This window comes from Mycobacterium sp. (genome assembly GCF_039583785.1).
Taxonomy (GTDB): domain Bacteria; phylum Actinomycetota; class Actinomycetes; order Mycobacteriales; family Mycobacteriaceae; genus Mycobacterium.
This window is the reverse complement of record NZ_JAVKSG010000012.1, coordinates 1-41,016: the sequence shown is the minus strand read 5'-3', so window position 1 is coordinate 41,016 and position 41,016 is coordinate 1. Positions and strand designations below refer to the sequence as shown.

The following is a 41,016-nucleotide window of genomic DNA, read 5'->3' as shown; positions in this document are numbered from 1 at the left end:
ACGCTGGCTTCACGTTCGGCGTCTCGACCAGGACTAGCCGATCGCGGCGCCGACCAGATGACCGATCAGATAGGTAACCGCCAAGGCCAGGCCGCCGCCGACGAAATTGCGCAGCACCGCACGATGTTTCGGCGCTCCACCCAGGCCCGCCGACACCGCTCCGGTGATCACCAGGGCAAGTAGCACCGCGGCGACGGTGATCGGGATCCGCAGCGCAATCGGCGCGGCCAGGATCGCGATCAGCGGCAGCAGCGCGCCCACGCTAAACGCCAACGCCGACGCCAATGCTGCCTGCCACGGGTTGGTCAGCTCGTCGGGATCGAACCCGAGCTCGACCTCAGCGTGCGCGACCAGCGGGTCATGGTCGGTGAGCTCCTCGGCGACGGTCCATGCCGTCGCCGCCGACAATCCTTTGGCTTCATAGAGCGCCGCGAGTTCTTCGAGTTCGGCGCGGGGATCCGCACGAAGCTCCTGGCGTTCCTGCCGCAGCAGCGCCTGTTCGGTGTCGCGTTGGGCGCTGACCGAGACGTATTCGCCGAGCGCCATCGACACTGCGCCCGCGGCCAACCCGGCGATTCCGGCCGTCATGATCGGGCCGCGCGCCACCGTCGCCGCAGCCACACCGACGACGATGCCCGCCGTCGAGACGATCCCGTCGTTGGCGCCCAACACCCCCGCCCGAAGCCAATTCAGCCGCGCGGATACCGAACCCTGATGCGGCTCGTGCGGCTGGGACACGGGACGAAACCTTAGGGCAGTCTGGCCCCTCGGCGCCAGGAAACATAGCCTTGCCGAACCGCCGCACAGCAAACGAGTACCGTCGCCGTGTGAGCGGCAGTCGGCTTCACGAAGCGGGCCGGACCGATCGCGGTCTTTCGAGTAGATGGGAATCAACAGCGTTGAGCGACAATCCTTTTCACCCCGACCAGTGGAAGCCGGTCGACGGGTTCGCCGAGTTGACCGACATCACTTATCACCGCCACGTCACCGACGCGACCGTGCGGGTGGCGTTCGATCGGCCCGAGGTGCGCAATGCGTTCCGCCCGCACACGGTCGACGAGCTCTACCGGGTGCTCGATCACGCCCGGATGTCGCCGGATGTCGGGGTGGTGCTGCTGACCGGAAACGGCCCGTCGCCGAAAGACGGCGGCTGGGCGTTCTGCTCCGGCGGCGATCAGCGCATCCGTGGCCGCAGCGGCTACCAGTATGCAAGCGGGGACACCGTCGACACCGTCGACGCCGCACGGGCCGGCCGGCTGCACATCCTCGAGGTGCAGCGGCTGATCCGGTTCATGCCCAAGGTGGTGATCTGCCTGGTCAACGGCTGGGCTGCGGGCGGCGGGCACAGCCTGCACGTGGTCTGCGACCTCACCCTGGCCAGCCGCGAGCAGGCCCGGTTCAAGCAGACCGACGCCGACGTCGGCAGCTTCGACGGCGGTTACGGCAGCGCGTACCTGGCCCGACAGGTCGGCCAGAAATTCGCCCGCGAGATCTTCTTCCTGGGCCGGCCCTACACCGCCGAGCAGATGCATCAGATGGGCGCGGTCAACGCCGTCGTAGACCACGCCGAGCTGGAGTCCGAGGCGATCCAGTGGGCCGCCGAGATCAACGCGAAATCACCTCAGGCGCAACGGATGCTGAAGTATGCGTTCAACCTGCTCGACGATGGGCTGGTGGGTCAGCAACTGTTCGCCGGGGAGGCCACCCGGCTGGCGTACATGACCGACGAGGCGGTCGAGGGCCGCGACGCGTTCCTACAGAAGCGGCCGCCCGACTGGACCCCGTTCCCGCGCTACTTCTGACGCTAGTTCCGCTGAACGTGAAGTTGGCGTCACGCTCGAGCCAAGACGCGGCACCTAAGCTTCTGCCTTGTGAGTAAAAACCCGCTTCGCTTCCTGGCCGAGCAGATCACGCTGGCCACCATGCGCCCGCCACTGGCCGCACGCCTGCTGTCCCGGCCCAATGCGGCCCGCATCGACCTCACCGGCAAGCGCGTCGTGCTCACCGGGGCCTCGTCCGGGATCGGCGAGTGCGCCGCCGAGCAGTTCGCCCGCCGCGGCGCCACCGTGGTCGCGGTGGCCCGCCGCCAGGAACTGCTCGACGAGGTCGTCGGCCGGATCACCGCCGGCGGCGGCGACGCGATCGCAATCCGGTGCGATCTGTCCGACCTGGACGCGGTCGACGCGCTGGTCGCCGACGTCGAGGAGCGCCTCGGTGGAGTGGACATCCTGATCAACAACGCCGGCCGGTCGATCCGACGGCCGCTGGCCGAGTCGCTGGAGCGCTGGCACGACGTCGAGCGGACCATGGTGCTCAACTACTACTCGCCGTTGCGCCTGATCCGCGGCATCGCGCCCGGGATGCTGGAGCGCGGCGACGGGCACATCATCAACGTCGCGACCTGGGGCGTGTTCAGCGAGCCGTCGCCACTGTTCGCCGTCTACAACGCCTCGAAAGCCGCGCTGTCAGCGGTCAGCCGGGTAATCGAAACCGAGTGGGCGACCAAGGGTGTGCACTCGACCACGCTGTATTACCCGCTGGTGGCCACCCCGATGATCGCGCCGACCAAGGAATACCGGGGCTTGCCGGCGCTGACCTCCGAAGAGGCGGCGGGCTGGATGATCGACGCGGCGCGCACCCGCCCGGTCCGGATCGCGCCACGGATGGCGATCGCCGCGCAGGCCATCGACACCGTCATGCCGGGATTCACGACCACGGCGGTACGGCGGCAGCGCCTTCAACCCGGCTAAGCCCGGCGTGATAGACACGACGGCATGGAGATTCTCGCCAGCCGGATGCTGTTCCGGCCGGTGGACTATCAGCGTTCGCTGACCTTCTACCGCGATCAGATCGGGTTGGCGATCTTCCGCGACTACGGCGCGGGCACCGTCTTCTTTGCCGGCCAGTCACTGATCGAACTGGCCGACCACGGCGCGCCGGACCACCGCGCGGCAGACTTCCCCGGCGCGCTGTGGCTCCAGGTTCGCGACATTGCCGCCACACAAGCCGAACTGGCGAGCCGAGGTGTACAGATAGCCCGCGAGGCCCGCCGCGAACCATGGGGGCTACACGAAATGCATGTCGTCGATCCCGACGGTGTTCTGCTGATCTTCGTCCAGATCCCCCCCGAGCATCCGCTGCGCCGTGACACCCGCGGTTAACGCCGCGAACTACCAGGTTAAGCGCAGACGCACATCTGACGACCACTGCGAATCGCGTTGGCACCACGACGCCGTTCTTTCGACAACGACGCCCCACCTACCCCAGAATTAGGCCCGTGCCCCTTCAGCTGTTCCTCCTCATCATCGTGGTGATCACCGCACTCGCCTTCGATTTCACGAACGGCTTCCACGACACCGCCAACGCCATGGCCACCTCGATCGCGAGTGGAGCACTCAAGCCGAAGACCGCGGTGACGCTCTCGGCCGTGCTGAATCTCCTGGGAGCATTCCTGTCCACCGCGGTCGCGGGAACCATCGCGAAGAATCTGGTCGACGCTCACCTGGTCAAACCCGATTTGATCTTCGCCGGGCTGGTCGGCGGGATCGTCTGGAACCTGCTGACCTGGCTGCTGGGCATCCCGTCGAGCTCGTCGCACGCCTTGGTGGGCGGCATCATCGGCGCGATGATCGCCGCGGTCGGCGGGCACGGGGTGATCTGGACCGGCGTGGTGTCGCTGGTGCTGATCCCGGCCCTGGTCTCGGTCACGCTGGCCGGAGTCGTCGGCGCGGTCGGCACCCGGCTGGTCTACCTGTTCAACCGCGGCGTCCCCGAAGAGCGCACCGAAGCCGCCTTCCGGCGCGGGCAGATTTTCTCGGCGTCGCTGGTCTCGCTGGCACACGGCACCAACGACGCGCAGAAGACGATGGGGGTGATCTTCCTGGCGCTGATCTCCTACGGCGCAGCCAGCCGGACGGACCACGTACCCCCGTTCTGGGTGATCCTGGCCTGCGCCTGCGCCATGGCTATCGGGACGTACACCGGCGGCTGGCGGATCATCCGCACCATGGGCAAGGGCATTGTCGAGATCAAGTCGCCGCAGGGCATGGCCGCCGAATCCTCCTCGGCCGTCATCATTTTACTGTCGGCTCAGATCGGCTACGCGCTGTCCACCACGCAGGTGGTCACCGGCTCGGTGCTCGGCAGCGGGGTCGGTAAGCCCGGTGCCGAGGTGCGCTGGAGCGTCGCCGGCCGGATGGCCGCCGCCTGGCTGATCACCCTGCCGTCCGCCGGCCTGGTCGGCGCCGTCACCTACTTCGTGGTGCACGGGATCGGTGGCTACCCCGGTGCGGTCATCGGCTTCCTCATGCTGCTGGCGACGTCGACGGCGATCTACCGGCAGTCGCGCAAGACCAAGGTCGATCACACCAACGTCAACGCCGAGTGGAAGGGCGACCTGACCGCCGGTCTCGACGAGGATCGCCACCCGGGCCTCGCCGGCGCCTCGTCCGGCACCGCTGCAGACATCGAGAGCAAGAAAGCGGACACGCTGTGAGCCACTGGTTCAACTACCAAGCCGCACTGAAGATCATGCTCTTCGGCCTGCTGCTCGGCAGTGGACTGCCCGCGCTGTTCGCGCTCGCCGTGAAGTTGGGTGCTGCGGGCGCCGGCATCCAGGGCTCCGACGGCGCGGCCGTCGCCCGCAAGAACCCGGCACTCACCGCCGTCAGCTACGCGCTGTACGCGCTGGCGCTGGCCGCGGTCGTCGTCGGCGTGCTGTACATCGCGCGCGAGGCCATCGGGGCGTGGACGGGCGTTTACGTTTTGGGGGCCAGGCCCAAGTAGTATCGGAAGCTTGTTCCGAAGTCAGGCATACCGGCCGTCCGGCGAGGACAGCGGATAGCCGTCCTGCGCGCATTCGCCGTGGCGCAGGGCGCCTCGGCCGGCCCGCTGTCGGCGGCGCTGGCGCAGGTGTTGCACGGCGAGTCACCCGCATTCGTCCCGATCGGCGCCGACACCGGCCGCTCGGCGCTGGAAGCTCTTCGGGTAGACGACGTCATCGACGACGACGTGGCGCTGGTGGCGACCACGTCCGGCAGCACCGGAACACCCAAGGGCGCATTGCTGACCGCCGCCGCACTGACCGCCAGCGCGGTGGCCACCCACCAGCGGCTGGGCGGGCCGGGCCGGTGGCTGCTGGCCCTGCCGTCGTACCACATCGCCGGTATCCAGGTGCTGGTCCGCAGCCTGCTGGCCGGCACCACACCCGTCGAGCTGGACGTCTCGACTGGCTTCGATGTCAGCCAATTGCCCTCTGCCGTCGACAAACTCGGCTCGGGTCGACGATATACCTCGCTGGTCGCCACCCAACTGGCCAAGGCGCTGGCCGATCCCGCCGCCAGTGCCGCGCTGGCCGAGTTGGACGCGGTGCTGATCGGCGGCGGCCCGGCCTCGCGGCCGGTCCTCGATGCGGCCGCGGGCGCCGGCGTCAACGTGGTTCGCACCTATGGGATGAGCGAGACCGCCGGCGGCTGCGTGTACGACGGCCTACCACTCGACGGCGTCGCGTTGCGCATCGACGACGGTCGGATCGTGATCGGCGGTCCGATTCTGGCCAAGGGCTACCGGAATCCACCTGACCCCGACCCGTTCGCCGAGGCCGGCTGGTTTCGCACTGACGACCTAGGCGTCGTTGACGATTCAGGCGGGCTCCACGTGCTGGGCCGCATCGACGACGCGATCAGCACCGGCGGTTTGACGGTGTTGCCGCAACCCGTCGAGGCGGCGTTGCGGACCCACCCCGCGGTGGCCGACTGCGCGGTGTTCGGGGTGGCCGACGAGCGACTGGGCCAGCGGGTGGTGGCCGCCGTCGTCGTGGCCGCCGCGGCGGCGACACCCTCGCTCGACGAGCTGCGGGCCCACGTGATGCGGACCCTGGACCACACGGCCGCGCCGCGCGAACTGCACATCATGGCCGCGTTGCCATTGCGCGGCATCGGCAAAGTCGACCGGCCGGCGCTGGTGCGTCTGGCAGGAAAGTGCCTGCCGTAGCGATGCGTCTGCGCATCACGAGTCACACTGGATGACATAATGCCCTGGTGAACCGGCCCGACGTCGTGCAGTGCCCGCCGTCGATCCGGCCTTCGAGCGATGGACGAGACAATGCAGCGCCACATCATTGTCAGCGGTGACGATGCGCTGGCGACCACGATCGTCGACGAGCTGAAAAATGCCGGGGTGCGGGTGGTCCGGCTGGCCAGTGCCGATCAGTCCGAGGCCGGCGTCGCCCGCGAACTCGTCTTGGCCGACGTCGCTGCGGCGATGGCTGTCGTCTGCGCCGGCAACGACGACGCGGTGAACCTCGAAATCGCTTTGCTCGCAAGGAAAGCCAACGCAGGCGTGCGCGTCGTGTCGCGGGTGGCCAACGACGTGCTGCGCGAAGCCGTCGCCGCCGACAACGGGCCCGGCGCGATCCTCGACGTCGCCGACCTCGCCGCGCCCGCGGTGGTCGAGGCCTGCCTGTCGCAGGCCACCCACGACTTCGACGCCGCCGGGATGAAGTTCGTCGTCTCGGGCAAGGCCGCCTCCCGCGAGGCCACACTGCGTGAACTCTATGGCGACCTCGCCCCGGTGGCGGTCATCCACAGTGACGACTCACCCGACCCCGGCGAGGTCGAGATCTGCCCCGGCCGCGATCAGCGGGTGCGTGCCGGTGACTGGACGATGATGATCGGTACCGCCGAAGAGTTGGCCGCCCAGGGCATCAAGACCCCCAAGCCGGCTGGATCGCGCTCCCGCCGCAACGTGTTCCGGCGAGTGGTTGACGGCGTTCGCGGCTTGGTCAACGACTTCAACCCGACGTTCTATCCGGTCGTGGCCGCGACGCTGACGATGCTGGTCACCGCCGTCTTCGTGCTGCGGTTCGGCTATAAACCCCCGCCCAGGATGGGCTGGGTCGACGCCTTCTACTTCACCGTCGAAACGATGACCACCACCGGGTACGGCGACTTCAGCTTCGTCAACCAGCCCACCTGGCTGCGTACCTTCTCGACGTTGTTGATGTTCAGCGGCGTCACCACCACCGCCTTGCTGGTCGCGTTCGTTGCCGACGTATTGCTTTCGCGGCGTTTCGTTTTCGCGTCCGCACAGCCCAGGATACGGCATCTGCGCAACCACATCGTCGTGGTCGGGCTCAGTGGGCTGGGCATGCGGGTGGTCCAGGATCTGACCAGTGCGGGATACGACGTCGCGGTCATCGAGCGAGACGAGGAGAACCGCTTCCTGTCCGCGGTGCGCGACCTCGACGTGCCGGTCATCTTCGGCGACGGCACCCTGCACCAGACGCTACAGTCCGCCCGGGTCGACCGCGCCCGAGCCGTGGCGGTGCTGACCCGCGACGACATCATCAACATCGAGACCGGCATCGTGCTGTCCGAGATGCTCGGCAAGAAGACCGCGACCCGGGAAAATTGGACCGACATTCCTCTGGTGCTGCGGGTTTACGACCGAACGCTGGGTTTCGCGGTGGCGCAGCGGTTCGGTTTCGAAAACGTCCGCTCCACCGTCGAGCTGGCGGTGCCGTATTTCATCGGCGCCGCGATCGGCCTGCAGGTACTGGGCACCTTCTCGGTGGGCCAGAGTTCGTTCGTGGTCGGCGGAATGCAGGTGGCCGCCGGCAGCGAGCTGGACGGGCTGCGGATGTTCGAGCTGTCCACCCAGACCCGGGTTATCGCGATCGTGACGTCCAACGGGCTGCTCAAGCTGCACCCGCGCCGCGACGCCCGGCTGCACGCCGACGACACCGTGTATCTGGTCGGCCCCTATCGCGAGTTGATCGACACGCTGCGTCGGGGCCGGCCGCCGCGCGAGCCCGGCACCGACGAGGGCCGCCAGCCGACAACCAAAGCCAGCTGAGCGCTCACGTCCGGTCGAACGGCAGCGGCATCCCGGTGTGCGACAGACACTCGGTACAGGTGTGCTCGGCGCCGACCCGGCTGACCGCTTCGCGGACGAGTTGCTTGAACGGCTCGATGTTCTTGGCGAAGACACCGACCACGTCGTCAAGTTTCACGCCCTCGCCCGTCTCGACCCCGGCGTCCAGATCGGTCACCAAAGCGATTGCCGAATAACAGATTTCGAGTTCGCGGGCCAGCACGGCCTCCGGATAGCCGGTCATGTTGACCAGGGCGAAGCCCGCGGCGGCGAACCACCGGCTCTCCGCGCGGGTGGAAAACCGCGGCCCCTCGATGACGACCATGGTGCCGCCGTCGACGACCTCCGGCAGGCCGGTGACCGCCGCGCGCAACGTCGGGCAGTACGGGTCGGCGAAGGCCACGTGGCCGGCGCCGGAGTCGAAGTAGGTGTCGGCACGACGACGGGTGCGGTCGACCAGTTGGTCGGGCACCACGACCGCGCCCGGGCCGTGGTCGGTGGTCAGGCTGCCGACCGCGCACGGCGCGAAGATCTGCCGGACGCCCAGCGCGCGCAGCGCCCACATATTCGCGCGATACGGCACCTTGTGCGCGGGATAGCGGTGGTCGACGCCGTGGCGGGGCAGGAAGGCCACCTCGTGCTCCCCGATCGAGCCGACGGTGACGGGGCCGCTGGGCTCACCGAACGGCGTGTCCAGGCTGACGCTGCGGGCCGCCGAGTCGAAAAAGCTGTAGAAGCCGCTGCCGCCTATCACGCCGATCATCTACCGCCGCTCCTCCTGCCCTCTTCGGGTCGCACTGCCCAGCCTTTCGTCGCCGGCGGGCACCCATGCATTGTCGGGTATCGGCATGGAACGATCACACGGTGGCCAGTCTTGCGCAGTGGATCGCCGGTGCGCGACCACGAACCCTCCCCAACGCTGTCGCCCCGGTGATAGCCGGTACCGGCGCCGCCGCTTGGCTGCTCGCCGCGGTCTGGTGGAAGGCACTGCTGGCGTTGGCCGTCGCGGTGGCCCTGATCATCGGGGTCAACTTCGCCAACGACTACTCCGACGGCGTCCGCGGCACCGACGACAACCGGGTCGGCCCGCTGCGGCTGGTCGGTTCGCGGCTGGCCGCACCGCGGTCGGTGCTCGCGGTGGCGCTGGCCAGCTTGGCGGTCGGCGCGGTGGCCGGGTTGGCGCTCGCACTGACCAGCGCGCCCTGGCTGGTCGGGGTCGGAGCGTTGTGTATCGCCGGGGCCTGGCTGTACACCGGCGGCTCCAGGCCGTACGGCTACGCGGGCTTCGGCGAAGTCGCGGTGTTCGTGTTCTTCGGGCTGGTCGCGGTGCTCGGCACCCAGTACACCCAGGCATTGCGGGTCGACTGGGTCGGCGTGGTGCTGGCCGTGGCGACGGGCGCGTTGTCGACGGCGGTGTTGGTGGCCAACAACTTACGAGACATCCCGACCGACGCCGAGTCCGGCAAGATCACGCTGGCAGTTCGGCTGGGCGACAAGGGAACACGCATCTTCTACCAGGCCCTGCTGGCCGGTGCCGCAGTGCTGACCCTGGCGCTGACCGCGGCCACGCCGTGGTGCGCGCTGGGCCTGCTGGCCACCCCGTTGGCGGTGCGGGCCGCCAAGCCCGTTCGCACCGGGCAGATCGGACCCGCCTTGGTCCCGGTGCTGCGCGACACCGGGTGGGTGATGCTGGTCTGGTCGATCGCGGTGGCCGCCGCGTTGACGCTGACGGCCTAGACACTGATTGACTCAGCCGGACGAGCCGGGCGGCTCCGCGCCCCGCAACCGGGCCCGCAACTGTTCGCGGTCGTGACGGCGGCGCTCCGTGGCTTCTTCGAGGCCGGCGGTGGCCCGCCGACGCAGCGGGGCGAACAGCCACATACCCAGCGGCATGGCAATGACCAACGCGAACAGCAGCGCGACGATGATCGGAAACTCGCGCACCCCGAGCGCTCGACCGATTTCGTAGATCACCGCGGTGAGTGCGGCCACCAACGCCAACCGCCCGACGACGTACAGCAACACCCCGGCGACCGCGCGGCCGGCCGAGCTCTTTCGGTTTGACACACTGCGAGCCTAGGTCGCCGCGTATATTCGCCACCAAGGAGGTGTTGCGTGCTGTACCTGCTCTTGATCGTCATTCTCGGATCGTTGGTCTACGTGGGTGTGCGGCTGGCTCGTGCTCAGCACAACCGCCCGAAGAGCCGCGTCATCGGACCCGACGACGATCCGGATTTCTTGTGGCGGTTGAACCACGGCGACGACAACCCGCGCTGACTAGATGAAGTGCTCGTTGGACCGACGCTGATCGCCCGGAAAGCCGTCGGCGACAACGGCTGCCAGTTCGATGAGCGCTTCGCGGGTATCCCGCCTCAGCATGTCGAGGTCGATTTCGGCGCCTTCTTCGAGGTGCGGGTCGAACGGCACCAAACGCACTGCGCGACAACGCCTGGAGAAGTGGTCCACCACTTTCTGCATGTCGACCTTGCCCGACCGTGGCCGCACCGCGTTGATCACCGCGATCGAATTGCTGACCAGGTCTTCGTGGCCGTGCGCATCGAGCCAGTCCAGGGTCGCCGACGCACTGCGGGCCCCATCGATCGAACCCGAGCTGACTACGACCAGTGCGTCGGCCTTCTCCAACACCGCCGCCATCGCGGAGTGCAAAAGCCCGGTGCCACAGTCGGTGAGCACCAGACCGTAGAACCGCTCGAGGATCTCCAGCGTCTTCGCGTAGTCGTCGGCGCTGAACGCCTCCGACATAGCCGGATCGCTGTCTGACGCAAGCACTTCCAGCCTGCTGCGACCCTGCGAGGTGTAGCTGCGGACGTCGCTGTAGCGCTCGATGCCCTCGGCGTCACGCAGCAGATGCCGCACGGTGGCCGGGGTTTCCAGCGGCACCTTCTGGCTCAACGTGCCGCGGTCGGGGTTGGCATCCACGGCCACCACCCGGTCGCCGCGGATCGAGGCGAACGTCGCGCCCAGCGTTGCGGTGATGGTGGTTTTGCCGACGCCGCCCTTCAGCGACAGCATCGCGATCCGGTAGCACCCGCGCAGCGGTCGGTTCACCTGGACGGTGAGGTCGTTGTAGCGGATCGTGCGCGGGCTCTCGCCGACGTTGATCAACTGACCCGACAAGCGATACAGCAATCGGCGCCAGCCCTCCGTTGGCGCGGGCTTGACCTGACGTAGCAGGGTGCTGGTGGACAGCTCCGGGTATCGCGACGGCGAAAGGTTCGGCTGTGAAACTCTCGCATCGACGGGCGGTCCGCCGTAGTTGCCGTAGACGCGGCGCGGGGCATCCGGGGATTCCACGACGCGGGGCAGGCCCTGATACGGAGTCTCCGCCCACGCGCGGGGTTCCGGCCGCGGTGCGTTCTGGGTCGCGCTTTCAGCGAACCGGCGCTCGGTGCGGAATCCGGTGAACGCCCGGGTCGCCGGCTCAGCGACCGGTGGTCCGGTGAACGCCCGGGTCGCCGGCTCAGCGCCCGGTGGCGGCGGCGACTGCGGCGGCGACTCCGATGCCGGATGGTCTTCGCGGCGGCCCGCGTTCGCGTCGTGCGTCGGATGGTCAGACACGTGATCCATTATCCCCTCGTTGCGGCACTCCGGTCGCTAGTTGTCGAACAGTGCTATGGGTCGAACATATCGCAACGCCGCCAGAAGCCGCTGAGCTGCGCTTATCCGACTCCCGCGTAGGAGTGCAGGCCTACGGTGACAAGGTTGACGAAGAACAGGTTGAACACCATGGCCGCGAAGCCGACCACGTTGATCCAGGCCGCTTTCCGGTCCCGCCAGCCGGCCGTCGACCGGGCGTGCAGATACGCCGCGTAGATCACCCAGGCGATGAACGCCACCGTCTCCTTGGGGTCCCAACCCCAGTACCGGCCCCACGCCTCCTCGGCCCAGATCGCCCCGAAAATCACGCCGAAGCCGAAGACCGGAAACCCGAAGATCGTGGTCCGGTACGCGATCCGATCCAGCGTCTGGGCATCGGGCAGACGCTGCGCCAGCTGGGCAAACTTGCCTTCGGCGCCCGGTTCGGCCAGCCGGGAGGTACGCAGCAGGAACAGGATGCTGGCCACGCCGGCGACCATGAACACCCCCGAACCGAGGCTGACCACCGACACATGGATCGGTAGCCAATACGACTGCAGCGCGGGCATCACCGGGGCGGCGTTGGTGTAGAGCCAACGTCCGGACACGGTCAGCAAAATCAGCACCGGCAGCAGCAGGAAGACCCACAGCGGGCGGTATTGCGGGCGACGCAGCACGATGGCGCCGGCGACCAGCGCGCAGAAGCAGGTCAGGTTGATGAACTCGTACATGTTGCCCCACGGCACCCGCTGGGTGGCCAGACCGCGTAGCACGATGCAGCCGAACAACAGCCCGATTCCGGCGTAGACCAGCAACAGCCCGGCCCGCCCGACGCGTTCATCGACCGGGCGGCGCGGGGCGTCGGTCACCACGCCGGGGGTCGCGCTGTCGGCACCCACGCCGACCAGTTCGCGGTCGGCCTTGCGGCTGCGGGTGTAGGCGAGTTCGACGGCCAGCAGCACCAGCGCGACGACCATGATGACCACCGCCGACGTGAACGCCCAGTCGGAGTTGCGCGCCAAGCCGAGGTGGATGTGGGATGTGTTCATCGACGCCATTCCTCCATCCCGGCTACGCCGGCATCATCGTCGTCGGCGCTGCGAGCCCCTCTTCGAGACGCGCGACAAGCCGCTCGAACTCGTCGCCCCAGCCAGCGTTGTCGGTCCGCGCCAAACCGCCTACCTCGATGTTCACCGTACCCGGCGTCGTCGTCTGCAGCCGAATCCAGACCCGTCGCCGCCGCACCAGCAGCGACAGGATCAGCCCGGCCATCATCGCCATCGCCGACACCAGCACCCAGATCTGCCCGGGGTCATGGGAGACCTGCAGGTTGACGAACGGCACCGCGCCGTCGAAGCGCACGACGGTGCCGGCCGCGGGGCCCCGATCGATGCGCACCTGCTGGCCGACACGCAGGTTGACGCGCTTGACCCGGGTGATCCGGTGCTCGTCGATGAGGCGCGGATCGAGGTTGTACAGCGACTGCGGCCGGCCGCTGTCCAATCCGGCGTCGCCGGAGTAGATGTCGACGGCGACCGCGGGGGCGATCAGCGCCGGGAAGCTCGACGAGAGCAGGGTGCCCTCGAGTTGCTCGGTCGGTGCCAGCAATCCGGTGATGGCGATCTGATGCCGGCGGCGCTCGGCGGCGTTGGGATACGTCCCGGCGGGCGGGTCGATGCGCGCGACGCCGGAGGACAGCAGCGTCCGCGGGTTGTCGGGCCGCCATTGCACCGTCGAAGTGCGGACCTGTCCGTCCGGGAAGACGACGCTGAACGTCGGCGCGTAGCCGTGGCCCTGCAGGTACACCCGGTCGCCGCCGACCCGCAGCGGATGGTTGACCTCGAGCCGGTAGGGCCGCCAACTGCCGCCGGCGAGGTCGCGGCCGGACTGGTAGTCGATGTCGGCGGCGAACGACGTCGCCTGTCCCGACGGCAGATACTTGGCTTTGAAGTCGTTGACGCGTAGGCAGATTGGATGCAGCGAGGTTCCGTCGACGGTATTACCGGCGCGAAACGAGTCGAACGCCGCAGGCGAGGCCGAGCAGAACCCCGGTCCCCCGTCGGCGATGACGACCACGTTGCCTTCGTAGCCGAACAGCTTGCCGACGGCGACTGCGACCAGCAGGCCCAGCAGCGAGAAATGGAAGACCAGGTTGCCGAATTCGCGTAGATAGCCCTTCTCGGCGGAGATCTCTTTTGCGTCGCCGCGGCGGACCGTGGTGCGCCAGCCGCGCAACCGCTCGGCCATGATGGTCGCGACATCATCGACGTCACCGGTGACGGTGGCGACCGCGTGCTTGGGCAGCCGGGTCAGGTTGCGGGGTGCCGGCACCGGGGTCGCGCGCATGCTGCGGGCGTGCTCGACGATCCGCGGGGTCAGACAGCCCAGCAGCGAGATGAACAGCAGCGTGTAGATCGCGGTGAACCAGAAGCTGCCAAACACGTTGAACGCCTGCAATTTATCCAGCAGCGGCCCGATCTCGGGGTGCGCGGCCAGGTAGTCGTCGACCTTGCCGGCGTTGAGGCTACGCTGCGGCAGCAACGCGCCGGGCATCGCGCCGAGCGCCAGCAGGAACAGCAACACCAGCGCGGTGCCCATCGACGTCAACGTCCGCCACGCGTTGCGGATTTTGTGCGCGAGCAGACGCAGAATCGCACCGCCGCGCCTTTTCGCGTGCGACTCTGCGTCTGCTCGCCATAAAACCGGCCGGCTCAAATCGGCAACCTCACATCCGAGACGAACCCGTCGCGCAGCCAGGAGACGAAGTCGTTCCATCCCCCGCTGACCAGGGCGACGCCGACCGCGATCAGCAGCACGCCGCCGAGGATCTGCAACGCCCGGGTGTGACGGCGCAGCCAGCCGAGACCCGCGACGGCCGATGCCGACCCAAAAGCCAACAGCACGAATGGGATTCCCAGGCCCAGGCAGTAGGCCATCACCAGCACGATGCCACGGGCCACGCTCGCGCCGTCGGTTGCCGACGCGACGGTGACGACACCGGCCAACGTCGGGCCCAGACACGGCGTCCAGCCCAGCGCGAACACCGCGCCCAGCAGTGGCGCGCCGGCCAGCGTGGACAACTGCCTCGGCGCGAACCGGAGCTGGCGTTGCAGCGCGGGGACGTAGCCCACGAACACCAGGCCCATCACGATCGTGATGATGCCGCCGACTCGTTGCAGCACAACCTGATTGGTGATCAGCGTGGTGGTCATGCCGAGGACGGCGACGGTGCCGAGTAGGAACACCAAGGTGAATCCGGCCACGAACAACGCCGCCGACCCGGCCACCCGCCACCGCGCATTCGGCGGAGCTTGGTCCGATTCGTCGACACCGACCACCGCAGCCAGATACGACAGATAGCCGGGCACCAGCGGCACCACACAGGGCGACGCGAACGACACCAGCCCGGCCAGCACCGACACCGCCAGCGCCAGCAAAAGTGGCCCGGCGGTGGCGGTTTCGGTGAAGCTCATTGCTCGGCCGCGATCCGCTGCACCACCGGCTGCAGATCGTCGGCGAGCAGCTCGCGCAGGAACACCGCGGCCACCCGGTGGCTGCGGTCCAGCACCAGCGTGGACGGGATGACCGAGGTCGGGTACTTGCCACCGAACGCGATCATCGTGCGCATCGCCGGGTCGTAGATCGACGGGTAGGTCACCTCGTGGTCTTTGACGAAATCCCGGGCGGCTTCCCGGTTGTTGTCGCGGACGTCGACGCCCAGCATGGCCACCCCGTTGGCACGGGTGGCTGCGTACACCTGTTGCAGCGCGGAGGCTTCCGCGCGGCACGGCCCGCACCACTGACCCCAGACGTTGACGACCACGACCTTGCCCGCGAAGTCGTCGACGGAGACGGTGCGCGCCGGGTCCATCAAGTCCGGGCCGGCGATCGGGCCGGGCTTGCCACGGTGGCTGGGTGGGTCGTAGAAGATGTCGGTTCTGCCTCCGGGCGAGACGAATTCGAACGTGCCGCCCTGCGCGACGGCGTCGTCGCCGGTGGAGCAGCCGACCAACAGAGCGGCCACTGCGACGGCGACGAACACCAGCTTGGTCAACTGAGCGTCGGCTCCATGTACTGCACGTCGACCAGTCGATCGCCGTGGTAGATCAGCGACGTCACCGAACCCACCGCGCACTCGCGGCGGCGCGGGTCGTGCCAGAGCCGTCTACCGGTGACCGACAGCCGGCCCGTCCACACCGGCAGCTGATGGCTGACGCAGACGGCCTCGTGGCCGTCGGCCCGGGCGCGCGCCTTGTCGATCGCGGTCGTCATGCGCGCGGCGATCTGCTTGTACGGCTCGCCCCACGACGGGGTGAACGGGTTGCGCAGTTGCCACCAGAACCGCGGGTCGCGCCAGGCGCCGTCGCCGGGGCCGACCCGCCTGCCCTCGAAGAAGTTGGCCGACTCGATCAGGTCGGAGTCGGTGTCGACCGTGAGATTGTGCCGGGCGGCGATCGGCGCGGCAGTCTCCTGGGCACGCTGCAGCGGCGAGGCGATGACGGCGACGATGTCGCGGCCGGCCAGCGCGTCGGCCGCGGCTTGCGCCTGTCGGTTTCCCTTGTCGGACAGGCGGAATCCGGGCAGCCGCCCGTACAACACGCCGTCGGGATTGTGCACCTCGCCGTGCCGGATCAGGTGGATTCGGGTCTGTTCGGCCATCAGGGCTTGGCCTCCTCGGCAGTGGCTTGTGCCGCCCTCCGCGCCGCCAGGGGCAGTACTTCGGCGATTCGGGCGAACGCAGCGTCGTCGAGCGCCGCCGAGACGAACCAGGCCTCGAAGGCGCTGCAGGGCGGATACACACCGCCGTCGAGCAGCGCGTGGAAGAACGGCGCGAACCGCCATGTCTCGCTGTTGCGCGCCGAGGCGAAATCGTTGACCGGCGTGTCGCCGAAGAACACGCTGAACATATTGCCGGCCCGCGGAATCTGATGTGGCACGCCGGCTTCGGTCAATGCCAGCGACAGCAGACCGGCCAATCGGTCGGCGTTGGCGTCCAGCGCGGCGTACACCGCGTCGTCGGCGGCCCGCAGGGTGGCCAGCCCGGCGGCGACCGCGACCGGGTTACCGGACAGCGTGCCGGCCTGATACACCGGCCCCAGCGGGGCGAGCCGTTGCATCACCTCGGCGCGACCACCGAACGCGGCGGCAGGCAGGCCGCCGCTCATCACCTTGCCGAAGGTGAACAGGTCGGCGTCAACGGGATCAAGTCCGTACCAGCCACTTCGGCTGACCCGGAAGCCGGTCATCACCTCGTCGACGATCAACAGTGCGCCGTGGTCGGCGGTGATCTGCCGCAGCGCCGCGTTGTAGCCCGCCGCGGGCGGGACGACGCCCATATTGCCGGGACTGGCCTCGGTGATCACGGCCGCGATCTGCTCACCGACGTCCTCGAAGGTCTGCCGCACCGCGTCGATGTCGTTGTAGGGCAGCACAATCGTGTCGGCGGCCGTCGCGCCGGTGACCCCCGGCGAGGACGGCAGGCCCAGCGTCGCGACCCCGGAGCCGGCGTCGGCCAGCAGCGCGTCGACGTGGCCGTGGTAGCAGCCGGAGAACTTGACGATTTTGGCGCGGCCGGTGAACCCGCGGGCCAGTCGGACCGCGCTCATGGTGGCCTCGGTGCCGGAGTTGACCAATCGGATCAGATCCACCGGAGCCACCCGGTCGATGAGCTCGGCGGCCAGTTCGCTTTCGGCGGGCGTCGGCGCCCCGAACGACAGCCCACTACGCGCGGCCTTGGTGACAGCGTCGACGACCGACGGGTGGGCGTGGCCGAGGATCATCGGGCCCCACGAACAGACCAGGTCGATATAGCGGTTGCCGTCGGCGTCGGTGAGCCAGTAGCCGTTGGCCTCGGTGATGAAGCGAGGAGTGCCGCCGACCGCCTTGAACGCCCGGACCGGCGAATTCACCCCACCCGGAATGACCGCACTGGCAGCGTCGAACAGCTTCGCCGAGACCTCTGTATGCACGTCCTCCAGTGTCCCAGCCGCCAGGAGTGCGTCGACTACAGGGTGTAGTTGTTCAACCGGCTGTCACACCCGCCACACCGAAAAGGCGACCACCGGCGATATCAGCCGACGAACAGGCCGTCGCGTCGCGCCAGGCAGTCGAGCCGCCGTTCCTCGGCGACGATCGCGGCGGCCTTGGCCTCCATAGCGGCCCGCTCCAGCTCGCGACGGCAGAGGTCGGCGATGATGAGCTCGTTCATCCGGGTGCACCAGGCGACGACCGAGTCGTCGTCGCTGGCTTCGGCACCCGCCAGCAGCAGCGCGTGCAGTCCATCCAGCTCCGCGTTGTCGAGCGTCTGCAGCGGGCGGGGCGCGCTGCTGGCGCCGTCGAGGTGCACGCCGGTGGTCACTGCCACCAGCCGGACCAGAAGCGCGTCGGATACGGAGGTGGCCCACCGAGCCAGTCCCGGGTGGCGCGACCGCGACAACTGCGCGCAAACGCCGAGCAGCGTGGAGGTTGCCGCTCCGGGCAGATCGTCGACGGCGGGGTAGCGCATGTGCTCCTCCTCGTACTGGTGAAGAGGGATTCGGTACCGACCTGATCGCGGTTGGGTCGGGTCTCCGGTTGAGCTCGGCGGTGTCGTGGGAGTTGGATGACGGTATGCAACTACCGCAGCGGCTCGCCCGGTTCAACCGGCACGTGACCAACCCGATTCAGCGGATGTGGGCCGGCTGGGCCCCATCGTTCGGCATCCTCGAGCACGTCGGCCGCAAGTCCGGCAAGGCCTACCGCACCCCGTTGACGGTGTTCAACGCCGACGTCGACGGCACGCCCGGGGTGGCGATCCTGCTCACCTACGGCCCTGACCGCGACTGGCTGAAGAACCTCAACGCGGCCGGTGGCGGCAAGATGCAGCGCCACGGCAAGACGTTCAGCGTCAGCAACCCGCAAACCGTCAGCAAGCAAGAGGCGGCCGCTCACGTCGGGGGCGTGGCACACCGCGTCTTCGCCCGGTTGCCGTTCGAGCAGGCGGTACTGCTGACCAAGAATGGTTAATCAGCTCGGGCCGTGACGCGCATGCTAGCAGCACGATGGCGCCCGACGAGTTGAGCAGAAACACCGAACACCGTGTCCGGCGCGACTCCGGCCATGATGACGCAGTCCGAGCGACAGCAGCCACAGCGCTCATCGACAGTTCAGACCGAGGTCAGCACCGACCGGCCGGGCACCACGTGGACCACCGGGATCGGATACGCCGCGCGTACCTTGTCGACCATGCCGAGCCGCAGCCACGCCGAGCGCGCTTCGGCGATCACCAGTTGGTCGGGGCGGAAGCGTCGCACGGCGGCATCGAGGGCCCGCAGCGGCCGGTAGTCACCGAGCTCGCCGTCGGCGTTGAGTCCGGCGTCGCGCAGCACGGACAGCAGCGCGTCGAGTCGCTGGTGGGCGGCGGTGACCGTGGCGTCGAGGACGAACACCGGGCCGGTGCGTTCGGCCTGGCCGGTGTCCACCGGGTTGACCGGGACGCAGATGAAGTAGTCGGCGCGCTGTTGGGCGTCGACGCGGCGCAGCACGTCGAAAAGCTCACTCGTGGAGACGTTTTTGTTGGCCAACACCAGCACCCGGTTGGCTTTGCCGGTCGGCGACAAAGACCCAGCGGCCGGCTCGACCTTGCCCGATCCACGCCGCCAACGCGGCACGAAGTACAGCGCCAACACCACCACCCAGGACAGCATCCCCAAGCACAACTCCATCCGGGCGCCTGCGTCGAAGGCCATCAGCACCAGCACGCCGACCAGCGCGACCACAGTGAGCACCGACAGACCGGGGAACAACCACATCTTCACCCGCAGCCGCTCGGGCGGTGTGCGGCGACGCAGCACGATCTGCGACAGCGCAATCATCAGATACACCGAAAGAACAAGCGAACCAGATGATTTCAGCAGGACATTGAACACCGCCCCAGGGGCCACCCATGCCATCAGCACGCAGAGAAAGCCCACCACCGACGACAGGAGGATCGCGGTGTAGGGCACCCCGCGGGGGCCGACCTTGACCAATTTCATCGGCGCCTCGCCGCGTGCGGCCAGCACGAACAGCATCCGCGACGCCGTGTACAGACCCGAGTTCAGGCACGACAGCACCGCCGTCAGCACTACCGCGTTCATGATGTGTCCCGCGGCGGAAACCCCCATCTCACCCATTGCCGCGACGTACGGCGAGACACCTGGGCGCTCGGCATTCCACGGCACGATCACCGCGAGCAGGAACACCGAACCCAGGTAGAAGATGATGATCCGGACGACCACCGATCTGGTCGCTTTTGCCACCGCCAGTTGGGGGTTCGTGGTCTCGGCGGCCGCAATGGTAGCCACTTCGGCGCCGACCATCGCCGAGACGACGACCGGGATCGCACCGAAGACTTTGCCGATGCCGTTAGGAAAGAAACCGCCGTGCGCGGTGAGGTTGCTGAAGTCGATGCCGTGGTGTGGCCAGTAGCCGAGAGCGAACATCGAGCCGAGCGCCAGAAACGCCACGATCGCCGCGACTTTGATTCCGGCGAACCAGAATTCGAACTCGCCAAAGGCCGCAACCGAGAACAGGTTGGTCGCCGTCATCGCGATCATCAGGATTCCGGACAGCAGCCACAGCGGCGCGTCGATCCAATACGACAACACCGAGCCGCCGGCGATGGCCTCGAACCCGACCACCACGACCCAGAAATACCAGTACAGCCAGCCCACCGAGAATCCCGCCCAGGCGCCGAGGGCGTGCCGGGCGTAGTCGGCGAACGAGCCGGTCGAGGGGTTGGCGGTGGCCATCTCGCCGAGCATCCGCATCACCAGCACGATCAGGACGCCGCAGATCGCGTAGGTGATGAAGGCGCCGGGCCCCGTCTCGCCGATGATGACGCCGGACCCGACGAACAGGCCGGCGCCGATGACGCCGCCGAGCGCGATCATGTTGAGCTGCCGTTGGGAGAGCCCCCGGCGCAACGGGGTCGGGTGGCTCTCCGGCATTACGGGACGCTAACACCCACCCGCGGTGCCGCGCTCGATTCAGACCGGCGCGGCGCGCAGCGCGGCGGGCAGGCTGGACAGGAAATGCGCGGTCGCGAAGGCGTCCGGGTCCAGCGCGTGATACCGCTCGGCTTTTCCTTGCCCGGGGGGCATGAGCCCCTTGATCTGGTGGTGGAAGTCGCGGACCTGCTGACCGGTGGTGTCCTCGTCGGACCCGTAGCCAGTTCTGAAGATCGGCGGCAGCGAGCGCTTGATCCGCGCCGAGGTGTCGCTGAAAAACACCGCCATCAACGTCAGACGGTTCGCGCAAATCGGACACCTGGAACAGATTTCGAACTTTGCATCAACCGCAAGCGTGGCGTTGGCAAACTGTGACCGCCGTGTTGCCTTCGAATGCGGCGTGGCTGCGTAGACGCCGCTGCTCAGGACGGCAATATGTGGCTCGTGCCTGACCTGTCACGCCGAGCTTCGTTGCGCCTCGGGGCCGGTGCTTTCGCGGGGGCGGCGGGAATCTGGGCGTTCGGCGCGCTGCTCGACCCGACGCAGGTGCCCGCCGACCCGAGCCCGTTCGAGCCAGCAGCGCCGGTGCCCCCACCACCGCCCGTCGCCGCGCCCGCCCCGCTGCCGACCAAGGTGTCCGGGTCGTTCGTCTCGGCGGCCCGCGGGGGCGTGGTGACCAACTACATCATCGCCCGGCCGCCCGGTATCACCGGGCCGCTGCGGCCGGTGATCGCGCTGCACGGCGTGCGCGGCAATGCCAAGCAGGTGATGAGCTTCGGCGTCGAACAGACCCTCGCAGAACTGGTCAGGGCGGGCCGGCCACCGTTCGCGGTGGTCGCCGTCGACGGCGGCGACACCTACTGGCATCGGCGGGCCGGCGGCGAGGACGCGGGTTCGATGGTTCTCAACGAGCTGATCCCAATGCTGTCGACGATGAGCCTGGACATCACCCGGGTCGGTTTCATCGGCTGGTCGATGGGCGGCTACGGCGCTCTGCTGCTGGGCGCGCGGCTGGGTCCGGCGCGTACCGCCGGGATCTGCGCGGTCAGCCCGGCGCTGTATCAGTCCTATACCGCCAGCACGCTCGGGGCGTTCGACAGCTACGACGACTGGACACGCAACACCGTGTTCGGATTACCTGCCCTGGCGTCGATTCCACTGCGGATCGACTGCGGCAACGACGACCATTTCGCGCTGGCCACGCACCAATTCATCGGCCAGCTGCGCACGCCGCCCGCGGGCGGATTCACCCCCGGTGGGCACGACGAGGCGTACTGGCGTCAGCAGCTGCCCGGCGAGCTGTCCTGGCTGGCGTCCTGACTGGGCCGTTCTTTGAAGTTCCTGAGCCGCAGGCTGTTTGTCACCACCAACAGCGACGAGCAGGCCATCGCCGCCCCGGAGATCATCGGGTTCAGCCACCCGAGCGCCGCCAGCGGGATAGCCGCGGCGTTGTAGGCGAAGGCCCAGAACAGGTTCATCCGGATCGTCCGCAGTGTGCGCGCCGACAGCCGCAGCGCGGTCGGCACGGTTCGCACCTCGGTGCGCATCAGCGTGAGGTCGCCCGCGTCGATCGCCGCGTCGGCTCCGCCGCCCATCGCCATGCCGATGTCGGCGACGGCAAGGGCGACCGAGTCGTTGACACCGTCGCCGATCATGGCCACGGTTCTGCCCTGGGTCTGCAAATCCTGGATGGCGTGCGCTTTTTCGGTGGGCAGCACACCGGCGATCACCTTGTCGGGCGCGATGCCTACTTGTTCGGCGACGTGCCGGGCGACCGCCGCGCTGTCGCCGGTGAGCAGCATCGGGGTGATACCCATCGCCGTCAATTCGGCGATCGCCGCGGCGCTGTCGGGCTTGACCTGATCGGCCAGCGTGATCACGCCGCGCACCTGCCCGTCCCACGTCACCTGGACCCCCGTTTGTCGGGCCGGCGCCAGCAGGTCGACGCCGGCCAGTGACCCGGCCCGCGACACCGCCACCTCGATCCCGTCGACCACTCCGACGACTCCGGTGCCGGGGTTGTTAACGAATTGGTCTGGGCCACTGCCGATTTCCAAACCGCGGCGCTGGGCGGCCGCCACGATCGCCGCCGCCACCGGGTGCTCGGACGCCGACTCGACCGCGGCCGCGCGAGCCAGCACGAGGTCGGCGTCTTCGCCGGGCCGGGGCGCGACGTCGTGGACGGTCATCGCGCCGGTGGTCAGGGTTCCCGTCTTGTCGAACACGACGGTGTCGACGCCCTCGATGGTCTCCAGCAGTTTCGGGTCCTTGATCAGGATGCCGAGCTGGGCACCGCGCCCGGTACCGACCAGGATCGCGGTCGGGGTGGCCAACCCGAGCGCGCATGGGCAGGCGATGATCAGCACCGCGACGGCCGCGGTGAACGCCGACGCCGCGGGCTGTCCGGCCAGCAGCCAGCCGGCCATTGTCGCCGCGGCGATCAGCAGCACCGCGGGCACGAAGATCGCGGCGACCCGGTCGGCCATCCGCTGGACCGGGGCCTTGCCGTTCTGGGCGTTGCTGACCAGGTTGGCCATCCGCGCCAGCTGGGTGTCGGCACCGACCTTGGCGGCGTGCACCAACAGTCGGCCGTAGGTGTTCAGCGAGCCCCCGACCACGCTGTCGCCGACAGTGACGTCGACGGGCACCGGCTCGCCGGTCATCGCTGAGGTGTCCAAAGCCGTTTCACCGTCCACGATTACACCGTCGGCGGCCACCCGCTCCCCCGGTCGCACCACGACGACGTCGCCGACCTGCAGCTGCGAGACCGGCACGCGGACCTCGTCGCCGTCGCGCAGCACCACGGCGTCTTTGGCGCCCAGATTCAACAGCGAGCGCAGCGCGGCCCCGGACGCGCGCTTGGCACGCGCCTCGGCGTGGCGACCGGCCAGCTGGAACACCGTGACCGCGGCGGCGACTTCGAAGTACACCGGGCCCGCCCCCCGCAGCACCGCGGCCGTCGACCACAGGTAGGCGGCCAGCGTGCCCAGCGAGACCAGGGTGTCCATCGTCGACGTGCGATGCCGGATGCCGAGCAGTGCCGCGCGGTGGAACGGATAGCCGCCCCACGCCAGCACGGGTGTGGTCAACGCCAGCGCCAGCCACTGCCAGCCGGTGAACTGCCAACCCGTCACCATCGAGACCGCGACAACCGGGATCGCCAGCAGCGTCGACCCGATCAGCCGCGGGCGCAGCTCATCGGGCGGGGCGTCGTCGGATGGCCCGAACGGATCGACGACCACCGAGGCCTGGTAGCCCGTCGACTCCACCGCGCGAATCAAGTCACCGGCCGACACCGCGTCCTGGTGCTGCACATGGGCCCGTTCGAGCGCGAAGTTCACCACGGCTCGCACGCCGTCGAGCTGGTTCAGCGCGCTTTCGACACGGACGGCGCAGGACCCGCAGCTCATGCCGCGCAGGTCAAGATCGGTGGTGGTCATGGCGCCGTGGCGCGGCGGGCCCGCCGCAGTCGGGCGATGCCGATGACCGCCAGTATCCCGGCGACCGCCGCCAGCAGCAGCATCACCAGCAGCATTGACGGGTCATAGACCACCGAGGCGGTCGCCGGCTGGTCCTTGAGGGCGGGCGCGACGGCCACGGTGGTGCGAACGGCCGACCAACTGGCCGCACAGCCCACCGCCGCGGCGCAGGCCAGCAGCAGCTCGACGACAGCGCGGAAACGGGCCATCACCATCGTGAACTCTCGACGTCGTCGGCCGGCGGCTCGTCGGGTCCGACCCGCTCCTCGACCAGCGGGGTGAGCAGATTCCGCAGGTGACGGTGTCGGCGTGCCCACGCCTGGGCGGTGCGGCCCCCGGTTAGCCTCAGTCCGATACCGGTGCGGCCCTTGGGCACCCCGACCAGTTCGCCGAGCGCGCGGGCGGCCTGCCAGCGCTCGACGTCTTTCGGCGTTGTCAACGGGCTGTCGGGTTCCGGGTACACCGTGACGATCTCGGACACCTTGATTGTCTCGGTACCTTGGCGCAGAATTTGCGACGTCAGCACGACCGACGTGTGGATGCGCGCGGCTTTCACTTGTAGGGCAATGAAACTCGTCACCACCACCAGGAAAAACGCCGGGACGGCGACCTGCCAGCCGTTGCCGTTGGATTTTTCGATCCACAGCATGATCGCCGCCGAAATCGGGCCGGCCAGCAGCCAGTACCAGCTGGCACCGACCTCGCGAAAGATCGGCGCTACGTCGGTGTCCGTGCCGGCAGTCACGACCACTATCATCCCCTGCGCGACCTGCGGCCAAACCACCTGGGGTGGTTACCGCCGGAACGGAGCCGGCGCCGATCTCGGGTGCCTTTTGGATCAGCGCGATCGGGTGGTGGGCGGCCTGCTCGAAGAACGCGTGCCCGCCCGGTGCCAGGTGCGGGTCGCGCACCGGATGGCCTGGCACGTCACCTTTTCTCGAGGCTCACCTGGTGAAGTAGTCGTGCGCGTCGCTGCGGTGCAGCAGGAACATCCCCCCAACGATCAGCACCGATCCGGTGATGCCGGCCGCGCCGCACGCGAGGGCATACATTGGCGGCCAGGTCGCCGTGCAGAGCCGGATGCCGACATAGACGACGGTGGCCATCGCCCCGCCCGTCAACGTCGTTCGGGCCCAGCGATAGCCGGCCCGCATCAGGATCAGGAACGTCACGACAATCGCGCATAGCACCGCGGTGAACAGCACGGACGCCAGCAGCAGCGGCGTGGCACGGTGGCCGTTCGACGAGCCGACGACGTCGGCGGCATAGCCGATCACCATCAGCGGGAGCGCCGCCAGCCACAGCCAGAAGCCGGTGTCGACGTCAACCGGCCGGTTCGGCGACTGCGGCGGGACGGGACCCGTCACGACAACCAGTTCGCCGCCGCCGCGGCCCAGTAGGTGAGCACGATGTCGGCGCCGGCGCGCCGGATGCTGGTCAACGACTCGAGCGCGGCCGCGCGGTCGTCGATCCAGCCGTTGGCGGCGGCCGCGGCGATCATCGCGTACTCCCCCGAGACCTGATAGGCGGCGACCGGCACCGGTGAGATCTCAGCGGCGGCCTTGACGACGTCCAGGTAGCTCATCGCGGGCTTCACCATCACGATGTCGGCGCCCTCGTCGAGGTCAAGCTGCACTTCGCGCAACGCTTCACGGGCGTTGCCCGGCTCCTGCTGATAGGTACGCCGGTCGCCAATCAGGCTGGAGCTCACCGCTTCCCGGAACGGGCCGTAAAACGCCGAGGCGAATTTGGCGGCATAGGCCAGGATGACGACGTCGGCGTGACCGGCGGCGTCCAGGCCGTCCCGGATGGCCGCGACCTGGCCATCCATCATGCCGCTCGGGCCCACCACATGTGCACCCGAATCCGCTTGTGCAACAGCAAGTTCGACGTATCGCCTCAGGGTGGTGTCGTTGTCGACCCGGCCGTGTTCGTCGAGCACGCCGCAGTGGCCGTGGTCGGTGAATTCGTCCAGGCAGGTGTCGGCCATCAGCACGGTCGAGTCGCCGAGATCCTTGGAGAGGTCGCGCAGCGCGACGTTGAGGATGCCGTCGGGGTCAGAACCGGCCGAACCGGTCGCGTCCTTGTCCTGCTCGCCGGGCACACCGAACAGCATCAGCCCGCCCACCCCGGCCGCCACGGCGTCGGTGGCGGCTGTACGCAGCGAGTCGCGGGTGTGTTGGTAGACGCCCGGCATAGAAGGGATGGGGCGAGCGTCCGTTATCCCGTCGGCGACGAACATCGGCAACACCAAATGCCGTGGCTCAAGCGATGTTTGCGCGACCAGCCGGCGCAGTGCCGGGGTCGACCGCAGCCGACGCGGACGCTGCCGCATCGTTAACGCCTCAACCGCACGTTGAGTCTGCGTCCAGGGTGGGGGTTACTCGAACTTCTTCGCCCGTGACGCAGAGTCAACGCACGATGAGTCATCGCCTGCGGCTCTTCTTACGCGGCGGAGGCAACGCGCCCTCGGCGCGCAGCCGGGCGGCGTGCTCGGCCAGCGCCTCGATCAGCGGACCCACCGCGGCGGTCTCGGGCTGTACGTCGACGCGCAAACCGAATTCGGCGGCGGTCTCGGCGGTCTTGGGTCCGATGCAGGCGACGATCGTGCGGGCATGCGGCTTGCCGGCGATGCCCACCAGGTTGCGCACCGTCGAGCTCGACGTGAAGCACACCGCGTCGAAACCACCGGTCTTGATCATCTCGCGAGTGGCCGCCGGCGGCGGGGCTGCCCGCACGGTCCGGTAGGCGGTGACGTCTTCGATCTCCCAGCCGCGTTCCCGCAGCCCCTCGGCCAACGTCTCGGTGGCGATGTCGGCGCGCGGCAGCAGCACCCGGTTCACCGGGTCGAAAATGCTGTCGTACGGCGGGAATTCATCGAGCAGACCCAGCGACGACTGCTCACCGGAGGGCACCAGCTCGGGGCTGATCCCGAAGGCGCGGACCCGGTCGGCGGTCGATTCGCCGACGCAGGCGATCTTCACCCCGGAGAACGCGCGGGCGTCCAGTCCGAACTCGCCGAACTTCTCCCACACCGCGCGCACTGCGTTGGTGGAGGTGAACACCACCCACTGGTAGCGCCCGTCGACCAGACCCTTGACCGCACGCTCCATCTGCGCGGGGCTGCGCGGCGGCTCGACGGCGATGGTCGGCACCTCGATCGGCAGCGCGCCGTGCGTCCTCAGCCGCTCGCTCATCTCGCCGGCCTGGTCCTTGGTGCGCGGCACCAGCACGGTCCAGCCGTACAGCGCGCGGCTTTCCCACCAGTTCAGCTTGGCCCGGTTGGCGACCGTCTTGCCGATGGTGACGATCACCGGCGACGGTGCGGCGCCGTCGGCGTTGAGCAGCAGGTTCGAATCGGTCAGTCCGCCTAGCGTCGACTCCACCGAGCGCTGCGTGCAGGTGGTCCCCGACGAGGTGACCACGCACGGCGTGGCGTCGGACAGGCCGTACTCGATCAGCGTGCGGGCGGCGTCGGCCACGTGCGAGGAGGTGGCCTGCAGGATCAGCGGACCCGGTCCGGCGGCCAAAGCGCCCCAGTCCACATTTGGGTCGCGGACGTCGGCGACGGTGTGCGAGGAGCCCAGCGGCAGGCCGGCGTAGGTCGGCACCGCGTCGCTGGCGGCCAGGCCCGGCACGATCTCGAAGTGCAGGTGGCTACGGGCAACGGTGTTCACCTCGGTGATCACCGAGTCCACCGACAGCGGGTTGCCGGAGACCAGCCGCACCACGTCGGCTCCGGTGCGGGCTTCGGCGACCAGCGTCTTGGCCACCTCACCTGGATCCCCCAAAGCGGGCCGGATGTCGGGTCCCAGCGACACCACGGCGGCGGGTTGGCCGGGGATGTCGGCGCCCACTGTGCCCTCGTTGGCTCCGCTGTCCGACGGCGCAGCCCGCGCGGGTCCGGAGACCGGCGGCAAGTCCTTGCCGATCAGCGCCAGTACTGGCTCGGGCACGTCGGGGTCAATAAACACCAGGGGGGCATCGGCCAGTGCTGAAGCGGCCCGCGTCGTCAGCAGGGTTGGGTCACCTGGACCCGAACCTACGAACATGATGCGGCCGGGCCTCGGCTTGCGCCCTCGCGTCGTCATCGTCGCTCCTACCTACCTCGTTGGCGCGCTTGCCTCATCGCGCGCTCGACATGACTTCCCGTGCGCCCAGGTCGAACAGTTCGGCGGCCACCGAGAGCCCGAGCTCCCGTGCCCGATCCGGACTGCCGATTCCGGACGCGCGGATCACGTCGGATCCGTCCAGCGCCGCTACGCAGCTGCGTAGCGACAGCTCCTCGAAGATGCGGCCGTCCTCGTCGATGGACTCGACCACTTCCGCGATCGCCCCCACCGGCGCGGAACAACCCGCCTCCAGTTCGGCGAGCAGAGCACGCTCGGCGGTGACGGCCGCGCGGGAGTCCGCGTCGTCCAGCTCTGCCAGCAGTGTCGCGAGCCGGGAATCCCCGGCTCGGCACTCGATGGCGAGAGCCCCTTGCGCCGGTGCCGGCAACATCTGCACCGGCTCCAGCGTCTCGGTGACGGCGTCGAGACGCCCCAGCCGGGTCAGACCCGCCCGGGCAACCACGATCGCGTCCAGATCACCACTGCTTACCCTGTTCAACCTGGTGTCTAGGTTGCCTCGTAGGGGGCGAATTTCCAAACCGAGACCCAGTGCTCTAAGCTGCGCGGCCCGCCGCGGCGACGACGTGCCTACGATTGCGCCGTTAGGCAGCTCTCCCAGCACCAACCCGTCGCGGGCCACCAGAGCGTCGCGCGGGTCTTCCCGCTGCGGGATGGCCGCGATCAGGAACCTTTCGTCGGGTGCGGTCGGCAGGTCTTTGTACGAGTGCACCGCCATGTCGACCTCGCCCGCGGCGATGGCTTCCCTGAGCGCGGCGGTGAACACCCCGACCCCGATGTCGGCGATCGGTTCGTGCGACTGGTCGCCCGCGGTGCTGACGATCACCAGCTCGGCTTGCTGGCCGTTGGCCAGCAAGGCATCGCGGATGCCGCTGGCCTGGGTGGTGGCCAGCAAGCTGCCACGGGTACCGATCCGGATCACGTCGGCCAACCGGCTACTCAGCCGAATCCGTTGGTAAAGAAGGCCATTCGCCCGCGGTGGCGACGGCGTCGACCGCGGTCTGGTCGAGCTCGAACAGCTCGCGTAGCGCCTCGGCGTAACTGTCGCCGCCGGGTGCGCTGGCCAACTGCTTGATGCGGACGGTCGGCGCGTGCAGCAGCTTGTCGACGACGCGGCGCACCGTGCGGGCGACCTCGTCTTTCTGCGCGGCCTCGAGGCCAGGCAGCCGGTTGTCCAGGCGCAACAGTTCGGCCTCCACGACGTCGGCGGCGCGCTGGCGCAGCGCGGTGACGGTCGGGGTGACCTCGGCCATCCGCTGGCCGGCCAGGTAGGTGGCGACCTCGGCGGCGACCAGGTGACGCGCGGCCTCGGCGTCGGCTGCGGCGGCCTTGGCCGACGGCTCGCGCTGGATGCGGTCCATGTCGACCACCCAGACGCCAGGCAGCCCGGACACTGCCGGGTCGACGTCGCGGGGCATGCCGAGGTCGCAGATCACCAGCGGCCGGTCTTCGCGGCGGCTGGCGGCCAGGGCGTTGTGCACGTCGGCCAGCGACACCACCGGACGCACGGCGCCGGTGCAGCTGACCACGACGTGGGCGTCGGCCAGCGCGACGGACAGCTTCTCCAGGCTCAATGCCTCCGCGGCGGTTCCGGACTCGCGGATCTTGCGGGCCAGTCGTTGCGCGCGGGGCAGCGACCGGTTGACGAGGTAGATGTGGCCGACGCCGGCCCGGGTCAGGTGGGCCACCGACAGGCCGCCCATCGCTCCGGCGCCGACGACGACCGCGGTCTTGCCGTGCAGGCCATTGTGACCCAGCTTGTTCGAGGCCATGCCGAGCGCCACTGAGACGACGGATGCGCCTGCGGCGTCGATGCCGGTTTCGGAATGCACCCGCTTGCCGACCGCCAGTGCGCGCTGGGCCAGCTCGTGCAGGACGCGGCCGACGGTGCGGTTGGTCTCGGCGGCGGCGTAGGCGCGGCGGACCTGGCCGAGCACCTGCTGCTCGCCGACGACGGCCGAGTCCAGGCCGCTGGCCACCGCGAACAGATGCTCGACGGCGGCCTCGCTGTAGCGGACGTAGGCGTGCTTGGTGAGGTCGGGCACCGTCATGCCGGCATGCTCGGCGAGCACCTGGCCGATGGCCGACAGGCCGCCGTGGAAGGCGTCGACGACCGCGTAGACCTCGACGCGGTTGCAGGTGGAGAGCACCATGGCCTCGGTTACCAGCGACGACTGCATGATTCGGTCGACGAGCTTGATTTGCTCGGACTCGTCGGAGCTCAGTTGCTCCAGGACGGAGACCGGCGCGCTGCGGTGCGACACACCGAAGAGCAGGACGCTCACGGCTGAATCACCTGGCCTGCTCCCTTGCTAACACCGGTGAATTGACTGGTGTCCACCGTAGACGGTTACCTGATAGGCCACCAAATTTACGCCCTCGATCGGTTTGCTAGATCCCTGCGCAGTCGCGGCTCGTCGAGCTCCCAGTAGCTGTGTTCGCGGCCGTCGAGCAGCACGACTGGCAGTCGGTCGCCGAATTCGGCTCGCAGGGAGGTGTCGCCCTGTTGGGCTTTGGCGTCGACGTCGGTGGCTTCGAGTTCGAAGTCGAGTTCTGCGGCGAGTTCTTTGAGTTGCGCGTGGACGCGGTCGCAGATCGCGCATCCGGCGCGGACGAGGAGGCGGACTTGGCGGCGGCTCATGGGCTCAGTGTGGCAGGGCGGATAGCGCGCGGGGAAACGCTGAAAAGCGAATCCGCCGACGAGGTTCGGCAAACAAAAGCCGAATACCGGAATCATTGATCGGCGATAACATCGGACCATGTCGGGAAATCCGCCAAGCCGGCCTTCGCATGGGCACGGCACCAGTGGGTTTCGGGGCTCTTCGCCGACTGGCTTTCAATCGGGGTCGCCGGCTTGGGAGGCCACGTCGCCCGGCGGGCAGTCGCGCGGCCTGACGTACCTGGCACTTGCGATTGCGGTGATTGCGACGGTTCTGGCGATTATCGGGTGGTTTCGGCCTTCGTCGCCACCGCCGGCACCGCACACTGGCGCTGCGACGTACACCGAGCAGCAGATTGCGGACGCGAAGCAGCGCGCTTGCGCGGCTTTCGAACTCGTAGACAAGGGTGTCGTGTTGCAAACGGGGGGCGGAAACCCTCGCCCCGCGCCAAGCAACGACCCCGTGATGGCCGAAGCACGCGCGGCGGATGCGCGACTATCACTAGTTGCCGGCTCATCGTACTTGCGGGACCATGTGGATCCGGCGACGGCGCCGACTTTAGCGTCGGCAATCCGCAATTACGCAACTGTTCTGACTAACCTTGCACAGAATTATTTGGCTGGCATCAAGGACGCGGACCCGGTACAAGAAGCTCTTCTGAAGGAGAGTGACGCAGCATTCACTCAGCTCCATGAGTTGTGCCGATAATGGCGCCAAACAACGGAAATCCCTGGTTTCAACTCATGGTGGGCCAGTGGTGGACGCCGGGAATTGATCTGGGCGTCTTAAGTGCCGCGGCCACCAAACGCCAAGCGACATCGTCTTCCTGGCAGAACTTCTCCGACCAGTTACGCCAGCAATTAACGGGTCCGCTCAGTTCGGATACGCAGCAGGGAATCACTGCCGACAACCTTCGAGACACCTTCCAATGGGGTGCCGAACAGGCTCGCGACGTCGCAACAACGAACGCCGTGATCAGCGCATCACATTCCGCCGCTCACCGATGCGTAAGTGACTTGAATTCCCGCTTGGAAACGATCGCTGACGAGGGCAAGGCAGAAATCGACCACATTCAGCAATCCAAAGACTTACCCCCGGTGAAGATCGGCAAAATCGTGGACGTGGTCATGCACTGCCAGCAGGACGCAAATTCTGCTGCGGCACCATACACGCAGAATGTCTTCGAGGCCATACAGAATATCCTCGACCAGCGCGGATTGCCTACAAATGCCCGACAGTTCGCTCAGCAGCACGGGATCGACACCACCCGGATGCTGGGCTCGCCAACGAAAGAGACCATCACCCAGCAAGTAACGGGGCTCCTTGGCGAAGGTGGTGCCCCGGCGGCTCCGGCACCTAGAGATCCACCTCATCACCTGGGTGGCGGCACGGGTAATAGCTCACCAATTCCGCCACTGGAAGGTACAACTGACGACCGGCACCGGTACGGCGATTTTGGCGGCAATGGCGCTGTCGCAGGCTCCCCCGCAGGATTCCAATCTGTTAGCCCGGGCCCCGCAGGCCAACGGCCGCTCACCGGGCCACATCATGTCGGTGATTTCGGACAGAACGTGACGCCCGGCCCCATGGCCCCTGCCGCGCCAACTGGGGCTGGCGTTCGGAGTTCCGCACTGCCCACAGGCCGCTTGTCGAATGGGTTGCCCACCAACGCCTTTAGCTCGTCCACCCCGGGATCGGTCCCGCAGCCCGACGCCCTCACGCCAGGGTTGAACCCGGCCCTAAGCCAGGGCGCACCCGCGTCTGGCGCGCTCAACACTGTGCCGCCGGTGACGAGCCCGGTTGCGCCCCAGTTACCGACTCAGGCGATGTCAGATCTCCCGGCGTCGACCGTCCCGGCGGCGGCGCACCCGCCCGCGGTCGATGCTCCACCGCCTCCCGCCCCGCCGGTCAGTAGCACCACTAGCCCGGTAATAGATTCCGGTGCTGCGTATTTCGCTGGGCCCGCCACGGCCCAAGCAGCCGCTGCGCCGCTGCCGAGCTATGGCGCGGACATTCGACCGCCCACGCCAATCGGGTCAACGCCGACGATGCCTTCCAGTCCTGTCACTACGCCTTCCGGCCCGTCGACCTACTCCCCCGCTTCAGCGCCGGTCGGCTCGTCGACCGGGACGAGCGGGCTGTCCCAGCCCGCGGTCATCCGCCAGCCCGCCGGCACGCCGGCCGGGCACCCGGCACCGGCGAGCATCGCCGAGCAGGCCGTCGCGGCGACCGCCGGCGGGGCGGCCAGTGGTGCCGCATCTGCCCAAGCCACCACCAAAGCTCGTCTGCAACGGACAGTCGACTTCGTTGCCCGCCAAGAACCACGGCTCCGATGGATCGCTGGAGACCGTGCGGACGGAAGGACAGTGCTGACGACCGACCTTGCGAGCGGCTGGATTCCGCCGCGCATCCTGATTCCATCCGTCGCTACGCTGCTCGAACCGGGCGACCGTCGCGGCGACATCGAAGCATTGCTGGGTCAGGTCGAGACCTCAGCCGGCTACAGCCCCTTGCACTACCTTCCGGAGCCCGACGACCAAGCCGAGCCCATGCCGACGTCGTTGCGGCCCCGGCACGTTCCCGCGGTCGACGATCTAGGGTGGGAGCTTGGCCAGGCCACCAATTACCGTGCTGGGTTGCCACAAATGGCGCACACCATTGCCAGAGCCGCGTTCGCCCACACCGGTCTGATCGACGTCGAAATCCAGTTCCTTGATGCCCATCTCGCCAAACTGCGCGAGGACGTGATCGGCTCCTACCCTGACGACGTGGACGCCGCTGCTGTGTCGAATTGGCAACTGCTGGCTGCAATCGACGCGTTGGCCGCGAAGGATCCGATCGGCGCCAACTACCACTTCGCCTGGTTCCAGGCATTGAATCACGTTCCTTAGGAAGAAGATTCGATGAATCCGCAGCAGTTACAGATCGTTCTCAGCCAGCTCGCAGAGGCGTATGGCATGCCACCGCCACCGCCGTTGACTCCCGACCAAATCGCGTCGGGAAGCTCGCTGATGAGTCAGCTGCTGGCGACGTTGGGCCTCGCCGGCAACGCCGGCGACCCGGCCGATGCGGCCGATGCGGCCGCGCAGCATGCCCAGCGTGGCCAGCAGGCCAGTGACGCATTGACGAAATTCCCTGCAAACGAAGAGGAGTCGAGCAAGCAGCTCGAGTCGCTGACGGGTACGGTCCAGCAAATGCCTCAGCAGGTCATGCAAACCGTCAGCGGCCTGTTCAGCGGACTGTCCCAACCGCTCAACCAAGCCATGCAACAGGTCGCGCAGATCAGCTCACAGCTGACCAGCAGCCTCGGCACGGCAGGCCAAGGCACTGACCTCGGCGCCTCGCTGCCGGCCGCCGCGCTCGGTGACACACTGGGCGCGGGCGGCGCGGGACTGGGCGCCGGCGGAGCCGGGGCGGGACCAGCGCTGGCTGGTGGCACGGCCCCGGCGGGAACCCTTGGGCCACCGCCGACTCCGTCGCCCGCAACGGTCCCCGCCGCGTCGCAGATGCCCGTCACACCGCCAACCGCGCCCGACTCCGCCGCAGGGGCGCGCGGGACGATGGGCGGCGGCATGCCGATGATGCCCCCGGGTGCCGCGCACGGTGCCGCGAGCGGAGGCGACAGCAAGGCCGAGACCAAGCGCGTCGTTCCCCCGACGGTGCGCAACGGCGCGCCCGTGCAAGGTCGTATCAACAGGCCTCAGGCGGCACCCGAGATCGTGAAACGGGTGGCCGGAAAACCGGTGGCCACCCGGCGTCTCCTGATGCCGGACGGCAAGCGCAACGACGACGAGGGCGGAACCGGCGGCAGCTGCTCGTAACACAGCCGATCACAACACCGCCACGGTCGATCAACCCAACGCCTCGCGGACCGATAGTGTGAAACCGTGACCGCTCCCGGCGGCCCGGGCACTGTCGAACCCGGCGCAGAAGCAGAACCCAACCCCGCTGTGCAGCAATTAGAAACGGCGGCCGGCAATGCCAGCGCCGAGCAGGCGCTGGCAGACCTACAGACCCACGGCGAGCCCGGCCCCGAGCATCCGCCCGTCGACCTCACTGCAGCGGCGTTCTTCGATGTCGACAACACCTTGGTACAGGGATCGTCGCTGGTTCACTTCGGCCGCGGCTTGGCTGCCCGCAACTACTTCACCTACCGCGACGTGCTCGGATTCGTTTACGCGCAGGCCAAGTTTCAGATCCTCGGCAAAGAGAACAGCGGCGACGTCGCCGCCGGCCGTCGCAAAGCACTGGCCTTTATCGAAGGGCGACCCACCGCCGAGCTGATGCAGCTCGGCGAAGAGATCTTCGACGAGATCATCGCCGAGAAGATCTGGGAAGGCACCCGCGATCTCGCGCAGATGCACCTCGACGCCGGCCAGCAGGTCTGGCTCGTCACCGCCACGCCCTACGTGCTCGCGATCACCATCGCCCGCCGTCTCGGACTGACCGGCGCTCTGGGCACCGTCGCCGAGTCCGAAAACGGGATCTTCACCGGCCGCCTGGTCGGCGACATCCTGCACGGCCCGGGCAAGGCGCACGCCGTCCGCTCGTTGGCCATCCGCGAGGGCCTGAACCTCAGGCGCTGCACCGCTTACTCCGACAGCTACAACGACGTGCCGATGCTGTCCTTGGTCGGCACCGCCGTCGCGATCAATCCGGACGCCGCTTTGCGTAATTACGCCCGCAAACGCGGCTGGGAAATCCGCGACTTCCGGACCGCCCGCAAGGCCGCCCGCATCGGCGTACCGTCAGCTTTGGCCCTGGGCGCGGCGGGTGGCGCACTGGCTGCGGTGGCATCTCGGCGGCAATCCCGCTGATAAACTTCGCCGCTGAGCACCCGTGAGAGTGGAGAGCAGCGCATGTCATTGCCCGCAGGCACCGAAGGCCTGATCGGCACGCACTACCGGTACCCCGACTACTTCGACGTCGGTCGCGAAAAGATTCGCGAGTTCGCCACCTCCGTCAGCAACGATCACCCCGCGCACCACTCCGAGGAGGCCGCGGCCGAACACGGCTACGACGCCACGGTGGCACCGCTGACGTTTCTCGCGGTCGCTGGGCGCCGCGTCCAGGAGAGCGTCTTCACTAAGTTCGACATCCCGATCAACATGGCCCGGACGCTGCACCGCGACCAGAAATTCTTGTTTCACCGGTCGATCAAGACCGGTGACCGGTTGTACTTCGACACCTACCTGGACTCGGTCATCGAGTCGCACGGCACGGTGATCGCGGAGATCCGCAGCGAAGTCACAGATGCCGACGGCAAACCGATCATCACCAGCATCGTCACCATGCTCGGCGAGTCGTCCAACCCCGACGCGAATGCCGAGGCGACAATCGCCGCAATTGCTTCTATCCGCGCCGGAGCCTAATGTCAGCCCGAGCCTTCCAGGGGGATTACCAACCAATGAGCACCGACCTCACGCCGCATTTCGAGGACGTTCAGTCGCATTACGACCTGTCCGACGAGTTCTACCAACTTTTCCTCGACCCGAGCCAGACCTACAGCTGCGCCTACTTCGAGCGCGACGACATGACGCTCGAGGAAGCGCAGCGAGCAAAGGTCGACCTGTCGCTGGGCAAACTCGGGCTGGAGCCCGGTATGACCCTGCTCGACGTGGGCTGCGGCTGGGGGGCCACGCTGCGCCGCGCGATCGAGAAGTACGACGTCAACGTGATCGGCCTGACGCTGAGCAAGAACCAGGCTGAACACGTTCAGAAATCGTTCGACGCGTTGGACACCCCACGCTCGCGGCGGGTGTTGCTGAACGGCTGGGAGCAGTTCCACGAGCCGGTCGACCGGATCGTCTCGATCGGCGCCTTCGAGCATTTCGGCTTCGAACGCTACGACGACTTCTTCACGATGGCGTGGGATGCGCTGCCGGCCGGAGGAACGATGCTGCTGCATACCATCGTGGTTCCGAGCGACCAAGAATTGGCAGACCGTGGCATCAAGATCACGATGACCAGGGCGCGGTTCGCCTTATTCATGATGAACGAGATCTTCCCCGGCGGCCGGCTGCCGACGGTGGAAATCGTGCAGAATCATGCGACCAAGGCCGGTTTCGAGGTCGCCCTCATCCAGCCGCTGCGGCAGCACTACGCGCGGACCCTGGACTTCTGGGCGGAGGCGTTGGAAAGCCGCAAGGACGAGGCCATCGAGATCCAGTCCGAAGAGGTCTACGAGCGCTACATGAAGTATTTGACCGGCTGCGCCAACCTGTTCCGCGAAGGCGCCTGTGACGTCGCGCAGTTCACCCTGGTCAAACCGGCTGAATAATTAGCCGAAGAACATATTGCGGCGGCCCGCCAGCAGCCGGTATAGCGTCTGCTGGATGGTCTCGCGCACCTGGTCGGTCAGCTCGAAGGTGACCATCGGGTCCTCGGCGTCCGCGCTCTCGTAGTGCGCGGTGTCGATCGGCTCGCCGAATGCGATGTGCCACTTTGACGGCAGCGGCACCAACCCCACGGGACCGGCCAGCGGGAACAGCGGCGTGATCGGGAAGTACGGCAGCCCGAACAGCCGCGCCAGCAGCCGCACGTCGGTCAGCATCGGGTAGATCTCCTCCGAGCCCACGATCGAGCACGGAATGATCGGCGCCTTGGCGCGCAGCGCGGCCGCCACGAAGCCACCGCGACCGAATCGCTGCAGCTTGTAACGGTCTTTGAAGCGCTTACCCAGGCCCTTGTAGCCCTCCGGGAACACCGCGGTCAGTTCGCCCGCGGCCAACAGCCGGTGCGCGTCGGCGGTGCACGCCATGGTGTGGCCGGCCTTGCGGGCCGCCGCGCTCACCATCGGCAGGTCGAACACGATGTCGGCGGCCAGCAGCCGCAGGTCGCGGTGCGCGGGGTGCTCGTCGTGCACGGCGACCGAGGCCATCAGCCCGTCGAACGGGAGCACGCCCGCGTGGTTGGCCACCACCAATCCCGCGCCGGTGTCGGGCAGGTGCTCGATGCCGCTGACCTCGACCCGGAACCACGACGTGAAGAAGAACCTCAGCAAAGGCCGGACGATCGCCTCGTTGAAGTGCGGGTCGAAGCCGAACTCGTCGACCCGGTAATCGCCGGACAATCGCAGTCGCAAGAAATCAGCGACGGCGCTGACCTTCTGCGCGATCTCATCGGCGGACTGTTCGACGGCCGTCCGGCTGGTCGCGCCGCGACGGTGCTGGTCGATTTCGCGTACGACGGCGGCGACCTCGTCGGCCGACGTCCGGGAATCGGGCTCGGTGAGCAGGGAGGGGTGTTGGCGAGTGGCCTGGGCGCGTCGTCCGGCACGCCGTTGCGCCGCCGCGCGGGTTGAATTACCGTGCAGCTGAATGACTTTCGCTTTCGAATCGCCCGCCATAGGAATAACCTCCCCTCGCGTCAATTGATTTTGGCTCGGGGACCAAAGCGCCGCACTGCTGCTACGGCCCGACCTTCAATGGAGCGTACCCACTCGGGATCGATAATGGGAGTCAAAGCTCGGCCGCGAACATAATCGTCGAAAGCCTCCGCAGTGGACCACTTGGGGTGGTATCCGAGTTCCTGTTCCATCCGCGTTGTGTCCATCACTCGGCCGTAGCTCAGATAGTCGAGTTGCTCGCGATTGATCTCCTGGTAGCGGTTGGCGCGACGCAGCGAATCCAGCACCGCGAGCCCAAATGCCGGTACTGGCAGCGCAACTCGGCCCGCACGACGAATCGCTTGCGACAACATGATGATCCCGCTGGCGCCGATGTTGAACGTGCCGGGTTTGCCGGCCACCACCGCGCGCTCCAGGGCACCCAGCGCGTCCTGCTCGTGTAACAGTTGCAAGCGCGCGTCGCGGCCGAGCACCGTCGGGACCAACGGTCCGGCCAGGTAGCGCGACAGCGTGGTCTCCATCGCCGGGCCGATCATGTTCGCCAGCCGCAGAATGGTCACCGCGATGTCGGGCCGACGCCGGCCGAGCCCACGGGTGTAGCCCTCGATGTCGAGGCTGTCCTTCGGGAAGCCTTCCCGGAACGGACGGCGACTGCTGCAATCCTCGGTGAACATCACCGGGTCGTGCGGGCTGGACCCGTAGACCTCCGACGTCGACTTCAGCACGACGCGGCGCACCGACGGCGTCTTCTGGCAGGCGGCAAACAGCTGCATCGCGCCGAGCACGTTGATTTCCTTGAGCGCCACTCCGCCGCCGGGTCGCGGCGCGAATGACGCCGCGGCCGCGTGCACGACCGTGTCGACGTCGCCGTTTCGAATCACCTTAGCGACAAAGGGATTGCGGATGTCGGCGCGGACAAACTCGGCGCGGCCCATCCGGCGCAGCATGTCCTTGCTCGGTGCGACGGCGTCGACCGCGATGACCCTGTCGATCATCGGGTTCTGCGCCAATCGCGCCGTCAGATAGCCGCCTAGAAACCGGCATGCGCCGGTGACCAGCACAACCTTCGGAGCGTGTGCGGCATCGACGCCAGGACCTGATTGACCGCCCGACGAATCCACTTGGCCAGCCTAGCGGCGGCAGCGAGCGATTACTTACCGAGTTTTCTGCGCTGCACCCGCGTGCGGCGTAGCAGCTTACGGTGCTTCTTCTTCGACATCCGCTTACGCCGCTTCTTGATTACTGAACCCATAACTCCGCTATCTGTGCTGGATTGCCCGACTCCTCCGCGGGACGCTGCGCGTCCCGCATCGTCGTCGCACGGTCTGGATTGCCCGACTCCTCCGCGGGACGCTGGGCGTCCCGCATCGTCGTCGCGCGGTATGGCGGCCCGAGTCCGCCATGGCCGGGCATATGCAATAACCCGCTCACTCTACCCGGCCGGGCAGGTCGAACACCAAAGCGCACCGGTGGACCCGGACGTCGCACCGGTGCGACCGAGTGGCCGCGAGACTTGAGCCACTGCGGCGCCTTGCGGCGTGTCCTCGCAACGGTTTACCTGTCGCGGCCCAACTGTCTAGCCAGCGTCGAAGTACGAGGACTCCAACATGTCGTGCACAGCCTTGGCGTGCACGCGGAAAGACCGGCCGACACGGACCGCGGGCAGTTCACCGTTGTGAACCAACCGGTAGACCGTCATCTTGCTGACCCGCATCAGTGCTGCCACCTCTGCAACAGTCAGGAATTGCGTCCGGGGCTGCTGGCCGTCCGCGGAACCCGTGTCTCGTCCCGATTTCCCGCCAGCCGATGGCCCGTTCATAGACGTCATCGCAACCCAATCAGTCAGGCTCCTGCAGTCCCAGCGGCTTCCCCTCCGCTGGCACCCACAGGTGCATACCCACAAGGAGAATAGCGGGACTAGTGTGGTTATTGCGACGGGTGGTGGCAAATAAATAAAATTCTATAAATTACTCAGATGTAATTCTGAGCTGCTCAGAGCGTGTTTTTGCGGCCCGCACCGCCTCGTCGACGGCCGCACGCAAACCACCCTTTTCCAATTCCCGCAGCGCAGCAGCGGTCGTGCCGCCTGGCGAGGTGACAGTGGCGCGCAGCCGCGCCGCGGTGGTGTCCAGCGACAGGTCGCGCCGCGAGTCGGGACCCGTTCCGCGGTCCTGCTCCATCCGGTCCAGCAACAGCGCCGCCGAACCGGCAACCGTCTGGGCAACCAACTCGGTCGCGACGGCCCGACTCAGCCCCACCCCGACACCGGCATCCACCAATGCCTCGATCAGCAAGAAGAAGTACGCCGGACCCGAGCCCGAGACCGCAGTGACGGCGTCCATGTGCTCCTCGGAGACCGTCAGCACCGCTCCTACCGAGTCGAACAGCGCTGCAACCTCCTTGAGCTGTTCAGGGGTCGCAAAGCGGCCCGCAGCCATGGCGCTGATCCCGGCGCCGACCAACGCCGGCGCATTGGGCATCACCCGCACCACCGGCGTCCCGGCCAGCAGCTTGGATTCCAGATAGGCCGTCGTCACCCCGGCCGCCACGGTGATGAGCACCTGGTCGGGGCTGTCATGCGCAGCGTCCGCGGTGACCTTGCCGATCTCGCCGATCACCGCGGCCACGTCGGAGGGCTTGACGGCGATGATGACGAACGTCGCGTTCTCCACCGCATCGGGCAGCGAGGTCGCCAGCACGCCGTAGGTGTCGGCCAGGTAGCGTGCGCGATCGGGCATCCGCTCGGCCACCACCAGGTCTTTGACCTGCCGTCCGGCCCGCAGCAAGCCCGACAGCAGGGCCTCGCCCATGCTTCCCCCACCGACGAGCGCGATTCTGGCCATGTCGCTCAGCATGGCAGACGCGCCCTCAAAGAACCCACGCGCCTAGGGCGCGGGCACCATCGCCAGCTGGCGGCTCTGCACGATGATGCGGCCTTCTCTGTCCACGACGGTGTGGTCT

44 protein-coding genes and 1 pseudogene are annotated in these 41,016 nt (G+C 67.9%); 16 read left to right on the top strand and 29 right to left on the bottom strand.

What is annotated here, in order from left to right; genetic code table 11:
• Positions 1-33: 33 nt before the first annotated feature.
• Entirely contained in the window at positions 34-738 is a 705-nt protein-coding gene (locus ABDV69_RS06830; RefSeq protein WP_343572774.1) for a VIT family protein, read from the bottom strand.
• A gap of 161 nt (positions 739-899) precedes the next feature.
• On the opposite strand from ABDV69_RS06830, the gene ABDV69_RS06825 reads away from it, so the two are divergent.
• The 7 genes and pseudogenes from ABDV69_RS06825 (at position 900) to ABDV69_RS06795 (ending at position 7,854) form a co-directional block, all read left to right on the top strand.
• Positions 900-1,802: a 1,4-dihydroxy-2-naphthoyl-CoA synthase gene (locus tag ABDV69_RS06825; protein WP_343572773.1), complete on the top strand. Its 903-nt coding sequence runs from the start codon at positions 900-902 to the stop codon at positions 1,800-1,802.
• A gap of 69 nt (positions 1,803-1,871) precedes the next feature.
• Positions 1,872-2,750, top strand: coding sequence for an SDR family oxidoreductase (locus tag ABDV69_RS06820; RefSeq protein WP_343572772.1), 879 nt, complete (start codon positions 1,872-1,874; stop codon positions 2,748-2,750).
• Between the two features lie 24 nt (positions 2,751-2,774).
• On the top strand, positions 2,775-3,161 hold the full coding sequence (locus ABDV69_RS06815; protein ID WP_343572771.1) for a VOC family protein: 387 nt from the start codon (positions 2,775-2,777) through the stop codon (positions 3,159-3,161).
• 116 nt (positions 3,162-3,277) lie between these two features.
• Positions 3,278-4,414 (top strand): annotated as a pseudogene (locus tag ABDV69_RS06810) (inorganic phosphate transporter); the annotation flags it as partial.
• Positions 4,415-4,491: 77 nt separating this feature from the next.
• Entirely contained in the window at positions 4,492-4,785 is a 294-nt protein-coding gene (locus ABDV69_RS06805; protein WP_343572770.1) for a hypothetical protein, read from the top strand.
• Between the two features lie 126 nt (positions 4,786-4,911).
• A complete protein-coding gene (menE, locus tag ABDV69_RS06800; RefSeq protein ID WP_343572809.1) occupies positions 4,912-5,991 on the top strand; it encodes an o-succinylbenzoate--CoA ligase in 1,080 nt (359 codons plus the stop codon).
• Between the two features lie 111 nt (positions 5,992-6,102).
• Positions 6,103-7,854, top strand: a complete 1,752-nt coding sequence (locus ABDV69_RS06795; protein WP_343572808.1) for an NAD-binding protein — start codon at positions 6,103-6,105, stop codon at positions 7,852-7,854.
• A 4-nt stretch (positions 7,855-7,858) separates the two neighbouring features.
• Here ABDV69_RS06795 and ABDV69_RS06790 read toward each other — a convergent pair whose 3' ends face one another.
• The gene (locus ABDV69_RS06790) at positions 7,859-8,635 is read right to left on the bottom strand and encodes an S-methyl-5'-thioadenosine phosphorylase (protein WP_343572769.1); all 777 of its coding nucleotides are present in this window, start codon (positions 8,633-8,635) and stop codon (positions 7,859-7,861) included.
• A gap of 101 nt (positions 8,636-8,736) precedes the next feature.
• On the opposite strand from ABDV69_RS06790, the gene ABDV69_RS06785 reads away from it, so the two are divergent.
• Positions 8,737-9,609, top strand: a complete 873-nt coding sequence (locus tag ABDV69_RS06785) for a 1,4-dihydroxy-2-naphthoate polyprenyltransferase (RefSeq protein ID WP_343572768.1) — start codon at positions 8,737-8,739, stop codon at positions 9,607-9,609.
• A 12-nt stretch (positions 9,610-9,621) separates the two neighbouring features.
• Here ABDV69_RS06785 and ABDV69_RS06780 read toward each other — a convergent pair whose 3' ends face one another.
• The gene (locus ABDV69_RS06780; protein WP_343572767.1) at positions 9,622-9,939 is read right to left on the bottom strand and encodes a DUF4229 domain-containing protein; all 318 of its coding nucleotides are present in this window, start codon (positions 9,937-9,939) and stop codon (positions 9,622-9,624) included.
• A 48-nt stretch (positions 9,940-9,987) separates the two neighbouring features.
• Here ABDV69_RS06780 and ABDV69_RS06775 point away from each other — a divergent pair, with 48 nt between their 5' ends.
• Complete coding sequence (locus ABDV69_RS06775; protein ID WP_343572766.1) at positions 9,988-10,149, top strand: hypothetical protein; 162 nt, start codon at positions 9,988-9,990, stop codon at positions 10,147-10,149.
• Here ABDV69_RS06775 and ABDV69_RS06770 read toward each other — a convergent pair whose 3' ends face one another.
• From ABDV69_RS06770 to ABDV69_RS06735, 8 genes are all read right to left on the bottom strand, one after another.
• On the bottom strand, positions 10,150-11,451 hold the full coding sequence (locus tag ABDV69_RS06770) for a MinD/ParA family protein (RefSeq protein WP_343572765.1): 1,302 nt from the start codon (positions 11,449-11,451) through the stop codon (positions 10,150-10,152).
• Positions 11,452-11,552: 101 nt separating this feature from the next.
• Positions 11,553-12,518, bottom strand: a complete 966-nt coding sequence (ccsB, locus tag ABDV69_RS06765; protein WP_343572764.1) for a c-type cytochrome biogenesis protein CcsB — start codon at positions 12,516-12,518, stop codon at positions 11,553-11,555.
• 22 nt (positions 12,519-12,540) lie between these two features.
• A complete protein-coding gene (locus ABDV69_RS06760) occupies positions 12,541-14,067 on the bottom strand; it encodes a cytochrome c biogenesis protein ResB (protein ID WP_343572807.1) in 1,527 nt (508 codons plus the stop codon).
• A gap of 113 nt (positions 14,068-14,180) precedes the next feature.
• Positions 14,181-14,942, bottom strand: a complete 762-nt coding sequence (locus tag ABDV69_RS06755) for a cytochrome c biogenesis CcdA family protein (protein WP_343572763.1) — start codon at positions 14,940-14,942, stop codon at positions 14,181-14,183.
• Entirely contained in the window at positions 14,939-15,523 is a 585-nt protein-coding gene (locus ABDV69_RS06750) for a TlpA disulfide reductase family protein (protein ID WP_343572762.1), read from the bottom strand. The genes ABDV69_RS06755 and ABDV69_RS06750 overlap by 4 nt, the downstream gene beginning before the upstream one ends.
• Positions 15,520-16,128, bottom strand: coding sequence for a histidine phosphatase family protein (locus ABDV69_RS06745; RefSeq protein WP_343572761.1), 609 nt, complete (start codon positions 16,126-16,128; stop codon positions 15,520-15,522). Before ABDV69_RS06745 ends, ABDV69_RS06750 begins: the two co-directional genes overlap by 4 nt.
• Entirely contained in the window at positions 16,128-17,438 is a 1,311-nt protein-coding gene (gene hemL, locus ABDV69_RS06740) for a glutamate-1-semialdehyde 2,1-aminomutase (RefSeq protein WP_343572759.1), read from the bottom strand. The genes ABDV69_RS06745 and hemL overlap by 1 nt, the downstream gene beginning before the upstream one ends.
• A 101-nt stretch (positions 17,439-17,539) precedes the next feature.
• A complete protein-coding gene (locus ABDV69_RS06735; RefSeq protein WP_343572758.1) occupies positions 17,540-17,974 on the bottom strand; it encodes a hypothetical protein in 435 nt (144 codons plus the stop codon).
• Positions 17,975-18,078: 104 nt separating this feature from the next.
• Between ABDV69_RS06735 and ABDV69_RS06730 the strand changes: the two genes are divergently transcribed.
• Positions 18,079-18,474 (top strand): nitroreductase family deazaflavin-dependent oxidoreductase, encoded by a 396-nt coding sequence (locus tag ABDV69_RS06730; protein ID WP_343572806.1) that lies wholly within the window; start codon positions 18,079-18,081, stop codon positions 18,472-18,474.
• A gap of 140 nt (positions 18,475-18,614) precedes the next feature.
• On the opposite strand, the gene ABDV69_RS06725 is transcribed toward ABDV69_RS06730, so the two are convergent.
• The gene (locus ABDV69_RS06725) at positions 18,615-20,438 is read right to left on the bottom strand and encodes an amino acid permease (protein WP_343572757.1); all 1,824 of its coding nucleotides are present in this window, start codon (positions 20,436-20,438) and stop codon (positions 18,615-18,617) included.
• Positions 20,439-20,477: 39 nt separating this feature from the next.
• Positions 20,478-20,726: an oxygenase MpaB family protein gene (locus ABDV69_RS06720; RefSeq protein WP_343572804.1), complete on the bottom strand. Its 249-nt coding sequence runs from the start codon at positions 20,724-20,726 to the stop codon at positions 20,478-20,480.
• Positions 20,727-20,873: 147 nt separating this feature from the next.
• On the opposite strand from ABDV69_RS06720, the gene ABDV69_RS06715 reads away from it, so the two are divergent.
• Positions 20,874-21,758: an alpha/beta hydrolase-fold protein gene (locus ABDV69_RS06715; RefSeq protein WP_343572755.1), complete on the top strand. Its 885-nt coding sequence runs from the start codon at positions 20,874-20,876 to the stop codon at positions 21,756-21,758.
• On the opposite strand, the gene ABDV69_RS06710 is transcribed toward ABDV69_RS06715, so the two are convergent.
• The 11 genes from ABDV69_RS06710 to ABDV69_RS06660 all read right to left on the bottom strand — a co-directional run bounded on the left by ABDV69_RS06710 (position 21,719) and on the right by ABDV69_RS06660 (position 32,982).
• Entirely contained in the window at positions 21,719-23,878 is a 2,160-nt protein-coding gene (locus tag ABDV69_RS06710) for a heavy metal translocating P-type ATPase (RefSeq protein WP_343572753.1), read from the bottom strand. The two genes, ABDV69_RS06715 and ABDV69_RS06710, sit on opposite strands and share 40 nt — an antisense overlap.
• Positions 23,875-24,129 (bottom strand): hypothetical protein, encoded by a 255-nt coding sequence (locus ABDV69_RS06705; RefSeq protein WP_343572751.1) that lies wholly within the window; start codon positions 24,127-24,129, stop codon positions 23,875-23,877. Before ABDV69_RS06705 ends, ABDV69_RS06710 begins: the two co-directional genes overlap by 4 nt.
• Positions 24,126-24,629, bottom strand: a complete 504-nt coding sequence (locus ABDV69_RS06700; RefSeq protein ID WP_343572802.1) for a DUF3093 domain-containing protein — start codon at positions 24,627-24,629, stop codon at positions 24,126-24,128. The genes ABDV69_RS06705 and ABDV69_RS06700 overlap by 4 nt, the downstream gene beginning before the upstream one ends.
• Before the next feature lie 232 nt (positions 24,630-24,861).
• Complete coding sequence (locus ABDV69_RS06695) at positions 24,862-25,284, bottom strand: hypothetical protein (RefSeq protein ID WP_343572749.1); 423 nt, start codon at positions 25,282-25,284, stop codon at positions 24,862-24,864.
• Positions 25,281-26,252, bottom strand: a complete 972-nt coding sequence (hemB, locus tag ABDV69_RS06690) for a porphobilinogen synthase (protein ID WP_343572747.1) — start codon at positions 26,250-26,252, stop codon at positions 25,281-25,283. Before hemB ends, ABDV69_RS06695 begins: the two co-directional genes overlap by 4 nt.
• 91 nt (positions 26,253-26,343) lie before the next feature.
• Entirely contained in the window at positions 26,344-28,008 is a 1,665-nt protein-coding gene (locus tag ABDV69_RS06685) for a uroporphyrinogen-III synthase (RefSeq protein ID WP_343572746.1), read from the bottom strand.
• A gap of 34 nt (positions 28,009-28,042) precedes the next feature.
• Positions 28,043-28,969 carry a hydroxymethylbilane synthase gene (gene hemC, locus ABDV69_RS06680; protein WP_343572800.1) on the bottom strand — a complete coding sequence of 309 codons (927 nt, stop codon included), beginning with the start codon at positions 28,967-28,969 and terminating at the stop codon, positions 28,043-28,045.
• Positions 28,970-28,982: 13 nt separating this feature from the next.
• Positions 28,983-30,332, bottom strand: a complete 1,350-nt coding sequence (locus ABDV69_RS06675) for a glutamyl-tRNA reductase (RefSeq protein ID WP_343572745.1) — start codon at positions 30,330-30,332, stop codon at positions 28,983-28,985.
• An 86-nt stretch (positions 30,333-30,418) separates the two neighbouring features.
• Positions 30,419-30,688 (bottom strand): glutaredoxin family protein, encoded by a 270-nt coding sequence (locus ABDV69_RS06670; protein WP_343572743.1) that lies wholly within the window; start codon positions 30,686-30,688, stop codon positions 30,419-30,421.
• 1,107 nt (positions 30,689-31,795) lie between these two features.
• Complete coding sequence (locus ABDV69_RS06665) at positions 31,796-32,017, bottom strand: hypothetical protein (RefSeq protein ID WP_343572819.1); 222 nt, start codon at positions 32,015-32,017, stop codon at positions 31,796-31,798.
• A gap of 779 nt (positions 32,018-32,796) precedes the next feature.
• Positions 32,797-32,982, bottom strand: a complete 186-nt coding sequence (locus tag ABDV69_RS06660) for a hypothetical protein (RefSeq protein ID WP_343572817.1) — start codon at positions 32,980-32,982, stop codon at positions 32,797-32,799.
• Between ABDV69_RS06660 and ABDV69_RS06655 the strand changes: the two genes are divergently transcribed.
• From ABDV69_RS06655 to ABDV69_RS06635, 5 genes are all read left to right on the top strand, one after another.
• Positions 32,912-33,598, top strand: coding sequence for a DUF5631 domain-containing protein (locus ABDV69_RS06655; RefSeq protein WP_343572797.1), 687 nt, complete (start codon positions 32,912-32,914; stop codon positions 33,596-33,598). The genes ABDV69_RS06660 and ABDV69_RS06655 overlap by 71 nt on opposite strands.
• Before the next feature lie 12 nt (positions 33,599-33,610).
• Positions 33,611-34,528, top strand: a complete 918-nt coding sequence (locus ABDV69_RS06650) for a hypothetical protein (protein WP_343572741.1) — start codon at positions 33,611-33,613, stop codon at positions 34,526-34,528.
• Between the two features lie 129 nt (positions 34,529-34,657).
• A complete protein-coding gene (locus ABDV69_RS06645) occupies positions 34,658-35,524 on the top strand; it encodes an HAD-IB family hydrolase (RefSeq protein WP_343572796.1) in 867 nt (288 codons plus the stop codon).
• 42 nt (positions 35,525-35,566) lie between these two features.
• Entirely contained in the window at positions 35,567-36,079 is a 513-nt protein-coding gene (locus ABDV69_RS06640; protein ID WP_343572740.1) for a MaoC family dehydratase N-terminal domain-containing protein, read from the top strand.
• 35 nt (positions 36,080-36,114) lie between these two features.
• Positions 36,115-36,987, top strand: a complete 873-nt coding sequence (locus ABDV69_RS06635) for a cyclopropane mycolic acid synthase family methyltransferase (protein WP_343572739.1) — start codon at positions 36,115-36,117, stop codon at positions 36,985-36,987.
• Here ABDV69_RS06635 and ABDV69_RS06630 read toward each other — a convergent pair whose 3' ends face one another.
• From ABDV69_RS06630 to proC, 5 genes are all read right to left on the bottom strand, one after another.
• Positions 36,988-38,055 carry a lysophospholipid acyltransferase family protein gene (locus tag ABDV69_RS06630; RefSeq protein WP_343572738.1) on the bottom strand — a complete coding sequence of 356 codons (1,068 nt, stop codon included), beginning with the start codon at positions 38,053-38,055 and terminating at the stop codon, positions 36,988-36,990.
• Between the two features lie 20 nt (positions 38,056-38,075).
• The gene (locus ABDV69_RS06625) at positions 38,076-39,176 is read right to left on the bottom strand and encodes an SDR family oxidoreductase (protein ID WP_343572736.1); all 1,101 of its coding nucleotides are present in this window, start codon (positions 39,174-39,176) and stop codon (positions 38,076-38,078) included.
• Between the two features lie 29 nt (positions 39,177-39,205).
• A complete protein-coding gene (locus ABDV69_RS06620) occupies positions 39,206-39,307 on the bottom strand; it encodes an AURKAIP1/COX24 domain-containing protein (protein ID WP_003402602.1) in 102 nt (33 codons plus the stop codon).
• A gap of 324 nt (positions 39,308-39,631) precedes the next feature.
• Positions 39,632-39,883 carry a cell division/environmental response transcriptional regulator gene (locus tag ABDV69_RS06615; RefSeq protein WP_343572734.1) on the bottom strand — a complete coding sequence of 84 codons (252 nt, stop codon included), beginning with the start codon at positions 39,881-39,883 and terminating at the stop codon, positions 39,632-39,634.
• Positions 39,884-40,022: 139 nt separating this feature from the next.
• Positions 40,023-40,898, bottom strand: a complete 876-nt coding sequence (gene proC, locus ABDV69_RS06610) for a pyrroline-5-carboxylate reductase (RefSeq protein ID WP_343572733.1) — start codon at positions 40,896-40,898, stop codon at positions 40,023-40,025.
• Between the last annotated feature and the right edge of the window lie 118 nt (positions 40,899-41,016).

Coding starts and splice junctions, on each gene's coding strand:
- ABDV69_RS06720 (WP_343572804.1), bottom strand. CDS start 20,726: ATGGCGGTGTTTTTCAGCGACACCTCGGCGCGGATCAAGCGCTCGCTG.
- ccsB (WP_343572764.1), bottom strand. CDS start 12,518: ATGAACACATCCCACATCCACCTCGGCTTGGCGCGCAACTCCGACTGG.
- ABDV69_RS06650 (WP_343572741.1), top strand. CDS start 33,611: ATGAATCCGCAGCAGTTACAGATCGTTCTCAGCCAGCTCGCAGAGGCG.
- ABDV69_RS06760 (WP_343572807.1), bottom strand. CDS start 14,067: ATGGGCACCGCGCTGGTGTTGCTGTTCCTGCTGGCGCTCGGCGCGATG.
- ABDV69_RS06795 (WP_343572808.1), top strand. CDS start 6,103: ATGCAGCGCCACATCATTGTCAGCGGTGACGATGCGCTGGCGACCACG.
- ABDV69_RS06745 (WP_343572761.1), bottom strand. CDS start 16,128: ATGGCCGAACAGACCCGAATCCACCTGATCCGGCACGGCGAGGTGCAC.
- ABDV69_RS06685 (WP_343572746.1), bottom strand. CDS start 28,008: ATGACGACGCGAGGGCGCAAGCCGAGGCCCGGCCGCATCATGTTCGTA.
- ABDV69_RS06670 (WP_343572743.1), bottom strand. CDS start 30,688: ATGAGCCGCCGCCAAGTCCGCCTCCTCGTCCGCGCCGGATGCGCGATC.
- ABDV69_RS06730 (WP_343572806.1), top strand. CDS start 18,079: ATGCAACTACCGCAGCGGCTCGCCCGGTTCAACCGGCACGTGACCAAC.
- hemB (WP_343572747.1), bottom strand. CDS start 26,252: ATGCGGCAGCGTCCGCGTCGGCTGCGGTCGACCCCGGCACTGCGCCGG.
- ABDV69_RS06640 (WP_343572740.1), top strand. CDS start 35,567: ATGTCATTGCCCGCAGGCACCGAAGGCCTGATCGGCACGCACTACCGG.
- proC (WP_343572733.1), bottom strand. CDS start 40,898: ATGGCCAGAATCGCGCTCGTCGGTGGGGGAAGCATGGGCGAGGCCCTG.
- ABDV69_RS06710 (WP_343572753.1), bottom strand. CDS start 23,878: ATGACCACCACCGATCTTGACCTGCGCGGCATGAGCTGCGGGTCCTGC.
- ABDV69_RS06815 (WP_343572771.1), top strand. CDS start 2,775: ATGGAGATTCTCGCCAGCCGGATGCTGTTCCGGCCGGTGGACTATCAG.
- ABDV69_RS06620 (WP_003402602.1), bottom strand. CDS start 39,307: ATGGGTTCAGTAATCAAGAAGCGGCGTAAGCGGATGTCGAAGAAGAAG.
- ABDV69_RS06635 (WP_343572739.1), top strand. CDS start 36,115: ATGAGCACCGACCTCACGCCGCATTTCGAGGACGTTCAGTCGCATTAC.
- ABDV69_RS06755 (WP_343572763.1), bottom strand. CDS start 14,942: ATGAGCTTCACCGAAACCGCCACCGCCGGGCCACTTTTGCTGGCGCTG.
- ABDV69_RS06615 (WP_343572734.1), bottom strand. CDS start 39,883: ATGACGTCTATGAACGGGCCATCGGCTGGCGGGAAATCGGGACGAGAC.
- ABDV69_RS06790 (WP_343572769.1), bottom strand. CDS start 8,635: ATGATCGGCGTGATAGGCGGCAGCGGCTTCTACAGCTTTTTCGACTCG.
- ABDV69_RS06725 (WP_343572757.1), bottom strand. CDS start 20,438: ATGCCGGAGAGCCACCCGACCCCGTTGCGCCGGGGGCTCTCCCAACGG.
- ABDV69_RS06735 (WP_343572758.1), bottom strand. CDS start 17,974: ATGCGCTACCCCGCCGTCGACGATCTGCCCGGAGCGGCAACCTCCACG.
- ABDV69_RS06715 (WP_343572755.1), top strand. CDS start 20,874: ATGTGGCTCGTGCCTGACCTGTCACGCCGAGCTTCGTTGCGCCTCGGG.
- ABDV69_RS06630 (WP_343572738.1), bottom strand. CDS start 38,055: ATGGCGGGCGATTCGAAAGCGAAAGTCATTCAGCTGCACGGTAATTCA.